General features: G+C 32.7%; 61 protein-coding genes, 2 tRNA genes and 2 rRNA genes (2 of these 65 running past the window's edge). 30 read left to right on the top strand and 35 right to left on the bottom strand.

All coding sequences use genetic code 11. The features are described 5' to 3' along the window. From ACVEGE_RS11975 to ACVEGE_RS11990, 4 genes are all read left to right on the top strand, one after another. Positions 1–374: ribosomal RNA gene (locus ACVEGE_RS11975) — 23S ribosomal RNA — on the top strand; it begins 2,510 nt to the left of the window's first position. 153 nt (positions 375–527) lie between these two features. Beyond that, a 5S ribosomal RNA gene (rrf, locus tag ACVEGE_RS11980) occupies positions 528–637 on the top strand. A 69-nt stretch (positions 638–706) separates the two neighbouring features. Then, a tRNA-Phe gene (locus ACVEGE_RS11985) sits at positions 707–779 on the top strand. Positions 780–786: 7 nt separating this feature from the next. After that, positions 787–872: transfer RNA gene (locus ACVEGE_RS11990), tRNA-Leu, on the top strand. 110 nt (positions 873–982) lie between these two features. On the opposite strand, the gene ACVEGE_RS11995 is transcribed toward ACVEGE_RS11990, so the two are convergent. The 3 genes from ACVEGE_RS11995 to ACVEGE_RS12005 form a co-directional block, all read right to left on the bottom strand. Then, positions 983–1,186 carry a transposase gene (locus ACVEGE_RS11995; protein WP_370566962.1) on the bottom strand — a complete coding sequence of 68 codons (204 nt, stop codon included), beginning with the start codon at positions 1,184–1,186 and terminating at the stop codon, positions 983–985. 1,145 nt (positions 1,187–2,331) lie between these two features. Beyond that, on the bottom strand, positions 2,332–2,730 hold the full coding sequence (locus tag ACVEGE_RS12000; protein ID WP_192500323.1) for a response regulator: 399 nt from the start codon (positions 2,728–2,730) through the stop codon (positions 2,332–2,334). A gap of 5 nt (positions 2,731–2,735) precedes the next feature. Continuing rightward, a complete protein-coding gene (locus tag ACVEGE_RS12005; protein WP_192500324.1) occupies positions 2,736–4,445 on the bottom strand; it encodes a sensor histidine kinase in 1,710 nt (569 codons plus the stop codon). Positions 4,446–4,612: 167 nt separating this feature from the next. Between ACVEGE_RS12005 and typA the strand changes: the two genes are divergently transcribed. Next, the gene (typA, locus tag ACVEGE_RS12010) at positions 4,613–6,409 is read left to right on the top strand and encodes a translational GTPase TypA (RefSeq protein WP_173853313.1); all 1,797 of its coding nucleotides are present in this window, start codon (positions 4,613–4,615) and stop codon (positions 6,407–6,409) included. A gap of 281 nt (positions 6,410–6,690) precedes the next feature. On the opposite strand, the gene ACVEGE_RS12015 is transcribed toward typA, so the two are convergent. From ACVEGE_RS12015 to ACVEGE_RS12060, 10 genes are all read right to left on the bottom strand, one after another. Next, on the bottom strand, positions 6,691–10,332 hold the full coding sequence (locus ACVEGE_RS12015; protein WP_225738079.1) for a T9SS type B sorting domain-containing protein: 3,642 nt from the start codon (positions 10,330–10,332) through the stop codon (positions 6,691–6,693). Continuing rightward, positions 10,238–11,215 (bottom strand): IgGFc-binding protein, encoded by a 978-nt coding sequence (locus ACVEGE_RS12020; RefSeq protein WP_225738080.1) that lies wholly within the window; start codon positions 11,213–11,215, stop codon positions 10,238–10,240. The genes ACVEGE_RS12015 and ACVEGE_RS12020 overlap by 95 nt, the downstream gene beginning before the upstream one ends. Before the next feature lie 268 nt (positions 11,216–11,483). Then, positions 11,484–12,254: a TerC family protein gene (locus tag ACVEGE_RS12025; RefSeq protein ID WP_173853311.1), complete on the bottom strand. Its 771-nt coding sequence runs from the start codon at positions 12,252–12,254 to the stop codon at positions 11,484–11,486. 41 nt (positions 12,255–12,295) lie between these two features. Further along, the gene (locus ACVEGE_RS12030; RefSeq protein ID WP_173853310.1) at positions 12,296–12,673 is read right to left on the bottom strand and encodes a DNA topoisomerase IV; all 378 of its coding nucleotides are present in this window, start codon (positions 12,671–12,673) and stop codon (positions 12,296–12,298) included. A 7-nt stretch (positions 12,674–12,680) separates the two neighbouring features. After that, positions 12,681–13,256 carry a DUF1572 family protein gene (locus tag ACVEGE_RS12035; RefSeq protein ID WP_192500325.1) on the bottom strand — a complete coding sequence of 192 codons (576 nt, stop codon included), beginning with the start codon at positions 13,254–13,256 and terminating at the stop codon, positions 12,681–12,683. Positions 13,257–13,260: 4 nt separating this feature from the next. Beyond that, a complete protein-coding gene (locus ACVEGE_RS12040; RefSeq protein WP_192500326.1) occupies positions 13,261–13,833 on the bottom strand; it encodes a pentapeptide repeat-containing protein in 573 nt (190 codons plus the stop codon). Beyond that, a complete protein-coding gene (locus ACVEGE_RS12045) occupies positions 13,833–14,054 on the bottom strand; it encodes a DUF6095 family protein (RefSeq protein ID WP_173853307.1) in 222 nt (73 codons plus the stop codon). The genes ACVEGE_RS12040 and ACVEGE_RS12045 overlap by 1 nt, the downstream gene beginning before the upstream one ends. 67 nt (positions 14,055–14,121) lie before the next feature. Continuing rightward, positions 14,122–14,940 carry an N-acetylmuramic acid 6-phosphate etherase gene (gene murQ / locus ACVEGE_RS12050; RefSeq protein WP_192500327.1) on the bottom strand — a complete coding sequence of 273 codons (819 nt, stop codon included), beginning with the start codon at positions 14,938–14,940 and terminating at the stop codon, positions 14,122–14,124. Between the two features lie 72 nt (positions 14,941–15,012). Next, positions 15,013–15,681: a ZIP family metal transporter gene (locus tag ACVEGE_RS12055; protein WP_173855521.1), complete on the bottom strand. Its 669-nt coding sequence runs from the start codon at positions 15,679–15,681 to the stop codon at positions 15,013–15,015. Between the two features lie 59 nt (positions 15,682–15,740). Then, positions 15,741–16,505, bottom strand: coding sequence for a class I SAM-dependent methyltransferase (locus ACVEGE_RS12060; RefSeq protein ID WP_192500328.1), 765 nt, complete (start codon positions 16,503–16,505; stop codon positions 15,741–15,743). Between the two features lie 150 nt (positions 16,506–16,655). Between ACVEGE_RS12060 and ACVEGE_RS12065 the strand changes: the two genes are divergently transcribed. Then, complete coding sequence (locus ACVEGE_RS12065) at positions 16,656–17,837, top strand: THUMP domain-containing class I SAM-dependent RNA methyltransferase (protein WP_173853303.1); 1,182 nt, start codon at positions 16,656–16,658, stop codon at positions 17,835–17,837. A gap of 162 nt (positions 17,838–17,999) precedes the next feature. Further along, entirely contained in the window at positions 18,000–18,236 is a 237-nt protein-coding gene (locus ACVEGE_RS12070) for a hypothetical protein (RefSeq protein WP_173853302.1), read from the top strand. 160 nt (positions 18,237–18,396) lie between these two features. Here ACVEGE_RS12070 and ACVEGE_RS12075 read toward each other — a convergent pair whose 3' ends face one another. The 18 genes from ACVEGE_RS12075 to ACVEGE_RS12160 form a co-directional block, all read right to left on the bottom strand. Further along, the gene (locus ACVEGE_RS12075; RefSeq protein ID WP_173853301.1) at positions 18,397–19,251 is read right to left on the bottom strand and encodes a DUF6048 family protein; all 855 of its coding nucleotides are present in this window, start codon (positions 19,249–19,251) and stop codon (positions 18,397–18,399) included. Next, on the bottom strand, positions 19,223–19,744 hold the full coding sequence (locus ACVEGE_RS12080) for a DUF6452 family protein (RefSeq protein WP_192500329.1): 522 nt from the start codon (positions 19,742–19,744) through the stop codon (positions 19,223–19,225). Before ACVEGE_RS12080 ends, ACVEGE_RS12075 begins: the two co-directional genes overlap by 29 nt. Positions 19,745–19,823: 79 nt before the next feature. Beyond that, complete coding sequence (rlmD, locus tag ACVEGE_RS12085) at positions 19,824–21,236, bottom strand: 23S rRNA (uracil(1939)-C(5))-methyltransferase RlmD (protein WP_192500330.1); 1,413 nt, start codon at positions 21,234–21,236, stop codon at positions 19,824–19,826. Between the two features lie 411 nt (positions 21,237–21,647). After that, entirely contained in the window at positions 21,648–22,169 is a 522-nt protein-coding gene (locus ACVEGE_RS12090; RefSeq protein WP_192500331.1) for a MepB family protein, read from the bottom strand. Between the two features lie 206 nt (positions 22,170–22,375). Continuing rightward, complete coding sequence (yiaA, locus tag ACVEGE_RS12095) at positions 22,376–22,780, bottom strand: inner membrane protein YiaA (protein ID WP_173853297.1); 405 nt, start codon at positions 22,778–22,780, stop codon at positions 22,376–22,378. A gap of 24 nt (positions 22,781–22,804) precedes the next feature. Then, positions 22,805–23,485, bottom strand: a complete 681-nt coding sequence (locus tag ACVEGE_RS12100) for a TIGR02117 family protein (RefSeq protein ID WP_173855527.1) — start codon at positions 23,483–23,485, stop codon at positions 22,805–22,807. Positions 23,486–23,743: 258 nt separating this feature from the next. Next, a complete protein-coding gene (locus tag ACVEGE_RS12105; protein ID WP_173853295.1) occupies positions 23,744–24,367 on the bottom strand; it encodes a hypothetical protein in 624 nt (207 codons plus the stop codon). A gap of 230 nt (positions 24,368–24,597) precedes the next feature. Continuing rightward, positions 24,598–26,121 (bottom strand): carboxypeptidase-like regulatory domain-containing protein, encoded by a 1,524-nt coding sequence (locus ACVEGE_RS12110; protein WP_192500332.1) that lies wholly within the window; start codon positions 26,119–26,121, stop codon positions 24,598–24,600. 73 nt (positions 26,122–26,194) lie between these two features. Continuing rightward, positions 26,195–26,893, bottom strand: a complete 699-nt coding sequence (locus ACVEGE_RS12115) for a hypothetical protein (protein ID WP_192500333.1) — start codon at positions 26,891–26,893, stop codon at positions 26,195–26,197. A gap of 200 nt (positions 26,894–27,093) precedes the next feature. Further along, complete coding sequence (locus tag ACVEGE_RS12120; RefSeq protein WP_192500334.1) at positions 27,094–27,660, bottom strand: hypothetical protein; 567 nt, start codon at positions 27,658–27,660, stop codon at positions 27,094–27,096. Positions 27,661–27,879: 219 nt separating this feature from the next. Beyond that, a complete protein-coding gene (locus ACVEGE_RS12125; protein ID WP_192500335.1) occupies positions 27,880–28,599 on the bottom strand; it encodes a hypothetical protein in 720 nt (239 codons plus the stop codon). A gap of 218 nt (positions 28,600–28,817) precedes the next feature. Next, positions 28,818–29,546 carry a hypothetical protein gene (locus tag ACVEGE_RS12130; protein ID WP_192500336.1) on the bottom strand — a complete coding sequence of 243 codons (729 nt, stop codon included), beginning with the start codon at positions 29,544–29,546 and terminating at the stop codon, positions 28,818–28,820. A 5-nt stretch (positions 29,547–29,551) separates the two neighbouring features. Further along, entirely contained in the window at positions 29,552–29,968 is a 417-nt protein-coding gene (locus ACVEGE_RS12135; protein WP_192500337.1) for a hypothetical protein, read from the bottom strand. A 207-nt stretch (positions 29,969–30,175) separates the two neighbouring features. After that, positions 30,176–30,400, bottom strand: a complete 225-nt coding sequence (locus ACVEGE_RS12140; RefSeq protein ID WP_192500338.1) for a hypothetical protein — start codon at positions 30,398–30,400, stop codon at positions 30,176–30,178. A gap of 12 nt (positions 30,401–30,412) precedes the next feature. Then, the gene (locus ACVEGE_RS12145) at positions 30,413–31,009 is read right to left on the bottom strand and encodes a hypothetical protein (RefSeq protein ID WP_192500339.1); all 597 of its coding nucleotides are present in this window, start codon (positions 31,007–31,009) and stop codon (positions 30,413–30,415) included. 203 nt (positions 31,010–31,212) lie between these two features. Beyond that, complete coding sequence (locus tag ACVEGE_RS12150) at positions 31,213–33,075, bottom strand: ABC-F family ATP-binding cassette domain-containing protein (RefSeq protein ID WP_173853289.1); 1,863 nt, start codon at positions 33,073–33,075, stop codon at positions 31,213–31,215. 231 nt (positions 33,076–33,306) lie between these two features. After that, positions 33,307–34,578: a DUF445 domain-containing protein gene (locus tag ACVEGE_RS12155; protein ID WP_192500340.1), complete on the bottom strand. Its 1,272-nt coding sequence runs from the start codon at positions 34,576–34,578 to the stop codon at positions 33,307–33,309. A 119-nt stretch (positions 34,579–34,697) separates the two neighbouring features. Next, positions 34,698–35,651 carry a T9SS C-terminal target domain-containing protein gene (locus ACVEGE_RS12160; RefSeq protein ID WP_192500341.1) on the bottom strand — a complete coding sequence of 318 codons (954 nt, stop codon included), beginning with the start codon at positions 35,649–35,651 and terminating at the stop codon, positions 34,698–34,700. 239 nt (positions 35,652–35,890) lie between these two features. Here ACVEGE_RS12160 and ACVEGE_RS12165 point away from each other — a divergent pair, with 239 nt between their 5' ends. The 20 genes from ACVEGE_RS12165 to ACVEGE_RS12260 all read left to right on the top strand — a co-directional run bounded on the left by ACVEGE_RS12165 (position 35,891) and on the right by ACVEGE_RS12260 (position 51,675). Beyond that, positions 35,891–37,057: a glycosyltransferase family 2 protein gene (locus ACVEGE_RS12165; RefSeq protein WP_192500342.1), complete on the top strand. Its 1,167-nt coding sequence runs from the start codon at positions 35,891–35,893 to the stop codon at positions 37,055–37,057. Between the two features lie 84 nt (positions 37,058–37,141). After that, positions 37,142–38,461: a dihydrolipoamide acetyltransferase family protein gene (locus ACVEGE_RS12170; RefSeq protein ID WP_192500343.1), complete on the top strand. Its 1,320-nt coding sequence runs from the start codon at positions 37,142–37,144 to the stop codon at positions 38,459–38,461. A 55-nt stretch (positions 38,462–38,516) separates the two neighbouring features. Next, complete coding sequence (locus ACVEGE_RS12175) at positions 38,517–39,467, top strand: YARHG domain-containing protein (RefSeq protein ID WP_192500344.1); 951 nt, start codon at positions 38,517–38,519, stop codon at positions 39,465–39,467. A gap of 23 nt (positions 39,468–39,490) precedes the next feature. Beyond that, positions 39,491–40,111, top strand: coding sequence for a DUF2306 domain-containing protein (locus ACVEGE_RS12180; protein ID WP_225738081.1), 621 nt, complete (start codon positions 39,491–39,493; stop codon positions 40,109–40,111). Next, entirely contained in the window at positions 40,095–40,868 is a 774-nt protein-coding gene (locus tag ACVEGE_RS12185) for a 3'-5' exonuclease (RefSeq protein ID WP_173853282.1), read from the top strand. The genes ACVEGE_RS12180 and ACVEGE_RS12185 overlap by 17 nt, the downstream gene beginning before the upstream one ends. Before the next feature lie 70 nt (positions 40,869–40,938). Continuing rightward, on the top strand, positions 40,939–41,550 hold the full coding sequence (locus ACVEGE_RS12190; protein ID WP_192500346.1) for a fumarylacetoacetate hydrolase family protein: 612 nt from the start codon (positions 40,939–40,941) through the stop codon (positions 41,548–41,550). Further along, a complete protein-coding gene (locus ACVEGE_RS12195; RefSeq protein WP_173853280.1) occupies positions 41,550–41,894 on the top strand; it encodes an Hpt domain-containing protein in 345 nt (114 codons plus the stop codon). The genes ACVEGE_RS12190 and ACVEGE_RS12195 overlap by 1 nt, the downstream gene beginning before the upstream one ends. Positions 41,895–42,005: 111 nt before the next feature. Continuing rightward, positions 42,006–43,259, top strand: coding sequence for a CinA family nicotinamide mononucleotide deamidase-related protein (locus ACVEGE_RS12200; RefSeq protein WP_192500347.1), 1,254 nt, complete (start codon positions 42,006–42,008; stop codon positions 43,257–43,259). 71 nt (positions 43,260–43,330) lie between these two features. Then, a complete protein-coding gene (rpmB, locus tag ACVEGE_RS12205) occupies positions 43,331–43,567 on the top strand; it encodes a 50S ribosomal protein L28 (protein ID WP_026708183.1) in 237 nt (78 codons plus the stop codon). Between the two features lie 28 nt (positions 43,568–43,595). Continuing rightward, the gene (rpmG, locus tag ACVEGE_RS12210; protein ID WP_026708184.1) at positions 43,596–43,778 is read left to right on the top strand and encodes a 50S ribosomal protein L33; all 183 of its coding nucleotides are present in this window, start codon (positions 43,596–43,598) and stop codon (positions 43,776–43,778) included. Positions 43,779–43,852: 74 nt separating this feature from the next. After that, positions 43,853–44,005, top strand: a complete 153-nt coding sequence (locus ACVEGE_RS12215; RefSeq protein ID WP_173853278.1) for a DUF4295 domain-containing protein — start codon at positions 43,853–43,855, stop codon at positions 44,003–44,005. 125 nt (positions 44,006–44,130) lie between these two features. Beyond that, a complete protein-coding gene (ftsY, locus tag ACVEGE_RS12220) occupies positions 44,131–45,084 on the top strand; it encodes a signal recognition particle-docking protein FtsY (protein WP_173853277.1) in 954 nt (317 codons plus the stop codon). Between the two features lie 234 nt (positions 45,085–45,318). After that, complete coding sequence (locus ACVEGE_RS12225; protein WP_192500348.1) at positions 45,319–46,419, top strand: sensor histidine kinase; 1,101 nt, start codon at positions 45,319–45,321, stop codon at positions 46,417–46,419. Then, positions 46,419–47,756, top strand: a complete 1,338-nt coding sequence (locus ACVEGE_RS12230; RefSeq protein WP_192500349.1) for a sigma-54-dependent transcriptional regulator — start codon at positions 46,419–46,421, stop codon at positions 47,754–47,756. Before ACVEGE_RS12225 ends, ACVEGE_RS12230 begins: the two co-directional genes overlap by 1 nt. A 202-nt stretch (positions 47,757–47,958) precedes the next feature. Then, on the top strand, positions 47,959–48,180 hold the full coding sequence (locus ACVEGE_RS12235; RefSeq protein WP_192500350.1) for a hypothetical protein: 222 nt from the start codon (positions 47,959–47,961) through the stop codon (positions 48,178–48,180). A 6-nt stretch (positions 48,181–48,186) separates the two neighbouring features. Next, positions 48,187–49,467: a Glu/Leu/Phe/Val family dehydrogenase gene (locus ACVEGE_RS12240; protein ID WP_173853272.1), complete on the top strand. Its 1,281-nt coding sequence runs from the start codon at positions 48,187–48,189 to the stop codon at positions 49,465–49,467. 85 nt (positions 49,468–49,552) lie between these two features. Next, positions 49,553–49,969 carry a GreA/GreB family elongation factor gene (locus ACVEGE_RS12245; RefSeq protein WP_225738082.1) on the top strand — a complete coding sequence of 139 codons (417 nt, stop codon included), beginning with the start codon at positions 49,553–49,555 and terminating at the stop codon, positions 49,967–49,969. After that, positions 49,966–50,385 carry a hypothetical protein gene (locus tag ACVEGE_RS12250; RefSeq protein WP_173853271.1) on the top strand — a complete coding sequence of 140 codons (420 nt, stop codon included), beginning with the start codon at positions 49,966–49,968 and terminating at the stop codon, positions 50,383–50,385. The genes ACVEGE_RS12245 and ACVEGE_RS12250 overlap by 4 nt, the downstream gene beginning before the upstream one ends. Before the next feature lie 572 nt (positions 50,386–50,957). Further along, a complete protein-coding gene (locus ACVEGE_RS12255) occupies positions 50,958–51,398 on the top strand; it encodes a lipocalin family protein (RefSeq protein ID WP_192500351.1) in 441 nt (146 codons plus the stop codon). Continuing rightward, positions 51,379–51,675 (top strand): DUF721 domain-containing protein, encoded by a 297-nt coding sequence (locus ACVEGE_RS12260; RefSeq protein WP_173853269.1) that lies wholly within the window; start codon positions 51,379–51,381, stop codon positions 51,673–51,675. Before ACVEGE_RS12255 ends, ACVEGE_RS12260 begins: the two co-directional genes overlap by 20 nt. 94 nt (positions 51,676–51,769) lie before the next feature. On the opposite strand, the gene ACVEGE_RS12265 is transcribed toward ACVEGE_RS12260, so the two are convergent. After that, on the bottom strand, positions 51,770–52,204 hold the full coding sequence (locus ACVEGE_RS12265) for a DUF4268 domain-containing protein (RefSeq protein ID WP_173853268.1): 435 nt from the start codon (positions 52,202–52,204) through the stop codon (positions 51,770–51,772). Between the two features lie 94 nt (positions 52,205–52,298). Between ACVEGE_RS12265 and ACVEGE_RS12270 the strand changes: the two genes are divergently transcribed. Next, on the top strand, positions 52,299–52,937 hold the full coding sequence (locus tag ACVEGE_RS12270) for an NUDIX hydrolase (RefSeq protein WP_173853267.1): 639 nt from the start codon (positions 52,299–52,301) through the stop codon (positions 52,935–52,937). 129 nt (positions 52,938–53,066) lie between these two features. Next, positions 53,067–53,891: a lysophospholipid acyltransferase family protein gene (locus tag ACVEGE_RS12275; protein WP_173853266.1), complete on the top strand. Its 825-nt coding sequence runs from the start codon at positions 53,067–53,069 to the stop codon at positions 53,889–53,891. A 79-nt stretch (positions 53,892–53,970) separates the two neighbouring features. Here the strand turns inward: ACVEGE_RS12275 and ACVEGE_RS12280 are convergent, their stop codons facing one another. Next, a complete protein-coding gene (locus tag ACVEGE_RS12280) occupies positions 53,971–54,603 on the bottom strand; it encodes a hypothetical protein (protein ID WP_173853265.1) in 633 nt (210 codons plus the stop codon). Between the two features lie 6 nt (positions 54,604–54,609). Continuing rightward, entirely contained in the window at positions 54,610–55,104 is a 495-nt protein-coding gene (locus ACVEGE_RS12285) for an RNA polymerase sigma factor (protein ID WP_173853264.1), read from the bottom strand. 328 nt (positions 55,105–55,432) lie between these two features. Here ACVEGE_RS12285 and ACVEGE_RS12290 point away from each other — a divergent pair, with 328 nt between their 5' ends. Beyond that, positions 55,433–56,737, top strand: a complete 1,305-nt coding sequence (locus tag ACVEGE_RS12290; protein WP_192500352.1) for an NAD(P)/FAD-dependent oxidoreductase — start codon at positions 55,433–55,435, stop codon at positions 56,735–56,737. A 112-nt stretch (positions 56,738–56,849) separates the two neighbouring features. On the opposite strand, the gene ACVEGE_RS12295 is transcribed toward ACVEGE_RS12290, so the two are convergent. Next, positions 56,850–57,333, bottom strand: the 3' portion of a protein-coding gene (locus ACVEGE_RS12295) for a DUF3810 domain-containing protein (RefSeq protein WP_192500353.1). It continues 578 nt past the right edge of the window; 484 of the gene's 1,062 nt are visible here — the last part of the coding sequence; the start codon falls outside the window, past its right edge — the gene reads right to left on this strand; its stop codon occupies positions 56,850–56,852.

Here is a 57,333-nt window from a genome sequence, read left to right on the forward strand (position 1 = left end):
CGTCACATCCTGGGGCTGGAGAAGGTCCCAAGGGTTGGGCTGTTCGCCCATTAAAGTGGCACGCGAGCTGGGTTCAGAACGTCGTGAGACAGTTCGGTCTCTATCTACTGTGGGCGCAAGAAATTTGAGTGGATCTGATTCTAGTACGAGAGGACCGAATTGGACAAACCTCTAGTGTATCTGTTGTCACGCCAGTGGCATCGCAGAGTAGCTACGTTTGGAAGGGATAAGCGCTGAAAGCATATAAGCGCGAAACCCACCACAAGATGAGATTTCTTTTAAGGATCGTGGGAGATGACCACGTTGATAGGCTATAGATGTAAAGGCAGTAATGTCATAGTCGAGTAGTACTAATAATCCGTAAGCTTATGTACACCCTTTCCAGTGCACGAAAGTGCACTGGGGAAACTTTCTCCCTTCGACTTCGCTCAGTGCAAGTCAAGATTAATACTTTTTTCTTTATCTCAGTATGTTAAGATATTATGTAATTGTTCCCGATAGTATCGGGACCCCTTGCAAAACGACCTTAAGGTGGTTATTGCGGCGGGGCTCACCTCTTCCCATCCCGAACAGAGTAGTTAAGCCCGCCTGCGCAGATGGTACTGCAGTTATGTGGGAGAGTATGTCGTCGCCTTTCTTTTTAATAAAGATAGTAATATTCATATTCTATTTTATTAGATAATAATTTTATTTTAGTAAAATTAATGGTACCTTAGCTCAGATGGTAGAGCAATGGACTGAAAATCCATGTGTCCCTGGTTCGATCCCTGGAGGTACCACTATAATGCTCGGATGGTGAAATTGGTAGACACGCTGGACTTAAAATCCAGTGAACAGCAATGTTCGTGCGGGTTCAAGTCCCGCTCTGAGTACAATAAGCTTCATTTAGTTAATTCTAAATGGAGCTTTTTCTTTGATCAATAATATAGTTTGAGTATTATAGGATCAAAAACAAAAGTTGGGGATTAGGCAAATAATTTAGTTAATCTAAAGAGAAAGAAATCAATTTTTCTAATACCTCTATCCCGACAGTTATCGGGAGATTACTAAAAGCTTTTATTTTAGCATTAAAAGATTCTGCCGAAGCATTTGTGCTACGGTTATCGAAGTGGCTTAGTGTTGAATTATAATTGACCGTTATTGTATTAAGTATGATATTGAAGTTTTCAAAGCCCGATTCTACCACTTTTCTATACTAGTGTGCTAATTTCAAAATAGCGATATTTTTACCATTATTATTGTTGTAGATAATTCGTAATTGCTGTGATAAAGTATATACTTTTTTAGGTCAGGATACAATTCGAATAATAGCAGCTTTCTCTCTTTTTGGTTGTTCCTCCATTTGTCGCGGGATTTATAAAGTAAGTAGCGACTTCGGACTAATAATTGTTTTGCATTAGCTCCATTATTTAAAAGTTGGGAAGTGTATGTTTTGTTTTCTGATTTAGCTTGTGCTATCGCCTGATTTTCTCTGTCCATTGCTTCCCATTGGTACTTGATTCTAATTTCTTGAAAACCTTTAAAACTAGTTTTTGTACATGGAAACGATTTGTTAGCTGTATAGCATTTAAAAATATTTTTTAGCTATCAACTTCATAGAATTAGCCATATCCAATGTAATTTCTATAACTGTTTGCCTTTTTTTAATGTAAATTTTACTCAGGTGTTCAATTACTTGTTATGTCTTAGTGCCAGTAACAATTGATACTGTGGAAAATTTCTTTCATTTAGCGTTTTATTAGTGATAATACTTTGAAGTTATCTTTGAGATAAGACTACTTCATCTGTAGCCAAATGAGTTCCTGTATTTTCGGGGTAAATAATCCATTGATGTGCATGCTCTCTAGGTTCCCAAGCGCTAAAAGGACTAAGATGCTTTTTTATATTGTCTTTGAATCTTTTTTACCATCAACACCAAATAAAACTCCAATTACATGACAATTAATGAGTGTTTTATCAATTAATTTTTTTTAAAAAAGTGTCAAATTCTTGCGTCATACAAATTCCTTGTGCTACAATATTTCAATCAAGATTGTATAATCTATTGAGGTTCTTTGTCATCGAAATTCTATTACTTACCATCAATTGAATATGATAGTCTTATTTTGATTAATGTCTTAATAAGATTTAATTGCGTGAGAGATAGTAAAGGCATCCTTTTATTTTGTCCCGATAGCTATTGTTATTACATAAAAGATATAATGGTTAGCTCGACCCTTTTGGGTCACGCCATATTTTTATAAATAGTTATTATGTTGTAATTAATTTTACTAAAAAGTGTTTAATATTGTTCAAAAGAAGCTATACGGTTAAAAGTTAATTCAAGTTTTTTTATACTTTCTTAATCAAATAGTTTAGCATGGATAGATTAATTGGTTTTGGTAAAAAATCAATTACCATTGGATATTTTTTTGCTTTTTCTAAGTCTTCGGGGTCAATTGTTGAAGATAATACTACAACTTTTATAGTATGAAATGTTTCATAATATGGAGTGCTGAAACTTTCTAAAAATTCCCATCCACCCATTATGGGCATATTTAAATCTAAAAATATTAATTGAGGAATATCGTCTAGGTTATGATTGTTTCTTAATTCGTTAAATAGTGACAATGCTTCTTGTCCATTTTTAGCAGTAATGATAGTTTTAGAAAATGATGCACGAGCGATTACTTTTTCACATAACATTAGTGTTATAGGGTCGTCATCAATAAAGAGGATTTTGTCTAGCATTTAGATTATAATTTAAATGTTATAACAAAGGTGGTTCCCTTGTTGACTTGACTTTCTATTGTTATATTGCCTCCCATTGCTTCAACTTGAGATTTAACCAAATACAGTCCTAACCCTTTACTTTCAGGATGATCGTGAAACCTTTGGTATAAACCAAATATTTTTTCTTTATTTCTTTTTAAATCAATTCCGATACCGTTGTCTTTAAATGTTAATATCACATTGTTGTCAATCTGATGCGATGCCATTGATATTTCTAAGATTTTGTCTGGCGATCGATATTTTATTGAATTTGTTAGTAAATTGAGAAGAATACTTTCAATATAAGATTTATTTATTAATAAGTTAGGAGCTTTATTGAAATCCGTGTTTATTAAGGGTTTGTACTTCTCAATTTGAAAAGTTATTTGGTTGAATACATTTTGAAATACTTCATTCAATGATACAGATTCTTTTTGAATTGAGGGATTATCTTTAATAACCATTATTTTTGTAAGATCGTTTATTGTGTCGTTTAAAAGATGCGTTGATTTATCGAGTCCATTAAGGATTTCCTTAAGTTCGGTGTCTTGAATTTCTATGTCATCTACTAAATTAAGAAGTCCAATTAAATTGGATAATGGTGCTCTTAAGTTGTGAGAGGTTATATATGAGAATTGTTTTAAATCTTTATTTGTTTGGGTAAGTTCTCTTATTAAGTGTTCTTTTTCTCTTTCTTGTCTTTTTTCTTCGGTTACGTCTCTTTGTATAGAAACCCAATGTGAAACTTCATTTTCATAACTATGAATTGGGATCATTGTAAAACGAAGCCAAAAGGATTCTTTGTTTTTTTTATAACAAAGAATTTCAAGCACATTTTCTTCTCTTTTTTTGATCGAAGAGATGATTTTTTTTATGATTTTTGGATCGGTGTTTTCACCATTAAAAATATCTGGTGATTGGCCTATTATATTCTGAGATTCATATCCCGTCATTTTTGTAAAGGCTGGATTTACATAGACAATCTTTGGGAGTTGGTTGCTGTTGAAATCGGCTTCAGTGATTACAATAGAATCCTTTGTTTGTAAAATAACAGTTTCGAGTAATCTAAGCCTAAGTTCTTCTTCTTTTTGTTTTGTGATATCTTGTATTGCACTTATCATCCTAACAGGTTTGCCTTTTTGATCTTTCAATATGAATCCCCTATCTAGAACGTATTTATAAGTATTATCAGCGCATTTGAAACGGTATTCATCTTGCCATTTATCTGTTTTTTCTTCTAAGAAAGAGTACAATTTAATAGACATTTTTATGCTATCCTCAGGGTGGATATTATCAAACCACCATTTGGATGTTTTACCAACTTGATTTTCATTATAACCAAATATTGTTTCAAGCCCTTTGCTCCATATTAGGTTGTCATCTTGTATTTTCCAATCTCTTATGGTGTCACTTGTTGCTTTGGCTACAATATCATATTTTTCCTTCGATTCTTTTATTTCTTCGTTTATTTTTTGAAGTCTATTGTAATAAGAGCCGTTTCGTCCATCATTTTTAGACAAAACAAATCGTAATGAAATAGCTGTAAAGAAAACCAAAAAAATATCTTTGGTAAAATTATATAATTGATAATTGCTACTGTATAAGTATCTTAGTGATATTTTATGAAAAACTATAGCAGCAAACATCGCGATGAGGAGGTATATTAGTGCTATTTGGTTAGATTTGTTTTTCATTACTCAAATGTAATTAAATATTATCAATAATAAAATAGGCTTTAATTTTTATTTGCATAGTGTTTTTAGGATTAAATGTTCCTAATTAGTTAAGTGTATGTAAAGTATTGGATAAATATTTGTTTTATCAAAATAAAGTGTACCTTTGCACTCATTAAAAATCACAGATGGAATCTATTAGAAATATTGCAATTATTGCCCACGTCGATCACGGTAAAACAACTTTGGTTGATAAAATTATGTATCACTGTCAGTTATTTCGTGACAACGAAAACACAGGTGACTTAATCCTTGATAATAACGACTTAGAGCGTGAAAGAGGTATTACTATTACTTCAAAGAATGTTTCTGTTCAGTATAAAGGAACAAAAATCAACATTATTGATACTCCTGGTCACGCCGATTTCGGTGGTGAGGTAGAACGTGTATTGAATATGGCTGATGGTGTTTGTTTATTGGTAGATGCTTTTGAAGGGCCAATGCCACAAACGCGTTTTGTATTGCAGAAAGCGATTGACTTAGGGCTAAAGCCATGTGTTGTAATCAATAAAGTTGATAAAGAAAACTGTACTCCTGAAGAAGTTCATGAAAAAGTTTTTGACTTAATGTTTGAATTAGGTGCTGAAGAATGGCAGTTGGATTTCCCAACAGTTTACGGTTCTGCTAAGAACAACTGGATGTCTGATCATTGGGAAAACGTAACTGATAATGTGGAAGCATTATTAGATATGGTAATCGAAAATGTTCCTGCACCTAAAGTTTCTGAAGGAACTCCGCAAATGTTAATTACATCTTTAGATTTCTCAGCTTTTACAGGTCGTATCGCTATTGGACGTCTTGAAAGAGGAGTATTGAAAGAAGGAATGCCAATCTCATTAGTAAAAAGAGATGGTACTATATCAAAATCACGTATCAAGGAATTACATACTTTTGAAGGTCTTGGTCGTAAAAAAGTAACAGAAGTAATTGCTGGAGATATTTGCGCTATTATTGGTGTTGAAGGTTTCGAAATTGGTGATACTATTGCTGATGCTGAAAATCCAGAAGGTTTAAAATCAATTGCTATTGATGAACCTACTATGAGTATGTTGTTTACAATTAATGATTCTCCTTTCTTTGGAAAAGAGGGTAAATTTGTAACGTCTCGTCATATTCGTGAAAGATTAACAAAAGAATTAGAGAAAAATTTAGCCATGAAAATGGGTGAAACTGATTCAGCAGATAAATTCATGGTTTTCGGTCGTGGTGTACTTCACTTATCTGTTCTTATTGAAACAATGAGAAGAGAAGGGTATGAGTTACAAATCGGTCAACCACAAGTTATCATCAAAGAAATTGATGGTAAAAAATGTGAGCCAATTGAAGAATTGACAATCGATTTACCAGAAACACTTTCTGGAAGAGCGGTAGAATTTGTTACTATGCGTAAAGGTGAAATGTTAAGCATGGAGACTAAAGGAGAACGTATGATAGTGAAATTTAATATTCCATCTCGTGGAATTATTGGATTGCGTAATCAACTTCTTACTGCAACAGCTGGTGAGGCCATTATGGCACACCGTTTTATTGGATATGAGCCTTACAAAGGAGAAATTGCTGGACGTAACAAAGGTTCATTAATTTCTATGGAAAAAGGAAAAGCAATTCCTTACTCTATTGATAAATTACAAGATCGTGGTAAGTTTTTTGTTGAACCAAATACTGAAATTTACGAAGGTCAGGTAATTGGAGAAAATTCACGTGCAGATGATATGTGTGTAAACGTAACAAAAGAGAAAAAACAATCTAACGTTCGTTCTTCAGGAAATGATGAGAAAGCAAGAATTATTCCTCCAATCATTTTCTCTTTAGAAGAAGCATTAGAATATATTCAAAAAGATGAGTATGTAGAGGTTACTCCAAAATCTATTCGTTTGAGAAAAATCTATTTGACTGAAACTGATAGAAAAAGATTTAAAATCTAATACTATCACAAGTATATTAAAAAAGCCATTTCGTAAGAAATGGTTTTTTTTGTTTAATATAATAGCATTAAAGTTTTTAAATTAGTTTTTATTTTTTAGTGTATTTGAATTTAAAAGTAGTCAAGCAACATTAGTGATTTTAGTACTTTTTTTAGAATATTCTAATTGTGAGTTGATGGTTTTCTTGACTTATTATATATTTTCATGGCAGTTTTAATGATGGACCTCGTTTGAATTTTAGTGCGATCTGATTTTTATTCGGATTGTGCCCAAAATAACAGCTATCTCTTTAGACTAAAATGTCCTTTTACTTCTCTGTTGTCTTCGAGTTTTATGGTGTACCAATAATCATCAGATGGCAATGGTTTTCCGTTAAACGTGCCATTCCAACCTGAACTATTAGGATTTAATTCCTTCAGTAGTTTACCATATCGATCAAAAATATAAATAACCGACTTTGAATTTAAGGTATTATTTACTCCTTTTAAATTCCAATAATCGTTATATCCATCACCATTAGGAGTAAAAAACTTAGGCACTCCAATAACTGCAACTGTTTTTTGAACGAGTCCACATCCATTTTGATCATTTATAAAAACGTCATGAATTCCTGCAGCAACGTTTTCAAATATATTTGATGTTTGAAATGGCCCTGTGTTTTCGTCCAAGCTGTATTCATAATTTCCTGTTCCAGAAACTGTGATGGTAATAGTGTTAGAGTCATTAAGGTCTACGATATCGATCATTTCAATAAGAGCAATATCTGACGCTGTTACATTAATTTTTCTTGTTCTACTACATCCTGAAGTATTTGTTACTATTACAGTATACATGCCTATCGCGTTAACATCTAATGTATATGCGGTACTTCCGTTTATAATTTGATCGTCTTTTAGCCAAATATAAGTGTAGTTTGATGTAGGTGAACCTTCTAATAGTCCTGCATTTAATTGTACAAAGTAGTCAGGAAGATTAGTGCATACTAACTTGTCCCCACTATGATCTTCATTTGTATTTATAGCAGGCTTAGTATTTACTGTAAGTTTTACGTGTGGACCAAGACCATAGCAGGCATTATCTAATGTGTTTTCTACGCGAACCCAAATTTCTTGATAAAATGGAGAAGCTGTATTTCTAAAATTGGCTGTGTTTGATTTTTCGTTAATTTCCGATAATGCGTCAGTTTCAGTCTCGTAATATTTTATGGCGTATACTGAACCTGAAGTAGGTAGCAAAGCGATTATGTCAGTGGTTGCTGAGCTAAAATCAAAGGTAGTGATACCATCGGTATCATTTTGAATAGCATCAATGTAGTCGTCACAAGTTTCAAATGAGCGACTAAAAGTAGAGGGTATTTGTGTAGACGAAACGACTAAATCCAATTGTGATACATTATAACAACCATTTGCATTTTCTATCCTTGTCCAAATAGTAGTATTGTTACTTCTATAACTTATTGGATTGTTTATTTTTACTGAAGCGTCATTTGTATTGGCACCATTGAAAGTGGTGAAATAAGTAAAGGTTTCATTCGAATAATTAGCTGAAATAAAACTGTTTTTTTCGGTAATATTAAAATTAGAGAAGCCATCTAGGTCATCATCACATTGTTTTAATTCAATTGGTGTAGCTATCACTGGCAATGAATAAACAGTTAGTGTTGCTGAATTGGAAAGTAGTCCGCATGTATTACCTATTTTAGTTAAAAGAACCCTGTAGTTATAACCATTCATGCTAGTAGTAATGCTGTTTATAGTTATTTTATTTGTAGTTGCACCAGAATAAGTTGTATTGTTTGATATGTCATTCCAGATCATTCCATCAATAGATACCTGCCATTGGTATGCGTTTACTGCATTTGTTTGAACTGAAAATGAAGTTGTTTGCAATTCACATTGTGCTTGATTTTGTGGTTGGTTAGTAATAACAATTGGTGCAGCAACAAGGTAGTTGTTGTTTGGTGCGGTATAGCCATTTGTTCTATTAGTTACAAGTCCTGCTGTATTAACGGTAACTGGATTGTTCCCTAAGATTCCATCGTTATTATTGTCTGTAAATCCAGCTTCTATGACATCTAAACATAAATCATTATCACTGTCTAATTCAATATAATTTGGTCGGCCATCTGTGTCTGTATCACGAAGGGAATAGTTTATAATGCCAGAGTCGATAGCAGTTTCTACTGAAGAAGAAAGTCCATTATTTCCAAAAGTATTTTTGGCACCGTCTATATAACCATCGTTGTTAACGTCTATTGCGCTACTTCCGGATTCGTAAATATCATATATTCCGTCGTTATCACTGTCTAAGTCTAAATAATCTGGAACACCACCAATGGTTACATCTCCATCAGTATCTATTGGAGTTAAACCTGAGTCAAAAGCATCACTAAGTCCGTCTTTATTTACATCAATTGCAGTATATGCAATAACCGTTGCTCCTTGAGCCTCTATAGTATCAGGAATGCCATCGTTGTCACTATCTAGATCTAGTTGGTCGGGAATTCCGTCTTGATCGCTATCTTTAGGTACACAGAAAGCAAAAAACTTTAAAGAAGATTTACTTGGACTGTCATCTGATAGGTTTTTATGAGTGAAGCGGATAGTACTTGTAAGGTGAGATAAAAATTTAAAATCTCCAGTTCCTGCAGCTAATGATGTAGCGCTTTTTAATCTAAAATGAATTTCAAATGAAGAGAATTCAGTTATTCCGCTTTCATAAATCCCATCATAATTAGTATCGATTAATAATTGATCCGTCGGGTTTAAAACGGTAATTGTTTTGTCTACATCTGAATTTATTATGTATTCCGCATTTGCGTTTAGCAGGTCAGCTGCATTGGCAGTTGTTATGTATTCCATTCCTAAACTTATAGGTGTTGCAAATGTCATTAGATATGACACATAATTACTTTTTCCAGCAGGAACATCTGATATAAAGCTCCCATCACTATTTCCTGTGAAAGGAGTTGTACTTGTTGTAGTAGCATTTAATTGTGATCCAGTAAAGTTATTGGAATAAGTACCTATTGAAATCGTACCCGAATTTAAATTAGAGAGGTTTATGTCTTGATTTCCATACGATTCGGTACAATTTGTAATACCATCGTTATCGTTGTCAATGTCAATATTGTTATTCACCAAATCGTTATCAATATTGGTAGGGCAATAGCTTACCGGTATTTTATCTGAAAAGAGAGGAACTGTACTTGGACAATTAGTAATGCTGCCTTTTACTTGATAATAACCGGGAGTTGTAGGTCGATAGGAATTGGTAGTTTCGCCAGGTATTTTTACGTCATTTACATACCACTGAAAAGCATCATATGAGGATAATGTATTGATTTTTAATATTACGTTAGGTATGCAAGTGGAACTAGAAACGGCTATTTTATCCATTACAATTTCAGGTTTAGTATCAAAACCGGAGTAGTAGCCACCGTAAGTTGCGGCTCCATTTGTTCCATAATAAGAAACATAAACTTGTCTAGTAGATTTTACAGCAATATTTCCAGAAAGCGTATTTACAGAATATCTAACAAAATTAGGGTTTCCAGTGATAGCAACTGGAGAAGAACTTATAGGGATATTGTTAATTAATACGCTAGCCCCTGTCTCAGTAACAATATTTAAACCACCGCTATAAGTGATGCTTCCTATTGATTGTATTTGAGGTATATTATCTACCGTATTTGGAGTAGAACAATTTAATGGTGGTACAAAAAATAGGTTTTGATTTGCTGGTTCATCGGATCCAGATGTGGATTGGTAGGCAAAAACATTTTCAGATGTCGTGACGTATAAATTTCCATTGACAAAGTTACTTCCATCAATATCGATGTAATCTCCGGAATTTATAAGGGTACTGTAAGGTGAAGAGTTTCCATTTATATAGATAAGTGTATTGGGTGTATGTGCAATCAATAAAAACGCGCTCTAGTTCAGGACTAATTGAAGCAATATTTCCTTTTACGAAAATGTATTCCTTCCCTGTTTTTTCTACAGGAACAATTTGGTCAAAACCTACATCTCTTCCTGTAGGAAACAAAACACCATTAGTTTGCAAGTATTGAACTGTGCTATTGCTTCCGCAAAAAGACCCTGAGTTAACTACCACTGCTTTATCAGACATTACCAAAGCTCCAATCATTTTAGAACTATTTGACTGAATGGCATAATCGGTATTTTCTAGGGCGAGAATATAGCTTTCATTTTTATTTAAGTTAATATTTATTGGACCATTAATAATTGTTCCGTCAGAAAGAATTGTACCAATAGGAATATTAGAAATAGTTACGTTTGTACCGTTTTCAGTAGACAAAATAGATGCGAAATTTAACACCGTAAAATCATACATTGGGTTAAGCATGGCTCCAAGTCTAAACTCTTTACCTAAAGCGCTATTCCCTTTTGAGACTAAACCTCCAGCATGATTATAAGTACCATCAGAATTTCGGCTAGAACTCACTCGTACGCTTACGTAAACTAAATCTTCGGCTTCGATTACGTATCCTTTATTAATTACCTTTTGAATACTTGTTTTAGGGGTAAAAAGTTGTGTTGAATTCCCGTTACCCACGTAATAAACATAAGGATTGTTTTTATTTACAACATTAGAAATAATGTTTCCACCGTTTTCAATGATTTTGAAATTAACATCTGTAGTATTAGGCGTTGAAATATAAATATATTGATCTTCAGCCATGCTTGTTTGTGCGGTCAAAGGTGGGATATAATGCGTTTTGCTAAATTGTGCAAAACAACTTATAGATAAAAAAGTAAATAAGATCAATAAAGTTTTTTTCATTTGTTAAAAATAGAAAAAAAAGATTGCGTTTGTAATGAAAAACGCATTTTTATCTAGCTTTTGATCGTTATATATCTAAATAATTTAAGATAATTGAAGTGGATTTTGAACTTGGAAGTTTTTTAAACGTAATTCGAATTTATTAATTTTCAGAATCTGAGTTTCCTAAAATGTATAAAGTCCAATCAATTGATATGATTGGACTTTATATGACTTAATAAAACAGGTATTATAATTTTTTTTTAAAACATAGTGATACCTTAATAAATTACTTCTTTTTTGTAGCTTTCATATTTAAGACTTCAACTAATAGTGAAAAAGAGATGGCAAAATATAAATATCCTTTAGGGACTGCGGTTACGTGACTACCAAAAATTACTGCATTAGCTAAATGTGCACTTTCAGTGATCAACATGAATCCGATAAGGATTAAGAATGAAAGTCCAAGAATTTGTATTGAAGGATGTGTATTAACAAAATTACCTACAGGTACTGCAAACTGCATCATAATAAAAACTGAAATAACCACGGCAGTAATCATAATGTATATCGCACCATCAACACCATTTGTCATTCCTACTGCAGTTAATATACTGTCAAATGAAAAAACTAAATCAATCAAAATTATCTGCAAGATTACGCTGCTAAATGTTTTTGTAGCTGCTTTACCTAATTCTTTTTCTTCATGCCCTTTTTCATCTACTTTTTCCCTAATCTCATTAGTGCTTTTGTAGATTAAGAATAAGCCACCTAATAAAAGAATAATACTTTGTCCAGAAACTTGTGCGCTTATCCAGCTAAAATTTAAAGTAAACCACGGTTCTTCTAATGAAATTAAATAGGAAATACCTAATAGCAAACCTATTCTCATGAACATTGCTAAAAACATGCCCAACTTTGTTGCTTTTTTACGATCTTCAGCAGGCAATTTTCCTGTGGCAATGGAGATAAAAATAATATTATCAATACCCAATACGATTTCTAAAAAAATCAATGTTATTAAAGCTATCCAAGCATCAGGATTTAAGAATACTTCCATTTTAGTTAGTTAAGAGTTTTAATATATTTTGTTTGGCTAAATTATAAATCAGAAAGTTTGGTTACGGTTCCTTTTTGCTTTTGGGGAACTCCAACCATACCAAATTCAAATGTATAGGTATTGTCTTTTGTCGTTAATATTTTCATGTCAATTGATTTTTTTTCTGCCATGTTTTTAGGATGTAGTTTTTTCAATACATATTCACAATCGTTTACCCATCTCACTGATGCGGTATCTGTTTTTCCTTCAAAGGTTTCGATTTCGATACTGTCATTACGTTCAAAAAATGTAGTTTTCTTTACGCCATCTATTTCATAATCGAATCTAAATTTTCCTGTTTTAAAACTTTTACAATCGCGTTCTACATTATAGCAAGAAACAATTAAAAGTAATAAAGGGAGTGCAAGCAATTTTTTCATAACTATTTTATTTTAATCTTCGGATTTCTTCATCTGTGAAATTTTGGACGCTCTTTTCTTTGGCAAATTTCATTTCGTTATAACTATGGGAGTTATTTCGAGGAATAGTTAAACTATTCCAGTTTGTGTTTTTTAATAGTTTTGCATAAAAAACAATTTGGCCCACATGATATGCATAATGGGCTAATTGTCTATTTATTGCTTCAATGACAGTATGGCCTTCGTTTCTAATATAAATAATAGTTGAAAGTTGTTCTGGCTGTAGTTTTTCTAAAGCATTAAGCAAACAATTCCATCCTTTATTCCAAGCAGTTAAAACGTCTTCTTTAGTTATTAAGTCGTTTACAAATTCTTCATCACGATTGCGCCATTCTTTTTCTCCATCTGTAGTAAGGAAGTCTGTCCAGCGAGAAAGCATGTTTCCTGACATATGTTTTATAATGATAGCGATGCTGTTTGTATCCTCATTAGCACTAACAAAAAGTTGTTCGGGTTGCAATTGTTCTAAGGCTTTTTCACCCAAAGTTTTATAATAAGAAAACTGTTTGTTTACACTAATCAGGTAGGATGTTGTTGCTTCCATAGTATTACTGAATTTTTATATCGTATTTTTCTAATAACCCTGGAATTCCTTGTGTTGAAAATTTCGCCTTTCTCATTGGGTTGAATTCAGGATCAATTTTATAGTTGTAAGCGGTAATGAAATTAACTTCTTTGAGTTCAGTTTCGTTAAAAATAGCGTTGTCTAAATTACAGTTATCAAAAACGGTATTGGTTAAATTACAGCTAGTAAAGTTCACCTCTTTTAAAGAACAGTTGGTGAATTTAGTTTTTGGCATTTTTTTATTTGTAAAGGACGAATAGTCTATTACGCAATCTTGAAAGCTAACATTAAATAAAAAGTCATTACAGGTATGAAATTCAATTCCCATCAACTTACTATTAATGAATTCTACAGTTTTTAGATTTGTTCCAATAAGTTTTGTTAACGATAGATTGCAATCTATAAATTGGCAGTCCATGAAAGTATTGTTTGAAAAATCGCTATTTGAGAAATCACAGTTTTTAAAAATGCAATCTTCAAATTCTCTATTGCTTACTCTTTTTTCAATAAAATTAATTTTATCAAAAGTTTTTTGAATGTGTATAAGTGCTTCCATTAGTCGTTAAATAAACCGCTTACCATTGTTTTTAAACCTTTAAACATAAGGTACACTGCGCCAATACAAGCAATAATACCTACTGCTAAAACAAGATAATGCCATAGCGATTGCTTGTTTATAAAGGCATTGTATATTATGGATGGACCAATAAAAAGCAACGGCAAAGCCCAAGCTAAATATTTTATTCCTTTGGATAAAAGTACTTTGTTAGTTGCCATAAGTAAGCTATTTTAATTTGAAGTTTTAAAGTTAATCAATTACTTGAAAAGCTAAAAAGGATTGTTGCTATTTGTTTTCTAAAAAAGCGTTTACTGCTTTTCTAACGCTACCATGCTGGGTTAATAAAGTAGCGGCTGTTTCTTGACTTACTGGAATTTCGTCCATGATCATTTTGATTCCGCGGCCTACAAGTTTGCTATTGCTTAGTTGCATATCTACCATCTTGTTGCCTTTTACTTTTCCTAACTGAATCATTGTGGTTGTTGAAATCATATTCAACACTAATTTTTGAGCTGTTCCCGCTTTCATTCTAGAGCTACCGGTAACAAATTCCGGCCCTACAACAACATCAATTGGGAATTGAGCAGTTTTAGAGAGCGGACTATCAGCATTGCAGGATATGCTTCCTGTTGTGATATTATGTGCATTGCATTTTTCTAAACCATTAATTACATAAGGAGTGGTACCTGAGGCAGCAATTCCTATTACAACATCATTAGCGGTAATAGTAAACTCTTGTAAGTCGCTCCAAGCTTGTGTGGTGTTGTCTTCGGCATTTTCTACGGCACGACGAATTGCAGCATCTCCACCAGCAATAATCCCTACAACCATATCAAAGGGCACTCCAAAAGTAGGCGGACACTCTGAAGCATCCACAACACCTAATCGTCCAGAAGTTCCAGCGCCTATATAAAATAAACGACCACCTAATTTCATTTTTTGCACTATTGCAGTGACTAAATTTTCAATTTGTGGCAATGCTTTTTCTACAGCTAGAGGAACAGTTTTGTCTTCCTGATTTATGTTTGTCAATAATTCTTGTATTGACATTTTTTCAAGATGATCATATTTTGAAGACTGTTCTGTAGTTTTAGTAAATGTCATTTTTTTATATTTTTGAGGGATCAGTTGAGTGATGTCCGTTCGTATGTTTTATTTTACGGGTCACGCACAAAGTTATAAAAAATAGGCCAAAGCAATTCCTAAAACAATCATAGAAACTTTAGCGATGTTGAATTTGTGTCCTTCGCTGCTTTCAAAAATGATGGTTGATGAAATATGAAATAATATTCCAATGACAACAGCAGTTAACTCAGTGTGATAATTGTTTAATAGTGGTAAGAAATCAGCTGCTATGGTTCCTAGTGGAGTCATTGCAGCAAAGGTGATCATGAACGCAAAGATGGCTTTTTTATTAAGATGTGCATTAATGAAAAAAGTTGTCAAAATAATTGCGATAGGTAAGTGGTGTATTGCAATTCCTACGGCTAAATCATGGTGGTGACTTACAGGAAAGCCTTCTAAAAATGCATGAATACACAAACTTATAAACAACAACCATGGAATGTGGACCATGTTAGGTTGGCCGTGTACGTGTCCGTGCTCAGCACCTTTAGAGAAGAATTCTAAAATGATTTGGAATAAAATTCCGACCATGATAAAAACCCCGATCTTGGGATTATGTGTTTCATACACGTCCGGCAACAGGTGCATAACGGTTAGTGATAGCAAAAAAGAACCACTAAAGGCCAATAATAATTTTAGGTTTGTCTTGTTTTTTGGTTTTAAAACCAAAGCAATTACATATCCTAATAGTACAGAAAATAGGGGTAAAAGGTAATTCATCTTCTTATTTAACCGTTGTTGGGTTATCTTTTAAGGGGCGTTTTATAGTTTGATTATTACTATTTAAAAATCATAATCAAGCGTTCGCTTTCTATTTTGTGGAATTTTTTCAATTTATAATCACCAAAGATATCCAATAGAAAAATCCCTGCTTCTTCCATTAATTCTTCAAAATCAGTTAGGGTTAAAGCTCTAACTTTTTCGGTATAATGAAATTTACGACCTTGATCCTCAAAATCAATTTCTTTATAAATATGACCTTCTTTTAAATATCTTTTTAGATGAAAATCAATTCCGTCTACAGTTTTCGTTTCTTCGGGAACAAGTGTATTGATAACTTGTGTAACGTTCATGAAATCGATTACAGCAAAACCATACTCTGATAAGCTTTCTTTAATTGCTTTAAGTGTGGTTAGGTTGTCTTCGTCATTTTCGAAATAACCAAAACTCGTAAACAAATTAAAAATAGCGTCGTATTTTTCTTCAAAAGGCTCGCGCATATCGTGCACCTCAAAGTGTAGGCTGTCATTAGTGTTTATGCTGGCTTGCTCAATACTGTTTTCGGATAAGTCGGCGCCTAATACATTAAATCCTAATTGATTCAAGTAAATAGAATGTCGGCCTTTACCACAGGCTAGATCAAGTACTTTTGCTTTTTCAGGTAGGTTTAAATAATGGGTAAGATTATCCATGAAAACCTGCGCTTCTCTATAATTTCTATCCTTGTATAGGATGTGATAGTAAGGTGTGTCGAACCAAGAACTGAACCAAGTTTCAGTTGGTTGGTCTTGATTTACGGTAGTGGGTTTTTGTTCTTCAGACATTTATTCTTTTTCAATTTATTCTATCCCGCAAATTTAGTGTATTTTTGCTGAAAAATAACGAATCCGTAACGATACAAGCGGATTGATATAATTTTTATTATAAGTGCTTGCTTTATTTTTAAGCAACCTTGTATTAAATGATACGTAAAAATGGAAGATAATTTTAAGATGGTAGCCAAAACCTTTTTTGGTTTTGAAGAGATATTAGCAAAGGAATTGCAACAATTAGGTGCTCAAAATGTAGAGCAAGGCGTGCGAATGGTGAGTTTTAAGGGAGATAAAGGATTTATGTACAAGGCTAATTTGTCTTTGCGTACGGCTTTAAAAATTTTAAAACCTATTTATGCTTTTAAAGCCAATAACGAACAAACTTTATACAAAGGAGTTGCGGGAGTGAATTGGTCTAAATTTATCAATGCAAATCAAACATTTGTAATTGATGCTACAGTGCACTCAGAATACTTTAACCACTCAGAGTTTGTTTCACAAAAGTGTAAAGATGCTATTGTGGATCAATTTAGAGAACGTACTGGGCAACGTCCAAGTATTGATAAGGCGCACCCAGACCTGAGAATCAATATTCATATTGATAGAGACCAGGTTTCAGTAGCATTAGATACTTCAGGAAATTCATTGCATCAACGTGGGTATAGAACTGCGACTAATATTGCACCTATTAATGAGGTACTAGCGGCAGGAGTTTTATTACTTGCTGGTTGGGATGGTGAAACTGATTTTCTAGATCCTATGTGTGGTTCTGGGACTTTCCTTGCTGAGGCGGCTATGATTGCGTGTAATATTCCTGCGAATATTAATCGTAAAGAATTTGCTTTCGAAAAATGGAAAGACTGGGATAATGATTTATTTGATAATATTGTTGATAGTTTACTAAAGAGAGTTAGGGAGTTTCATCATACTATTAAAGGGTATGATAAAGCGCCATCTGCAGTGCAAAAAGCCAAAGACAATATCAAAAATGCAAATCTTGAGGAGTACATTACCATAGAAGAGCAAAACTTTTTTGATACAGAAAAAACGACAGAAGGAAAATTACAAATGGTATTTAATCCACCTTATGATGAAAGGTTAGATATTCATATGGAAGAATTCTATAAAAATATAGGCGATACTTTAAAGAAAAATTATCCAGGTACAAATGCATGGTTTATTACGGGTAACCTTGATGCTTTGAAATTTGTAGGATTAAAACCTTCTAGGAAAATCAAACTTTTTAATGCTAGCATCGAAGCACGTTTAGTGAAATACGAAATGTATGAAGGAAGTAAAAGAACCAAGTTTCAAGTAACTGAAGGGGACGGAAATAAAGAATAGCTTAGAGATAATAAAATATAGAAAAAAGATTATTTTATATTAAAATCAAAGAGGATGATTGACGAAGTAGGGTAATGTCTAGTATAAATAAACAAATCATTGTTTTTTAACTTAGCAACTCAGCAATTAGTAATTCAGCAACTTTTAAAATATACTTATACAATGACAAAATTACAAATTAGAGCTTTTTTATACCAACTAGGTTGTTTTGCGATATTATTTATATCGGTTCGTTATTTAGTAGAACGTTATACGCATTTAACGGGATTCTGGATTCCGTTTACTGCATTTGTGGTAGGAACGCTTTTATCACCTAAGTTTAAAGCGGTTAAAACCAATGATGGCGAGAAATTGTTTATGAAATGGATTTTAATCAAAGACGTGAAAGAAATAGGGTAACTGTTTTTGAACTAAAAATAAAAAAGGAGCTAATTATAGAATTATAATTAGCTCCTTTTTTTGTGTTTTAACATAGCTTCTTTAACTAGTATTTGATTTCTAAAAATAGTAGGATTTATAATAGTAGTTTAAGTCTTTAATAATTTGTGCTTACTTAAAATTATCTTTTGGGAGTAGGTGGTTTTGGTTTCTTTGGATCAAAAACCGGAAAGACTTTCTTTTTATAAATAGGAATAAAATAAGAAACGGTGTAATTGAAACCAACACCAAAACTTCCATTGTAGGTTCTGTTGAAACCTGGAATGTATAAATTGTCAAAGTTGTCAGGTTTTTTATTAGTAACTAAAGTATTTAGTCTTAAACTGAAACCTACAAAAACATTATTAAATACTTTTGCTTTTATTCCAGCAACGACTTCAACCCAACTAGCACTTAGTCCGTTATATTTTTGTCCAGAAGCAATTTCAGGAATTTCATCAAAATATGGAGTCGAATTGTATATTTTATAAGAGTTAAGCTGTTGACTAAAAGAGCTAAAACCATAACGTAAACCTATGGAGATAATATTTTCCATATCCAGCCAGTTTTCATACGCGTTGTAGTCAAAACCAGCTTTTAAGTAACTTCCTTTAGTGGTAAAATTTACTCGGTCATCATCCGTAGTTTTATTTTCGTTCCCTAATTCAGCAGCTAAGAAGTATTTCTTCGTCAGTCGGTAATCTCCTGTGAACTCAATTCCTTTATAATCTTTGTCATATAAAGCACGAGTTACTTTAAATAAATCAATACCAACGCGTAGTCCGTACCTATTTGTTTTTTGAAAAGTAGTTACAGTGTCTTTACTAACGGCTTCAGGTAATTCACGAATGTCTTTGTATTTCTTATTTGGAACTACAGTAGTATCTGCTTGAGCTTGCACCTGAATGGGTTTATTAGCAGTAGTCTCCTGTGCTGACATAACCAAGATCGAAAAAACAAGGTAAATACTAAAAATATATTTCAAGGTGTGTTTCATTTTCGTTAGTTATAGTACTCTTTTTTACGTAAATATATTTAATCCACTTACCATCAGTCGTAGCAACATCAGTATGAACAAATGGAGTAACAGGATCTAAAATAAACTCTGTTTTATAACCACAGGCTCTAGAAACAAAAACATTATCACGAGTATAATTAAATGTAATGACATCTTCGTTTTCTACTGGTGTAACAGTACTTTCATAATTCAATATAAAACGATAAGAAGTTACATCGGCATCGGTTTTTAAAGGCACCGAAACGGTACTACCGTTAATAGAAGTACTTCCGCTAAAAGTCACTAGGTCTGTTCTTCCTTCACTTATAATAGCTAAATTATTAACCACCTTCAAAGTAGAGGGATTAGCAAAGTCATAAAACGAAATCACTAATCTAGGCGTAGTAATTGTATCAGCATCACAAATGTCATCTTTCTCACAACTAGAGAAAGTAAAAGCCATTGCCAGTACTAAAAGAATTGTTTTTTTCATATCTGTTTTTTAGTGATTAGTGATCAGTAAAAAGTAATTAGCACAAATTTGAAACTAATTACTTTCTACTAATTACTAGCTATCTTCTTTCTAAAAGCACTACATTTTCAACATGATGTGTTTGCGGAAACATATCCACAGGACGCACACGTGTTACTTTGTATTTCTCATCCATCAAGGCTAAGTCACGCGCTTGCGTAGCTGAGTTACAACTTACATAAACCACTTTTGCAGGAGCAATTTTCATGATTTGTTCAATTACGTCTTTGTGCATTCCGTCTCTTGGTGGATCTGTAATAATCACATCTGGCTGTCCGTGTTGTGCGATGAAGCTGTCATTAAAAACAACCTTCATGTCTCCTACAAAGAACTCACAATTTGTAATTTCATTGCGGACTGCATTTGCTTTAGCATCTTTAATTGCATCAGGAACACTTTCGACACCAATAACTTTTTTTGCTTTTTTAGAAACAAACTGAGCAATAGTACCCGTTCCTGTATATAAATCATAAACGACTTCTTCTCCAGTTAAACCAGCGAAATCTCTAGTGATTTTGTATAATTCGTAAGCTTGATCTGAGTTGGTTTGGTAAAAAGATTTGGCATTAATGCTGAATTTTAATCCTTCCATCTCTTCCAAGATATAGTCACGACCTTTGTATAGTTTAATATCAGTATCATATAATGTATCGTTCGCCTTACTGTTTACTACATATTGCAATGAAGTAATTTGAGGGAATTTCTCATATAAATGATCTAATAATAATTCTCTATTTGCTTTATCGTTTTCAAAGAACTGAACCAATACCATGATTTCTCCAGTCGATGCTGTACGTAACATTAAAGTACGCAACAAGCCAGAATGCTCTCTAGGGTTAAAGAAAGTTAGTCCGTTTGCATTAGCAAAATCTCTAACTTCATTTCTTATTGCGTTTGAAGGGTCTTCTTGTAAATGACATTTATTAATGTCCAAGATTTTATCCCACATTTTCGGAATATGAAATCCCAATGCGTTTCTATTTCCTAAATCTTCGGTACTCGCAATTTCAGCTTCAGTCAACCAGCGGCTGTTAGAAAATGAAAATTCCATTTTGTTTCTATAAAAAAACTTTTTCTCTGATCCTAAAATTGGTTCAAAATCAGGAAGTTCAATTTTTCCAATGCGTTGCAAGTGGTTCAAAACCTCATTTTGCTTGTAATACAATTGCTGCGTGTAGTTCATGTTTTGCCATTTGCAACCACCACAAACACCAAAGTGCTCGCAAACTGGTTCCACACGATGCTCAGATAATTCATGAAAATGCACTGCTTTTCCTTCATAAAACGACTTGCGTTTCTTAAAAGTTTGCACATCTACCACATCACCTGGTACCACATTTGGTATGAACACTACCTTACCATCCGGAGCCTTTGCTACCGAAACGCCTTTTGCACCTGCATCAAGGACTTTTATTTGATGAAAGACAACCTTGTCTGTATTTTTTCTTCCCATAGCGCAAAAATAAGCGTTTGTAAACTTTTATAAATTCAAATTAGGAAATATTTTCAAAAAGAAGTGTTATTTATTTGAGCCTCATCCTGCTTTACGCTACAAATCCTCGCATTACTGGCAGTAACCCTAAACTTATAAAGGAGCTTCCTGCGGTCGCTCTTTACAAGCAAGGATTATCTAAGCCAGCAATACTGCGGGTTTTACGCTGCAATCAGGGGCAGGGGAGTTGGGTATTATTTAGTTGTTGAGCAATCAGTAATAATTTATTAAAAAACGTCAATTATAATAATGAGTGCTATTAAATGGAGTAGATAAGTTGAAAATAGATTTGGACCTAAATTCTAGTCTAGTAATAATACTTCACAATAGTATTATTGTAATGGAATTCACAAAAAGATAAAATAGGATAACTCAAAATAATTCTCGAAAAGATTTCATAACTGCGCTATTCTCCTCTGTTAATACATAAAAGAAATCAGCTTGCCATTTTTGAGTTTGTATTGCTTGTTTGCTAAAAATAGCATCCGAAGGAGCGTAAACACGCATCCCTCTTTTTCCTGTTTTACTATTATGACTTATGATTCCTTTGGCGTTAAGCACTGTTTTTGGGAAAATAAATTGTCCTATTTTTTCATTGTTTATAACGGTAATTACAAAATAATCAAAATCGTCTTCTTCGTCAAAAGGAGCTGTAATTCCAGCCGAGTTTCTCTTCCAGATGGTAACGAATTGGCCTGATTTAGTTGGCGTAATTTTCGCTTGACGGTAAACAACCTTTTTGTTGTTCAGTAAAAATGCACAAGCTTCGTATTCCTTACTTTCAGCATTAATTGTAAGTTGAGTAATTTTCAATTTATTACTATCGTAGAAAGCTTCTTTTATTACTTTCAATTGCTTTGGTAGTAAATCTATAACGGTTTTTTCGGTAGGCATAATTAAGGATAGCGTTGTTAAATTTCAAAGTTAGTTTTTGAGTCTTAAATTTTGCAATGATTATAGGATATTTTAAACAACCTAAATTTGAATTTTTAGATAAAAATAAAAGCCACAATAACATGATGCGTTATTATGGCTTTATTTGGGGAATTTATACTCTCATGAAAAGTAGAGAATGTAAAAAAAGGATAGCGTAGTTTTTCCTAATTTGAATTAGGTGTTGCTGGAGCTAGGTTGTCTCTGGTATTTTTTTGTACCGCAATAGCACCAAAAATAGCCAGTAGAAAGGCAAAAGCGTAATATCCTTTTTCACTAGGTAAAATAGTTGCATTTACTAATCCAACAGTTAATAGGGCAATTGATAAAATTGTTCCAAACCAGCAAATTCCATAGTAGATATCAGTTACAGGATACCCTTCTAATCTATCACGAACACTTTTTTGTAATGAAATCACCGCAAAAAGCCCAAACATAAGTACGGTAAAATAATACCCTTTTTCGTTTAATAACATTTCGGCTCTAGCTAGTCCTACTAAGTAACCTACAATCCCAGCGGCTAGTGCTATCCATGAAGCAGCTACAAATGCATTTGATGTTTTTTGAACCATTTTTTAATCTTTTTAGTTTGTTAGTTATTTGTATTTTAAGAAAATTCCGGTGTCAAACGGCGTCCATAAGCACGCTCTTTGGCCACTTTTTTTTAAGGCTTCATTTGCCCATGTGTTACAAGTGTGCAACATACTATAACTGCCATTTGCTTCATAAAAAGCATCGGTTTTGCCATAATTTGCATTTGTTTTTATGTGCATAAAAAATCCGTCTTTGTCTTTTTTAAAGCTATTAACCGTGTAGTTTACCAGACGTGTGTACTGTTCCTGGCTGATCATAATTTTTTTACAACTACTACTCTCTTTCATTATTTTGTAATAAGTGGCGTGAACTGCGGTGGTACTTAAACCAAAAGCAGCTTTGAAAGCAACAGAGAATTTTAAGTCAGACCACTCAGGAGTTTCCAGATAAAATCCTTTATCTCCCCAACCCATTGCTAAATAATTAAAACTTGAATCTACAGCAGTAGCATTTGAGAATTTTACTTGCTCGCTCCAATTGTACTGTTCGTTTTTTATAGGGAAAACTAAGTCAGTATGCACTCCATTTGTCAATATATATATCGCAACTTCCTTTTTACTATCAGGTTCAGCATCAACCGTAATTCTCGATAAGCAATAGCCAGCCGCAAGATAAAAAGCAATGAAAACCAAGAAACCCAATATCACTTTAGAGACAATTAGTAATGTTTTTTTTAATTGCATATAAAACAGCTTTGTTAATTATAAGGGGATAAAAGTAACTTTTTTTTTGAAACAAAAAAATAATTAATATAAAATTACTTACATATAAAAGACCTAAGGATAGTAAAAACGGTGTTGTATTAAATAAAGTGGTGAAATTTATGACTATAGATCATTTGCATTAAAAAGGTTTATGAAGGTTTAATCAAAAAGAAATTGTTGAATTATGTTTAAACGATATTGATGCTATCAACAAGTGATGATGAAAAATGTGTTACTCTAGTTTTTAAAGTTCTTTTTCAAAACTTCAAAAACTTCGTCAATGTTGCTTTCACCACGATGTGCGTAATAGTTACCATTATTATCAATTATAACAATACTATTACAAGGGTAATGTATCTTAAGAAATAGCGATTCTATTAATTTATTAGCATCTTCTATCCACTTAATATCGCCATACTCTTCAGTTCCATCTTTTGATTTGTAAATAAAGAATTGTTTAATTTTGGGATGCTTCTTTAGCTTTTTTAAGTAAGATTGAAAGTTTTGTCTTGTCATTTCTTTATCACCACCACTATTACAAACATCTTTACCTGGATAGTAATAGATTACTATTTTATCATTTTCATTAAAATTGGTAGCTTTTAAAGCTAAAGTAGATTTTATAGCTTCTAATTGAATTTCATTAATTTTTCCTTTTTTAATTCTTTTAGTGCTAATATTTACAAACACTGAATCAACGTCAAATTTCAATTTTAAATAGTCATCGCCTGTATTATTTTCGAATTCTGTTTTACTGATTTGTTCTAAATTATCATTTGCGTAAAACTCTTTTTTTTGGCTTTGTACTGTAAAAATGTTTGTAAGAATGAAAACAATTAAAAATGGTAAAGTAGTTTTCATAGGTTATGGGTTTTAGTCAATTTATATCTATTATTCTATTAATTTGTTAGCGACGTATTAGTCAAATTTAAAATATTTAATAAATCTACGGAAATTAATATTAGATTCAATTAATAATTGTAAAGACGAATAATCTAAATAATTTTCTAAACAGTGATAATTAGTATTAATAGTTTTATAAATAATCGGTACTAATTTTTAAAATCTGTGGTATGAAAAAGATAAAAAAATTAATTCACCGCCTTAAACTGCTTCATTTCTTGCAAAGGTTCTATGGCGTTATAATCCTTCCAGATTTTTGGGTCGTACGCTTTAATCGTTAGGTATTTAAAGTTTTCTTCCTTAATTTTATCAATAGCGGCAACTGTAGTAGCCGAGCGAGACATGTTTAGGAATTCTATTTTTTTACGGGTAGTGGCTTCTACTTTAAAATCAAGAGCCAGTACATCTTTCTCCCCTTTAGCCAATTCTATCAATTTTAAAGGACGCTTTACATACATATAATGACCATTTTCTGTTGCGGCATATTGTAAGTAGTAATTATCGTCCTCAGCTCTTTTGTTGTAAATGATGGTTCCTTTGCTCACGTTTTCAGACATTTTAATACCTAGTAAGAATTTCAAGTTTATATTATGCACCTTTTCGCCTTCATCAAGTACATATTCAGCACGTAAAACAGCATAATCATTTTCTGAGACATACAGTTTACCCACATACATGGCTTTGCTTTTACGAGGTTTAAAAGTTAGAACGTAAGCAAATTCATTTTGTTTAGTGTAAGTCGTACCTTCAAAAGTATAGTCATATAGCTCCGGTTTTTGTATAAAATCAAATTTATTTTTACTTAAAAAATTATTACGATACATAAAATCATCAAGTTCGCTTTTAGTGGTCGTTAATTCATTTTTTGCTTTAGTATGCACAGCATTTTTTTCATTATACTCTTTACTAAACGAGATGGTATCGCGTGATCCTATAAGGCCGCTTTTTATGCGATAAAATTTAGTGGTGTCAAGATGTTGTACCATTAGTTCTTTGGCTTTTTTTTCGAGATCGTCTAAAGATGTCGATTGGCCTTCACTCTTTAAAATAGTCGCTTTTAAAACATCTAGTTTGGAGTTAAAAACAAACTTATTCTCTTTCTTAGTCTTAACCGAATAATAGTTACAAAGCACGTCTGTAAAAGATATTAGTGGGTTAGTAATTATTTTTTTTGCAAATTTTTGCACATCCTTGTTTACTTTATTTAATCCTTCTTTACTAAAACCTGTTGATTTATCAATTTCGATATCCATGATCGTTGGTGTAAAATAATCTGAGGTTCTATAAAAAATCATGTCTTTGGATCCTTTTTCACCAGTGGTGTAATTCTGACTCAAATTTGCCTTTACATTAGCCATGATTTCATAAGGATTTGGTTTTTCGTTCGATACATTAACATCACTAAGTTCAAAAATACCAGGCGTAAGTGTAATGGTGAAATTTGATTTTTTTAATGCACTGACCGTCAATTGCTGATTGACGTAACCTAGATAAGAGATGGTAAGTAGCGTCTCATCTTGACTGTTATTCTCCGAAAGTGAAAAATAGCCTTCACCATTAGAAACCAAGTTCTCCGACTCATTGACTCTTATATTTGCATACGGAACCGCATCGCCTGTGGCTGCATCAACAATTTTGGCACGAATGTTTTGAGCAATCCCAAATTGAACCATCAAAAGGGTGAAAAGTGTACTGAATATCTTTGTTTTCATAAATGAACAGTGTTTTGTAGTGAAGACGACTAACGAAGGGGGTTAGGGAGATATGTGTTGGTTCGTGTATGTTTTAATTTTTGTTGATTAATTCTAATATTTCTTGATCTTTAAAAATATCTTCAAATAATTTAGAAATTGCATCTGGCATATAAGTTTTATATGAACCTGCTCCAAATGCAACATTTCCACCTAATTTCTCTTTACCGTCAATTGCTTTATATTTCAAGAGAACGCCATTTTTGTCGTATACATACATATTGATTTTATAATATAAAAATTGTATCATATAGCCATCAGTATTTAATTGATCAAAAACTAGAAGTACTTTTTTATCTCCATTTAAGCTTAAAAGCTGTGTTTTTACAGATTGTTCTTCATCTTGCCATTTTGTATCTAAATTTGTAACTACTATGTCAAATCTTTTCAATGAATTAACAATGTTATTTGACAAATCATACATAAAGTTATTTTTGCTTTGTGTTCCCATAGGAAAAGCTATCCCAACGTTACTTCTCATATAACCTACAAAATCAGGTTTTCTTGAACCATCAATAACAGCTTCTCTATGATCTAGAAGTGCTAAATCAATATTTTTATTTTTTATATCAAATAAGTCTAGTTTTAACCCATCATATTTTACTTTTCGACTTACTGCGCAACTAGATAATAATATTAAAGCTACTAATCCTAAAAAAATGTTTTTCATTTTGTTTTTATTACTCATAGCTCCATGTATGTTTTTTGTATGTTTTATTATTTCGTCTTGCATAATTTTGTTTTGTAGTTTTGACTTTAGCTGTTAATATTAGTTTATTGAATTCTCCGTTTCGGTTTATAATGTTGCACAACGTCTTGACGCTTGGCCAGTTTGGGGACTTTATAGTAAAGTATTTTCTGCCGAAACGAAGATATGATAAAAACGCTAATTCCACTAAACCGCCAATCTCGCCGGCTGTTGGTAGCTGGCATTTATTCCATTATTATTTTTCTGTTTTCATTTGCATTAAGCAGTAAAACTAAGCCTAAAGCGAAAACAGCACAACTTATAAGCATTAGATTTCCATTCTTTAATATGAAAAAAGAAATACCTACTAAAGGGGCTCCAATAACCACCATTAAAGAACTTACTGTATTAGTTTTGATAAAATTTAATGCGTGGACAGACAAGCCTACGAAGAGCAATGATGGACCAATAATAACAAAAGGATATAAAATAGCTGGGGTATTACTTATTTGATTGCTTAATTCAGCTTTTGCAATTTCATTATTTCCAAAACTCCACATTATGAAGTCAATAGTACAAAGACCTATATGGGCAATAACACCTAAAATTGTTAAAAAAGACGCTATAGTATTAAGATTATTCTTAGGGAAAACTTTGTTGAATGAAATTAGTAACACTGCTCCAATTAAGTTAAACCAATGTGCAAAATCTACAGGTTTTTTAAAATATTCTAATTTAGAACTTTGAGAAAACATTATATAACTTATTATAAAAAAAGACAATCCAACTAGACAAATATTTTTTGGTTTCATATTTTATTTTTAATAATAGACGTATGTTTTTAGAATTTGTTACAAGTTTAATTTTCCGTTCTGCTCGGCGCTTGCTACCAACGTGTCGCCGCTTGCAGAAGTGGCGAACTTCGTAACCGATTATTTTTCACTAAGATAAAATTTCTCGCGAAAGATAAATGTGAATTTTGCACTTATTTCGCAATCTCGCAAAACCGCTGTTAGCAGCCGTTATTTCTTTTAATTTAATAGATTATGTCCATTTTCTGTTACAATGTCTATTAAGCCTTTTATTCCTTGTGTAATTAATTCTTTTTTTGTTTCTGTTAAAAATTCTTTTATTAAGTTAGTTCCTTGTTTTGCCATTTTAGCCCAAATTTGAGTAAGTTTTGTTATAACCCATTTTTTAGATTTTGTAGTCAGATTTTCACGAAGTAAGATAATTTCTTCTTGAATATCTTTAATTTCTTCTGAATTTTTATTTGTAATAAATTCAGAAAGTTTGTTTTCTACATTGTCTAAATAATTATCTAATAATAAAATCTGTTTGGTATTTAACGGTTTCTTTTCTGCGTCATCTTCTATTATTTCAAATTCAGCGTAAAATTCTTCTTTAAAAGATTCTGTTATTGGGTCATCAAAAAATGAATTTACATTTTCATCAAGTAAACCTAACCAAGTTTCAAATTGTGATGTTAAACCTGAAACATCAACCCAAGTCTGATATACTCCGTGGTCGTTTATGTTTCTTGGTATTCTGGTCATTAAAAATTGAAATGTTCCGTTATTTCCTTTTTGATATTTTTCAATTGTAAAATGAAAAATGGAATCTAAATCTTTATCGATAACTTTGAGTAAGTTTTCTTTAGGTTCAACAACTTCAAATTTTTCACCTTTAAGATTGACAAATGGCTCTAATGGTTTTAAAATTGCAAGTGGCAAATCTTTCTTTTTTTTCATTATTATTGATTTATGTTGTTGATTATGTGTCGTTTCTCGTATAATGGCTGCTAAAGGTTTGCAACTACCCGAAGGGCGGGATTTGTACCACCAAACTTCATTCGGAGAACTGAACTTTCGGCTACCAAAAATGTGTCTGCGAAGCACGAAACCCCGCCTTTTGGGTAGGTGCTGTTAGCGGCTGCTCTTCTGTCGGTCCGAAGATTTGTACTTTCCATTTAGCACCTCGCCTTTTTAGAAGTCAATACCAATTTACTTGTAATAATTTTTAAAATTTTTGTTGCTACTTGTTTTTCTATTTGTGTCGTAATAATATTTAGCTCTTTGTCAGAAAGCAATACAGGATATTTTCCTTTTACTTTTCCTGCTATTTTATTCAGAAGGTCGTTTGAAAATTTGTCAAACGGAATTGAAACTCTTTCATTGTTTTCGTCTAATGGAAGAAATGAAAAGTCAGTTTTATTTTTCTGCCACAGTTCTGCTTCGTATGTATGAGAAACAGTGTCATGGTTACCATGAAATGGAAATCTAAAATGTCGCCTCCATAAAATTGACATGTTGTCTTGAAAGTGGTGTTGATATTTAACTGGAAGTTGTAATGTTGACTTATTGTCCCAAGGTTGAACACCACCAATAAGAAAAACTGTGTCAATGGTTAGAAATCCTTTGTCTGCTTGCTGTCCGCTAACAAAAAATATTTTTGAACCGACTTGCAAATAGTTGTTGTTCTGTCTGAAATTTCTTCTAAGCTGAGAAGCATGACAATACGAATAAAGCCAAGGGTCATTAAAAACAAATGGGTCTTCGTTACCAATTCCAATTCTGTCAACATAAATATTTCCGCCCCAATTTTTCAAAACTTGTCCTTGAGCCATTGCTATTGCTTGAACAGGTGTTTGCTGACGTCCATGGTCAGGATGAAAAATTATGTAATGAGCTTTATTCATTTAGTTTAAATATCTTTTGGTCTAAAAAACTTTCTTCTTGTTGAAGTCATTTGAGGAATTCGTTTTTTAATCTCTTCAATTTGTAAATTATTTTTTTCCAAAATTCCTGCTTCCCATTTGTGAGGATTTGCCCACGCTTCACCTTTATTTTGGAGCCATGTTCCTAAATGTTCGTTAGGTAAATATTTAATTATTGAAATTCCTGCTTTTCTCCACGCCTCGGCAACTTCTGGATTTTGAGTGATATGTCGTGAGCCGTTTTTGCGTTTTCCAAAAACACCTTCGGTGAGTAATACAGCAACACTTACACTTTCAATAATTTCATTTTTTTCAGATGCGGTCAACATAATCGTTGATTGTAACCTTTCAAATAGGTCAGCAACATCTTTTAGAAGTCCGATGCTTAATGTTCCGTCAGCCATAGTTTATTTTTTTGTCGTTTATTAAATGTTTAAATTTGTGATGTCGGTCGTGCAGTGCGCTAGAGTTGCCACCAACGTCTTGGCGCTACAAGATGTTTGGGATTAAAGATGCGAGTTTTTTCCATTATGCACAAGTTTTCCAAGTACAAAACCATCTTTAAATTCAGCCTAAAACCCAAATATCTTGTAACGGTTGTTAGCAGAAGTTTAAATATTGATAATCAAATCATTCTCTGATAATGGTGAATTTGAAATTCCATTTTCATGAATTAATATAAGATATCCCCAAACATTTTCTTCGCTATTTCTCAATTTATCTATATTTTTTGCAATTACTTCAGAATCAGGAAGTCTATTTACTTGTCCACTCTGTTTGATTTCATCTTGACTTATAAATTTTCCATCTAGAAATACTCTTGTGATAATTTTCATATAATTTAATTTTTAATTGGTTAATTTTTTTATAATTTCAATTTCTTTGTCAGAGAATTTTTTCCATTCTTTTGCTTTATTGTCCCAAGAATAATGCTCTCTTTTGATTGGATTTAAATATAATGACGTCAAGTTCGAGTTAAGTTTATCAAGAGTTTTTCCTAAATCTGTATTAGGACTGATAAATAATATATTGTTTCTATCATTATTTTCAAACTTAATCGCTTTGGAGTATTTATTACAATATTCCTTTCTCTCAACCATTAATACATCTTGCTCAATTACATGGCATTTTTGTATAAGTGGGTATTTATCAATTGGATTTTCAAGTATATGATTTATGAGTTCTTCAATATCTGAAAATGGTTGTCCTAAAATTTCATATGCACCAAAAATATAAGGAATCGTTAAACCTGTCGAAATCGTCTTATTCTCTTTTAAGACTTTAATTAATTTATACCAATATGGATTTGCATTTTTGGTCATGATTTCATCGGATTTTCTATAAATTTCTGCTAACTCGCAAATAACAGCAAAACATTCATGTTTTAGGATATTATTTACGTGCTTGTAAATAAACACTTTATAAACTAAGATTGCAATACCCACTTTTAGTGATATTATTTATTAATTCGTTGTTAGTTTTCATAGGAATCAAAGTAGTTTTACTTAATAAAAAAAAGAAACCCCAACATTTCGAGCATTGCTGCTAAAAATGTTGGGGTTGTTATTTTATTAGCTAAAGTTAACTAAAAATAAGAATAGCTTTAAATTTCGGTATCTTATGTTGAAGCCTCTTTATGAAATGAAAATTATCCTTCCATTTTGGCGCTTAATTCAAACCAGCGTTCTTCTTTAGATTCCATTTTATTGATGAGGTTTTGCAATTCCTTTCCTTTTTTCTCAATATCAGCCTCTGCTACTTTTCCTTCAGAGAATAAAAGCTCAATTTTAGCTTTTTGTTCTTCCAAATCTTTTATTTCGCGTTCCAGTTTCTGAAATTCTTTTTGCTCGTTAAAAGTTAAATTTCCTGTTGGGTTGCTTTGTTTCCAGTCTTTCTTTTCGGCTTTGTTTTCTTCTTTTTGAGCAACATCTGCACTGTCTTCATACGCTCTAAAGTCAGAGTAATTCCCAGGGAAATCTTCGACAGCACCATCACCTCTAAAGATGAACAAGTGATCTACAATTTTATCCATGAAATACCTATCGTGCGAAACCACTAATAAACAACCTGGGTAATCTAATAAGAAACTTTCTAATACATTAAGCGTAACAATGTCTAAATCATTAGTAGGCTCATCTAGAATCAAGAAGTTAGGATTCTGAATCAAAACAGTACACAAATACAAACGTTTTAATTCTCCACCGCTTAAGCGGTCCACAAAGTCGTACTGTTTTTTAGCATCAAACAAGAAACGCTCTAATAATTGTGACGCCGAGATCATTCTTCCTTTCATCAACGGAATAAATTCTCCGTATTCCTTAATGACATCAATAACGCGTTGTCCTGGTTTTGGGTTGATTCCGCTTTGCGTATAGTACCCTACTTTTATAGTTTCTCCAATCACCACTTTTCCACCATCAAGCGGAAGCGCTCCAGTCAATAGATTCAAAAATGTTGATTTTCCTGTTCCATTTTTCCCGATGATTCCAATACGTTCTCCCGGTTGAAAGTCGTAACTAAAATTATCCATGATCACATGATCCTTGAATTTCTTAGAGATTTTGTGAAGCTCGATAATCTTGCTTCCCATACGTTCCATGTTGATTTCAAGTTCGACTTTATTTTCTTTACGGCGACTTTGTGCTTTTTCTTTAATGTCGTAAAAATCATCCTGACGCGATTTTGACTTAGTCGTTCTCGCTTTTGGTTGACGGCGCATCCATGCCAATTCTTTTACAAATAAGTTTTGAGCTTTATCAACACTTGAATTTTCAGAGGCAATGCGTTCTTCTTTTTTCTCTAAATAGTAAGAGTAGTTTCCTTTGTAGGAATATAGTTTTCCATTGTCTAGTTCGATGATTTCGTTACAAACACGCTCCAAAAAGAAACGGTCGTGTGTTACCATGAATAGCGTAATGTTTTCTTTGGCAAAATAAGCTTCTAACCATTCGATCATCTCTAAATCCAAGTGATTCGTAGGTTCATCCAGAATCAATAAGTCTGGACGGTTGATCAAAATAATAGCAAGAGACAAACGTTTTTGTTGTCCACCCGAAAGGTTTTTTACTTTTAGTTTGAAATCTTCCAACTTCAATTTGAACAAAATTTGCTTGTATTGAGTTTCAAAATCCCATGCATTGTGCTGGTCCATTCCGTCAAAAGCTTTTTGATATGCTTCTTCGTCTTCTGGGTGTTCCAATGCTTTTTCGTAAGCTTGAATTACTTTCAACGTTTCATTATCTGAGGCAAAAATACTTTCCTCAATGGTTAGCTCGTCTTGTAGATTGTTGTTTTGAGATAAGAAAGCCATTTTGATTCCTTTTCTCAAAACTACTTGTCCAGTATCCGATTCGTCCAAGCCATTAATGATACTCATTATGGTGGTTTTTCCCGAGCCATTTTTAGCTATAAAGGCAATTTTTTGGTCTTTACTAATTCCAAAAGAGATGTTTTCAAAAAGCGTTCTCTCACCAAATGATTTCGAGATATTTTCAACTGATAAATAATTCATTCGTGTAACTAATTGTATTTGTTATGATTAGGTGGTTTTTTACGTAGCGATTTATAACTAGATTTCTAATTAAATACCGCCATAAAAAAAACCACCGTGCAAAGGTAGTTTATTATTTTTAGGTTAAAATTATTTGCAAAGAAGAACTTTCTCTAATTCAGCAACTTTGAGGTTGCTAGAATCAAATTCTAGAAGAAAAAGCAACTATAATAAAGTCGTTTGAATGTTAGATTAAAGCAATTTTAGTAAAGCAAGTACAATACCCACTAAACCGCCAACAACGGCACCATTCAAACGAATGTATTGCAAATCATTGCCCACTTTGTCCTCAATTTGCTCCACTAGTTCTTTGTTGTTTAGTTTCATCATACTAGAACGAACCATGTTTCCTATTTCGCTATGGAATTTTACTAACATTTCTGAAATGGTTTCTCGTATCCAACTGTTTATTTTTTGTTGTGCCGCTACATCTTCTTGCAAATCGGTTAACATCCTATTTAGGTTAGAAATCAAGAATTGCATTAATGAAGTGTCATTGTTTTCTAACTGGGTCGAAAGAGTTGCTTTGGCGCGACTCAATAACGTATGTATCAGTTTTTCCTCTTCTACATGTTGCATAACACGATCTTTTAGATTCTGGATTAGTGAAGTTGATTTCTCATCGCCCGAAGTTAGCTCTTGAGCAAATTCAAGAATCCAGTTGTCAAATTTGGTTCGAATGGGATGATTGACATCCAGTTTTGCTTCTGAGATTAACTCTTTTGCTTTGTCAAGAAGTTCATCTGCGATTATATTTAAATCAATTCCACCGCTTTTTTCCGCTATAAATAAGGTCGCTTTTTTGAAAAATCCTTTATCAGAGTATTCGTCTGCTGCGTCTTTAAGTTTTGATATTAATAATTTTTTTGTCTCTGGATTAGTAATCGATTTTGAACTTTCGTCAATAATTAACTCCCAAATTTGATGATGATCGCCGTTTTTAATGGATTTTTCTAGCCATTTGCCGAGTGGAGTAGCTAGATCAATCGTGGCAATTTGTTCTCGAAGTATTTTTTGCAAAGCAGCTGCAAATTTTGGATTATCTAATTCAGTAGTGAACTTGGAAACTATATTTTGAATGAAAATAATCGCGTTTTGTTGATTTTTAGGTTGTTGCATGAAGTCTAAAATGGTTTTAGCTAAATCCACTTCATTTAATTTTTCGGCAATTACATCTGGAGAAAGCCATTTATTGGTTACCAAATCCACAATTCCTTCGGTAAGTTTTTCTCGGTTTTTGGCAATGATATTCGTGTGCTTGCGTACAAACGGAATCGGGATTTCATGAAAAAGAGCACTCACAGCAAACCAATCGGCAAACCCGCCTATAGTTGCCGCTTCAAAACCAGCTGTAACTATTTTCCATGCTTGGTGGTTTAGAATGTGTAAACGCAATAGTACCTCAAAAAATACAAGACCTCCAAAGGCAATAAGCAAAGAGATCGATCCGAGATTGTTTTTCATGTTTTGTTATATTTTTAAAAAGACTTTTTAAGTAGTAGAAATGTAAGTAATTATTGTGGAATAGTTGATAAACGAACCGTTTTTTTATAATAGAATTAATATTAAAACTATTGATGATGCTACTGCGACAGAAAAGAAGTCAAATCAAATTGATGTAGTTTTTGTGGGGTATCAATAAATGGTTTTCTAATGAATTTTTCATTCGTGAGGTAATAATGCAAACCATCTTGGGTAGTAATTCCTTCGACTTGATGAAAAGGGAGTTTAAGTTTTATTTTTCTTTTATTTCCACTAAAGAAGTTACCTTCATTGTAATTGTAGAGTAAATAAATAAAAGGTTGCAAGGTTTTACTATAGCCACATAAAGCAATAGTTTGTTGTTCTGGACTATAAGTTGCGCCAGTAATTAAACCTTTAACTCTATAGGTTTCTTTGAATTGTGCAATATAGTTTCCGGGTGTTTTAGGTAAAGCATAAACACTAGTTTTGCTATCTTTCCATTGTTTTGTAAATAGATAAATACTGTCCTTCATGACAATAAATGCCTCACAATCAAAGTTGGTATTATTAGCTTTTAAAGCTGCGAAATCTTTTTGATTTGAATATTTAAACGAAATCGTGTCTATTTTCGGACTCGTAGATTCGAGCGTATTTTTCTTAATTCTTAAAATATGTAAATCTTGACGGTTTCCAGAAACATTGTTCCCAAAATCACCAATGTATATATAGGAGCTGTCTTGCGAAATTTCTTCCCAGTCTTTATTTACTACCTTTTCTAGTTTTATTTTTTGTTTGTTATTTCCAATGTTGTCTATCGCATAAAGAGTCTTGTCACTATTGTCGTTGAATGTCCATAACAAAGAATTGTAAAATAGTAAACCCGAACTTTCTTTTAAGTTTTCTGGAAGTAAGTTGGAATACAAAGCTTTCAATTTAATGGATCGGTATTTACAACTACCATTATTGATAGTAGCTAAGGGATTGTAGTTTTTAGATAATGGATCAGTGCAACCAGCTATTTGAGCGTAGGTTGGTATTGAGAAAAAGAATAGGAGTAGGGCAATGATTTTCATATATTCAAAAGTACTTTTTTTTGAAGATTTATTTTAAAGATTTGAGAATAATGATTAAGTATCCTATTTGTATATAATCACTTCAATAATGGGTTTGCTTTTATATTTCCAATTTTAAAAGAGCTTCAGTTTGATCTGCTGTTTTTTCGAATAACAAACAAAATCCAAATCAGTAGGATTAAATATTAAGTAGCTAATCTATTAGCTATAAATTAAAATTTTCTAATTAAGTTTGCTCAATGCAACTCTCTGTTATTATTCTCAATTATAATGTTCGCTATTTTTTAGAACTCTGTGTTTTAAGTGTGCAAAATGCGCTTATAAATATCGAAAGCGAAATTATAGTTGTCGATAATAATTCTGAAGATGACAGTGCTGCGATGATGAAAATGCGTTTCCCAACCGTTAAATTCATTCAAAATAATGAAAATGTAGGTTTTCCCAAAGGGAATAATATTGGTGTAGACCAAGCCAAAGGAAAATACATTTGTATTTTGAACCCTGACACCGTTGTCGCTGAGGATACTTTTGAGACAGTTTTGGCTTTCGCCGAAAGGCAAATAAATCTAGGAATAGTAGGTGTGAAATTAATCGATGGTTCGGGTAATTTCCTGCCCGAAAGTAAGCGTGGTGTTCCAACTCCTTGGGTTGCTTTTACTAAAATTGTAGGTCTGTATAAAATTTTTCCAAAGTCAAAATGGTTTAATCGCTATTACGCACAAGATGTTTCCGAAGATAAAACAGCTAAAGTAGCTATTTTAGTAGGTGCTTTTATGGTGCTTAAAAGAGATTTATATCAAGAGCTAGGTGGTTTTGACGAGGATTGTTTTATGTATGCTGATGATATTGATTTGTCATATCGAGCGTTGCAACTAGATAAAGAAAATTTTTATTTTGCAGGTACTACCGTGATACATTATAAAGGAGAAAGTACAATTAAGGACACGGTATATAGAAAACGTTTTGAAGAAGCAATGCTTTATTTTTACAAAAAACATTTTAAAACTCCCTTGTTGTTTTTAATATTTATGAAAATAGGATCATTCTTATTTTCTTTTGCAAAAATATTCCAAGGTCGTGTAAATAAATTCCCAAAAACACCAAAACAATATGTAGTGTACGCTACAAGTGCTGATTTTAGGCATAAATTAGCGTTAAAACTGCAAAAAAAAGTTTTATTTCGTGATTTTGAGACAGAAAAAATGGTAATTTCGTCAACAAATAAGTATGAAATACAAACAGAAATAGTGTTTGATAATCATTCTATTACTTTTAAAGAAATTATTTTTAGCATAGCCGCTTTGAAAAACAAGGGGTTAAGTTTTAAAATTATTCCAAAAAACAGTCCCTTTCTCATAGGAAGTAATGATTCTAAAGATAGAGGCGAGGTTTTGGAAATTGAATGAAAAATTATGGTAAACGTAATTTATGTTCAAAATATTTAGTAATTTCGCAAACTGAAAACTAAAACCACCTTTTAGGTTAACAATATGGCAAGATTTGAATTAAAACTTCCAAAAATGGGAGAAAGCGTCGCAGAAGCAACCATTACAAACTGGTTGAAAGAAGTAGGTGACAAGATTGAAGCTGATGAGGCAGTACTTGAAATCGCTACTGATAAAGTGGATAGCGAAGTGCCTAGTGAAGTTTCGGGTATATTAGTAGAGCAATTTTTTGGTAAAGACGACCTAGTTCAGGTAGGGCAAACCATTGCAATTATTGAAACAGAAGGTGATGGTGCAACAACATCAACGCAAGAAACTGCAACAGCTGAGGCTATTGCTGAGGTTTCAAAAACAGTAGCAACTGCTAAAGAAAGTGTCGCTGCAGTATCTTCAGGACCTGCTGACTTTTCTAATTCCGATAAATTTTTCTCTCCATTAGTAAAAAATATTGCTAAGGAAGAAGGTGTATCTGTAAATGAATTAGAACAAATTGAGGGTACAGGGAAAGAAGGACGCGTTACGAAGAATGATATTTTAGAATACGTAAAAAATAAAGATACTAAAACAGTGGCTACTACGGTGAAAGCTGTTGAAACTCCAAGAGCGGCTCCAGCACCAGCAGTGGCGCAAAAAGCAGCTCCGATATCTGTAAATGGTGGTGATGAGGTTATAGAAATGGACAGAATGCGCAAGCTTATTTCTGGATACATGACTGCTTCTATTCAAACATCGGCACACGTACAATCTTTTATAGAGGTTGATGTGACCAATATTGTAAAATGGAGAGAGAAAAATAAAACTATTTTCGAAAAAAGAGAAGGGGAGAAGTTGACTTACACACCAATCTTTATGGAAGCTGTTGCAAAAGCAATAAAAGATTTTCCTGGAATTAATATTGCTGTGGATGGGGATTATATCATCAAAAAGAAAAATATTAACCTAGGAATGGCCGCTGCTTTACCTAACGGAAACTTAATTGTTCCTGTTATTAAAAACGCAGATCAGTTAAACCTTGTAGGAATGGCAAAAGCGGTTAACGATTTAGGAAATCGCGCTAAAATGGGTAAATTAAAACCAGACGATACTCAAGGCGGAACCTATACGGTAACAAACGTGGGTACTTTTGGAAGTGTTTTTGGAACGCCAATTATCAATCAGCCGCAAGTAGGTATTTTAGCTCTTGGAGCCATCCGTAAAGTGCCTGCAGTTATAGAAACCCCAGATGGAGATTTTATTGGAATTCGTCAAAAAATGTTCTTATCACACAGTTACGACCACCGTGTTGTTGATGGTGCATTAGGAGGAAGTTTTGTGAAAAGAGTAGCAGAATATCTTGAAGCATTTGATGTAAATAGAGATTTATAAGAATTATATTAAATAATATGTTAAATTAGTCCAATAATTCTATTGGACTTTTTTTATGAAAAAAATTATACTACTCGGTGTTTTGATCTCTCTTTTTAGTTGTAAAAAGGCAATTAAAAATGAAGCAAGCAATTTGGATAATAACGAACTAGATTCAATTCAATTTGCTGAACCGCAGATTACCGACTCAAAAGAAGTAAACTCTGAGAACGATTTATTGGGGTATTGGGTGGGTGTTTTTGAAGCAGATATGAATGATGAGCAACGCGACTCACTATATAAGAAATTTGGGGATAGATTTTATAATGATATAAGTAAAAAAGTAACTTTTTCATTTGATAAAATCAAAGCAGATTCTATTTTTGGACACACAATAGTTTCTGGAAATATTACCGCTTTTAAAGGAACTATCATTTTTGAAGAAAACGCTTTTGAAATAAAAGTAAAAGAACCGAACAAGTCTAAAAATGATGGTTTTTTTATGATGAATGTTGTTAAAAATGATACACTTGTAAAAGGAACATGGAGCGGATACTCTCCTAGAGAACTTAAGATTCCTCATAGAAAGTATGAATTGCACAAAGTGAAATTTGAGTACAATCCAGATAATAAAATAGAATATACTTTTAGAGATAAGGATAAATCAAAATTAGTAGTTTTTAGGGATACTATTGATGGAGAGCCAGAAGAATATGATGATACTACTTTTTACTCTACTACTGAAAAAGTATTTGATAAAAATGCCTCAACAACATTGCTTACTAAAGCGTTTGTTTCTAATTTGACTAAAGCAGATATTTATATTTTACGAAATTCTATTTTCGCAAGACACGGTTATGCTTTTAGAGATAGGCAATTGCGTATTTATTTTGAATATTTTGATTGGTATATGCCTGTTTTTGGAGATGTAAAAGAGGATTTGTCCAAGCTCGAAAAAAGTAATGTTGCGCTATTACTGCGTTATGAAAAAAATGCTGAAGAGTATTATGATACATTTGGAAGATAATGATTGTAAAATGTTTAAAAATTTTGCTCTTACTGATTTACGGCTATTTTGCTTATTTGCTATTCTTGATTACAATTCAATATGTCCCTTTAAATTTTGATGTTGCTTTCTTAAGGATTAAACAAGATGAAATAGGTTTGTTGCATTATAGGTGGGCTTTCTTCATCCATGTTTATACTAGTATTTTTTTAATTGCTGTGGGTTGGATGCAGTTTTCGACTTATTTAAGGACTCATTATAAACAGTTGCATAGAATTATAGGTAAGTTTTATGTTTTAACGTTACTTTTTTTATCAGGTCCTTCGGGTTTAATAATGAGTTATTATGCAAATGGGGGCCTTGTGGCTAAAATATCCTTTATCACACTATCGGTTTTATGGATTGTAATGACTTATGTGGCTTATTATTATGCTAGAAAAGGAGATTTTGTTAAACATAAAAAATATGCGGTTAGAAGTTTTGCGCTTACATTATCTGCAATTTCTTTACGCCTTTTTAAATACATTATTGTATTTTTGTTTCATCCCTTGCCAATGGATACTTATAGAATAGTATCGTGGTTGGGGTGGGCTTTTAACTTGATACTGGCAGAAATAATACTCTTCTACTGGTTTAAAAATAAAATTAATGGAATTAAAACTTAGTAAACCAATTTGCTTTTTCGACCTTGAAACTACTGGAATCGATATTGGAAAAGATAGAATTGTTGAAATATCAATATTTAAAGTTTTTCCTAACGGAAATAAAGAAAGTAAGACTTGGCTTGTAAATCCTACTATTCCTATTCCAGCTGAAACAACTGCTGTACATGGAATTACTGATGAGAAAGTGGCAAACGAACCTACTTTTAATGAGTTGGCTTCGCAAGTGTATAACATGATTAAAGACAGTGATTTGGCTGGATTCAACTCTGATCGTTTTGATATCCCTTTACTTGCAGAGGAGCTGCTTCGTGCGGGAGTAGATTTTGACATGAAAAACAAAGTTTCGGTAGATGTACAGACAATTTTTCATAAAAAAGAAGAACGTACTTTGAGTGCTGCTTTAAAGTTTTACTGTGGCAAGAGTTTAGAAAACGCTCATTCTGCAGAAGCAGATACGATGGCTACTTATGAGATTTTAAAGGCGCAGTTAGAGCGTTACCCTGATTTAGAAAATGACATGAAGTTGTTGTCTGAATTTTCAACGAGAAAGAAAAATGCTGATTTTGCAGGAATGATCTCTTTTGATAAAGATGGAAATGAAGTTTTTTCTTTTGGTAAACATAAAGGAACAAAAGTTGAAACGGTTTTAGATGCTGAGCCGGGATATTTTAGTTGGATTCAAAATGCTGATTTCCCTTTATATACCAAGAAGGTTTTAACAGCGATTAAGCTGAGAAAAATGAATACTAAAAACTAAGTAATTAGCGATTGGTGAATAGTGAAAAAGACTACTTACTAATTACTTTTTACTATTCACTATAAAGAAAATGAAAATAATTTGCATTGGTAGGAATTATGTCGAGCATATAGCTGAGTTGCAAAACGAAAGGCCAACAGAGCCTGTTGTTTTTATGAAGCCAGATTCGGCAATTTTATTGAAACAACACCCTTTTGTGATTCCAGAGTTTTCGAATGATATTCATCACGAAATTGAAATTGTTGTAAAAATAAACAAAGTAGGGAAGTACATCGAATCTAAATTTGCGCATAAATATTATGAGGAAATTAGTGTAGGGATTGACTTTACCGCTCGTGATTTACAAGCAAAATTAAAAGAAAAAGGATTGCCTTGGGAAAAAGCAAAAGCATTTGATGGATCTGCAGTAATTGGAGATTTTTTATCAAAAGAGCAATTTAGTTCCCTAGAAAATCTTACTTTTGAATTAACCAATAATAATAAATCAGTTCAAAAAGGGAATTCTAGCTTAATGCTTTGGAAAATAGATGAGCTAATTGCTTACGTTTCTCAATATTTTACTTTAAAGATTGGTGACCTTATTTTTACAGGAACTCCTGCGGGAGTAGCTGCTGTGAAGCCAGATGATGTATTAGAGGGGTTTTTAGAAGAACATAAACTATTTAGAATACAAGTGAAATAATGGCTTTAAACTACAACCTTTCAAAAGTGTACGCACTTTCAGACAACGATCCAGAATTTGTAAATGAAATTCTAACATTATTTGTAACCGAAGTACCGGATGATTTGACTCAAATCAAAGAAGGGATAAAAAAAAGGGATCACAAACACGCTTATGCTTACGCGCATAAAATAAAACCAACGCTTGATTTATTAGGTCTTAATGTTGCTTTTGAAGAGATTCTTCAGGTAGAAGCATGGACAAAAGTAGAGGGAAAAAAGAAAGACATAGAAGAGACTTTTAAAAGTATAAAACTACAAGTGAAAGAAGCGATTAAAGAAATTAAAAAAGACTTCGATTTGTAGTTAATTGATAAAGAAAAAAACTGTTGTAAAAAATGCTAAAATTCAGCGCTCATAATTATTTTGAGGGTTGAATTTTATTTATATAGCAAAATCTAAATTTAAAATTGCACAATGAAAGCAACGATAATTACCATAGGAGATGAGATTTTAATAGGACAGATTGTTGATACAAATTCGGGTTTTATAGCAAAATCATTAGATAAAATTGGTGTTGAAATTAGTGAAATGATTTCGATAAGCGATGATAAAAACCATATTTTAGATACGTTTAAAAAGCTTCAGAACAAGGTCGATTTAGTAATAGTTACAGGAGGACTTGGGCCTACAAAAGATGATGTTACAAAGAAAACTTTTTGTGATTACTTTGAAGATGAGCTGGTTGTTGATCAAAAAGTATTGGCGCATGTTACCGAGTTAATTGAAGGGTTTTATAAAAGACCTATCACGCAAATGAATATTGACCAAGCGCTAGTTCCTTCAAAATGTACGGTACTTCATAACGCCGTAGGGACGGCTCCAGGAATGTGGGTGAAAAAGGAAGGTACCGTTTTTATTTCTTTGCCAGGAGTGCCTTACGAAATGAAATATTTAGTTGAAAAAGAGATTATTCCAAAGGTTGTTCGAGAATATAGCAGGCCGTATATTATTCACAAAACGATTTTGACTTACGGTCAAGGAGAGAGTATGGTCGCGGAGCGAATAGAATCTTGGGAAGACAATTTGCCAGAGTTTTTAAAATTAGCTTATTTGCCCAGTCCCGGAAGAGTGCGTTTGCGAATTTCAGCACGAGGGACAGATAAGGAAATTCTAGAAAAGGCAATTGAAGAGCAGGTAGTTTTGTTAGATGCTATAATTCACGATATTATCGTGGGCTTTGAAGAAGACGAAACGATTGAAGTAGTGCTAGGTGAGATGCTTAAAAAGCAACAAAAAACAATCTCAACTGCCGAAAGTTGTACTGGAGGAACAATTGCTTCCTTGTTAGCATCAGTTCCTGGAGCATCAAATTATTTCAAAGGAAGTATAGTTTCCTACGCGACGGCAGTAAAAACGGATGTTTTGGGGATTTCTGAGGAGTTAATCAACGAATTTACGGTAGTTAGTGCTGAGGTAGCTTCTGCTATGGCTTTGAGTGTAAAACGATTGATGAAAACCGACTATGCAATTGCGACTACTGGAAACGCTGGACCGCAAAAAGGAGCTTCAAATGCTGAAATTGGTACAGTTTTTATCGCATTGGCTACACCGAGCGAAGTAATTGTTGAAGAATTTAATTTTGGCCAACCACGTGAAAAAGTGATAGATAGAGCCGTGTATAAGAGTTTAGAAATGCTTCAGAAAGAAATTTTTAAAAATGTCCTATAAATATTTTGCGTAATAGGTTTATTTTTCTTTTCTTTGCACCCTGATTTTGAATAACGATAAAAATAAGTATAATGTCTAGAGTTTGTGACCTTACAGGTAAAAGAGCGATGGTAGGAAATAACGTTTCTCACGCTATGAATAAAACTAAGAGAAAATTTTCTGTTAACTTAGTGAAAAAGCGTTTTTATCTTCCAGAAGAAGATAGATGGATTACTCTTAGAGTAGCAGCATCTACGATAAAAACAATTAACAAAAATGGAATTGCAGCTGTTTTGAAAAAAGCGCAAACGCAAGGGTTTATTAAATAAGCTTTTTCCAATATAAAAAAATAGCAAGATGGCAAAGAAAGGTAATAGAATCCAAGTAATTTTAGAATGTACAGAACACAAAACAACTGGTGTTGCTGGAACTTCAAGATACATTACAACAAAGAACAAGAAAAACACTCCTGATAGATTAGAGATTAAGAAATTTAATCCAGTTTTGAAACGTGTGACTCTTCACAAAGAAATTAAATAATAATTAGAGATTTAAATACATTCTCAAATAGCAATATTTAGAGATTTTATTAAAATACATATAACATTTAAATCATGGCAAAGAAAACAGTAGCAACGTTACAGACTTCTTCTAAGAGATTATCAAAAGCCATCAAAATGGTGAAATCTCCAAAAACTGGTGCATATACATTCGTAGAATCTATTATGGCTCCTGAAGCTGTTGATGAATTCTTGAAAAAGAAATAATTAACATAAGCATTATATAGAAAAGCTACTTTCATTCGGAAGTAGCTTTTTTATTTTCTATCTTTACCGATTAGAGATGGTATTAGTTCATTGTGTCTAATACTCCAATTAACACTGTTTACACTATGAGTTTTTTCAAAAGAATATTTTCATCAGAAAAAAAAGAATCCCTAGATAAAGGTCTTGAAAAATCAAAAACAACTTTCTTTACTAAATTAAGTAAAGCTGTTGCCGGAAAGTCAAAAGTTGATGATGACGTTCTGGATAATTTAGAAGAAATACTTATTTCTTCTGATGTAGGAGTGAATACTACTCTAAAAGTTATTAAAAGAATTGAGGCTCGTGTTGCTGAAGATAAATACTTAGGTACAGACGAACTTAATACTATTCTACAAGAAGAAATAGCGAGTTTATTATCAGAAACGAATACTGGTGAAGCTACTGAATTTGTAATTCCAATTAATACCAAACCTTATGTTTTAATGGTTGTGGGTGTCAACGGAGTTGGGAAAACTACGACTATAGGAAAGCTTGCGTACCAATTTAAAAAACAAGGATACAGTGTTGTTCTAGGTGCTGCAGATACTTTTCGTGCTGCTGCAATTGACCAATTACAAATTTGGGCAGATAGAGTAGGTGTTCCTATTGTAAGGCAAAATATGGGGAGTGATCCTGCATCGGTTGCTTTTGATACTTTACAGTCAGCAGTTGCTCAAGATGCTGATATTGTAATTATAGATACAGCGGGACGTTTGCACAACAAGATTAACTTGATGAATGAATTGACTAAAGTAAAGCGTGTAATGCAAAAAGTAATTATTGATGCGCCACATGATGTACTGTTAGTTCTTGATGGTTCAACAGGTCAAAATGCTTTTGAACAAGCAAAACAATTTACAGCAGCTACAGAGGTTACTTCACTTGCAGTAACAAAACTTGACGGTACTGCTAAAGGTGGTGTTGTAATTGGTATTTCAGATCAATTTAAAATTCCAGTAAAGTATATTGGAGTAGGAGAAGGGATTGAAGACTTACAAGTATTCAATAAACACGAATTTGTAGACAGCTTTTTTAAATAGAATAAAAATAATGAAAAAGATTAGCCCTTTATACTTGTATTTTATAAGTCTAGTTTGTTTTGTTTTAGCAAATGTACTTAGAGATAAAGTTGATTTTGCTTATGGTTTTTTTTTAGGTGCTGGTATAGTGATTTTTTTACTAGGAGTCTATAAGAAAATTAGCGCTAAGTAATTTATTGACATAAAAAAGCGGCTTATTTTACTAGAGAAATAGTTTTTTAATAGTTACTATTGATGAGTTTAATCATATCTACAGAAGAAATACTTCAAGAACGAATTAAAGAATTATCATGTCTATATGATGTTTCTACGGTAATCGTTCAGCATGAAGGTGCTGTTTTAGACACATTAAATAAAATTTGTTCGATTCTAAAAAATGCCTGGCGATTTTCTGATGATTCAATTATAGAGTTGAAATTAGATTCTTATTACCATTGTACAGCTGAACTTCCCGAGCATACTGTTTTTCAAAAATCAATTATTACTGTTTTTAATGAAGAATTTGGATATGTCAAAGTGCACTACCCATCGGTCCAATTTACGGAAAAACACTTTTTAGAGGATGAAGAGAAATTACTAAACAAAGTTTCTTCGGATATAAGTGTTTTTTATGAAAGACATTTGAATAAAGGAAAACAAGAGCTTTTAAAAAGAAGTGCTGAGCGTGTTGATAGACTTTCGATTCTTGGCGAAATAACCGCTGGAATTGCGCATGAATTAAACACTCCTTTAGGAAATATTTTAGGTTTTGCTGAATTTATCAATGAACGTTCTGAGGAAAAACAATCTCAAATGGACAGTGCTAAGATTATCAAAGCAGCTATTTATTCTAGAGAGGTAGTTAAAAAATTAATGTTCTTTTCCTGTGAAATGCCCCAGCACATGAGGTTTGTGAAAATCATACCAATAGTATCTGAAGCTTTGAGTTTATTAGGTTCTAATTTTAAAAAAGCAAGCCTCAGTTATGAATTAGACTTTGAGGATGTAGCGTTAGAAGCGCAACTTGATACCATACAATTGACACAAGTTTTATTCAATATTTTGATAAATTCTATTTATGCATCTCCTCAAAACAGCGTTATTAAAGTAAAAATATACTGTATTGAGAATAGTTTTTTTATCGAAATTAGCGATCAAGGTACCGGTATTGACGCTGCTATTAAATCAAGAATTTTCGAACCATTTTTCACTACAAAAGCAATAGGCGAAGGTTCTGGATTAGGCTTAAGTGTGGTACACGGTATTGTAAAAAGTCATAAAGGAGATATCACTACCTTTGATAATAATCCCAAAGGAACTGTTTTTCAAGTTCGATTACCTCTAAGTACTTCCTGATGAAATTAAAGAAAGAAAATATTTTAATTGTAGATGATAATTATGACATGCTAGAGTTGCTACATCGCAATTTAAAAGCTCAAAATTTTCATACCTATAAAGCGTCTTCAGTAGTGGAGGCTATTGAAATTTTAAAATTAAGCAAGATTGATTTATTAATAACCGACTTGCAGATGCCGGGTATCAACGGAATCGAATTGATAAAATATGTTCAGGAGCACTTTCCTGCCATACCTAAATTGGTTATTACAGGATTTCCTTCTGTAGACAGTGCAATAGAAGCTGTAAAATCAGGTGCGTTAGATTATTTAGCGAAACCTTTTACAAATGAAGAACTTAAAAAAGCGGTACATAATTTAATTGAAAGTAAAGAAAAGTTAGCCTCTACAAGTACTGAGGTTATAACTAAAACTAGCGAAGCAATATCTCAATACGCTGGTATTGTAGGGCAGTCGGAGCAAATGGTTCAATTGATTGATTTAATTGAACGTGTAAAAGATAATCGAGCTACAATATTGATTCAAGGAGAAAGTGGTACCGGAAAAGAATTAGTTGCTAGAGCCATTCATTATAAAGGTGCATTTGCATCAAAACCTTTTATTGCGGTAAACTGTGGTGCGATTCCTGAAAACTTAATGGAATCAGAACTTTTTGGATATATGAAAGGTGCTTTTACTGGTGCTAATGAAACTAGAGGTGGCTTTTTTCAAGCAGCCGAAGGAGGTACTATTTTTTTAGATGAAATAGGCACAGCGCCACTTACTGTGCAAACGCGATTACTGCGTGTATTGCAAGAAAAAGAAGTGAGTATGGTGGGTTCTCAAAAGACTCAAAAAATAGAATTGAGAATTATTGCTGCTACAAACAATGATCTCTATGAGATGGCTAATAAAGGTACTTTTAGAGAAGATCTTTATTATAGACTAAATGTTGTTAATATAGAAACGCCCCCTTTACGACAAAGAAAAAGCGATATAAAACTACTTATAACTACTTTTTTAGCTAAATATGGAGTGGAATATAACAAACCAAACATAACTATCTCCGATAAGGTAATTGCTGTTTTGATGCGTCATTCATGGCCAGGTAATGTTAGAGAACTTGAAAATGTGATCCAGCGAATGATTATCATGAGTGGGGAACAAATTGAGGTTAACGATGTGCCCGAATATTTAAAATATCCCATGCCATTTGAAAAAGAGGAACTTAAATCTTTAAAAGATATTGAAAAAGCACACATCCTTAAAGTGCTAGCAGCTGTAGATAATAATAAAACTCGTGCTGCCGAAATTCTTCAAATTGATCGAAAAACGCTTCGTTTAAAAATTGATAATTAAATTTTTTAAACTGGGGAATAATGCCCTTTGCGGGGAATATCTCCCCAGTGTTTTTTTTATACAATAACTACTATTTTATTTAAAACCCCTTATTTATAAGGGTTTGTGTTTTGCTGTATGGTCAAATGTGCTAATGGCATACCATTTGTCTATTAGAGAGGAAATAGCTGTTTTTTTTAAACAGTGATAAATTATATATGAGATGAATGTATTAAATAAACAAGGACCAGGGTATGTACCTATAGTAATTAACACTAAAGTGATGGAGCAAACAAGGATAGTCAACTACGACTCCTCGACGATTACTAATAGAGAGGTGATTTCCGTTAATGAATCTAATGGTAGTTTGTGTGTTAATTGTGATAACAATACGCACTGTGTGTTGCAACGTAGTAATAAAATGTTTTGTGAACTGTATCAATAAAAGAAAATGATAGCTATAAAAGAAGAGACTAAAAAAAGTATGTTGGATAATGTAATGCAGCAGTTTAATAAAACGGCAGATGCAATTAACTTGAATCCAAATATTAGAAATATTTTATCAATAACTAATAATGAAATTATTCTTCATTTTCCAGTAAAAATGGACACGGGAGAAGTTAAGATTTTTACGGGTTATAGAGTGCAACACAATAATGCATTAGGACCTTATAAAGGGGGGTTGCGTTACCATCCTACCGTAGATGTCGAAGATGCTAAGGCATTAGCAATGTGGATGACTTGGAAAACTTCTTTAGCGGGTTTGCCTTATGGAGGTGCTAAGGGAGGGATACAAATCGATCCTAGAGAATATTCAATAGGTGAGTTGGAGCGTATTACAAGACGTTTTACTTATGCTTTAGGCGAAAATATAGGACCTGAGCATGACATTCCAGCGCCAGATGTTAATACAAATGAACAAACAATGGCATGGATGGCTGATACCTTTATGTCTACAAAATCATCATCAGAGCGCTCTCGTAATCAGCATGTAGTAACAGGAAAGCCAGTCGGTTCTGGTGGTTTAGAAGGTAGAAATCGTTCTACAGGTTATGGAGTGTATTTAACGATTAAATTGTTGTATAAAAGTAAAGGCGAGAGCTTAGCGGGTAAACGATTTATAGTACAAGGTTTTGGAAATGTAGGGTATTGGACTTCACATTTTTTAACAAATGATGGTGCAATTCTTCTTGCTGTTCAAGATGCTCACGCTACCATCATTAACGAAAATGGAATAGCAGTAGAGGAGCTATTTGAACATTCTAAACCAAGAAAAGGTTCTATTCAAGGATTTGAAGGAGCTAGTGAGATGGATCCTAATGCCTTTTTTGGCTTGGCTTGCGATATTCTTATTCCTGCCGCTTTGGGTAACCAAATAACAGCTGAAAATGCATATTTAGTAAAAGCAAATGTAATTGCTGAAGGTGCAAATGGTCCTATAGATACTGAGGGAGAAGAAATTTTATTGCAAAACGGAATTACCATCATACCTGATATCTTATGTAATTCAGGAGGTGTGATTGGAAGCTATTTTGAATGGTTACAAAACAGAAACGGAGAACTTTGGCAATTGGATGAGGTCATGATCAAAATTGATAAAAAAATTACAGAGGTTTTTCGTAAAGTAGAAGGAGTTGTAATAGAAGGTAAGCTTGATTGGAGAACAGCGGCTTATATTTTAGCCATAACTAGAATTGAAACTGCTTATATCCAACGTGGTATTTTTCCATGATCCATTTTTTTTTTTAATTTAAAAAACCTTTATAGTTAATACCCATTACTATAAAGGTTTATAATTAATATTTTATATCTAAATTATGAAATACGGCCAACTAATAGTAGATAAAAAGGAATACAGCTTACTAATGCGAAGTATAGCCGATTCTAGAAGTCAGGAAGATAAAATCTATCGAGAATCACTAAAAAAGTTAAAATTAGAACTGCTTACCGCAAAAGTGATCGAGGATGAAATCATGCCTGATGATGTAATACGATTTAATTCAATAGTAAGCATCAGCACACCCTACAATGTAGAACGAAGTTATCAAATTGTTGCTCCTGAAAAGAGTGATATTCTACAAAACAAGATTTCTATTTTATCACCAATGGCTTTAGCACTTTTTGGCTATGCCAAAGGAGATAAAATTATTTGGGAATTTCCATCTGGGATGAATACAATAGAAATAATTGCAGTTAAGCAGCAAAAAAGTTTACTTAAAAAAGAAAGTGTATGAAAGAGCTAATTTACGAACATGAAACGATTGATGACATCCAGATGAAATTTATGGATAGAGATATTGAATTTTGGAAAGAAGAAGTATCGATTATCCGAATTGAAATTCTTTTTTTTAAACGAATACTAACGTCCTCAGTTTTTAAAATTTTTAATTGTGATCGACAAAAGAAAGTTGATTTGCTTAAGGATTTAAATAATGTAAATGATATTAATGAAACCTACTACGCTAATTTAACTTCGTTTATCAATAAGTTAGAGATGATTAAAGAATGTGAAGACGTGCAATGCGAGACTTTTTATTTAAACAATCATACCAAGTTTAGAGCTGATATTGAAAGTCATTTCTCAGCCTATAGGTATTATAAAATTAATGTTATTCTGTTTTTTGACAGTTGCTTAGAAGAAAAGATGTAACGTTTGTTTTCTTTAATATATTTAGATTTTGAACACATTTAATCCACTTTAAATGTGTTTTTTTATTGGTGCAAAACACTACTTTTTTACCATAATATATAATCAAATGTAGCTAGTATTAAACTACTCTATGCAGTGGTATCTACTCTTTTACTAATAATTGTTTACTGGTTGTTTTATTTCTATTTAGTTTGGTTGTCCATTAGTTTTCCAAAGTTTTAAAGAAGTAAGTAATTGTTGAGGTCATCTTTGATTTACTTTTACTACGTTTAACGCATTATCAATCAGTAATAAACCATAAGGTTTTTTTGATCTTTTTATGCAGGTTGAAGTTAATGCTTAAAGGAGGTGAAAATACTTTAAGAGATTTGCTTTTTTTGTTTGGTTTGTGTTTTTATAAACTAACTTTGTAGCGCTTAAAGAAAGTGATAAAATACGAAGTCTCCTAATTCTAATTCTCTCAAAACTTCGGTAGTTATCTAGAGAATAATCGAATAAAAAATAGGATTCTGCTGTTGAAAATTTACTTTTTACTTTATCTTTTAAATTTTAATGAATAAATAATTATAGCCATGAAAAACGCGTTTAGAATTCTGATAATCTTCCTATTTTTTGTAGGTTGTAACCAAAAAATCGAACCTACTGATATCAGTAAAATGAATGGATATTGGGAGATTGAGAAGGTCGTTTTTGATAAAGGAGAAGATAAGGATTACAAGATGAACGAATCCTATGATTATTTTAAAATCACGGATAACAAAGGAATTAGAAAAAAGGTAATGCCACAATTAGATGGAACTTTTTTAGTGAATGATACCTACGAGAAATTTGTTGTTCGTTTTGATAAAGAAAAAGTATATTTAGATTATGTTACTGATTATGCAAAATGGACAGAGGAATTAATAGCAGTTTCAGACAAGGAATTAGTTTTTAGAAACGAAGAGAAAAAAGAATATCATTATAAAAAAGCAGGACCAATAAACTTAACAGGAAATGGCAAAGAGACTAAATAATCAGAGTACGGTGGGAGATGTTTTACAGCAGATTATTAAAGTAAATAAATTGCAGCCTGGCATGGATCAAATTGACGTTAAGGATGCTTGGACCAACTTGATGGGAAACGGTGTAAATAGTTATACCCGAAATGTAGTTTTAAAAGGGAGTACATTGTATGTAGAGCTAACATCATCAGTTTTAAGAGAAGAGTTAAGCCATGGAAAAGCAAAGATTGTAAAAATGATCAATGAAGAACTAAGGCGCGATGTAGTTTTGACTGTTGTGTTAAGGTAAAAAAATTGGTTTAAACCAAAAAAAGAAGCTATCAGTAAATATTCTGGCAGCTTCTTTTTGATTTATAAAACAAATGAAAATGTTTCTTTAAAAATTAATTGATGTCTTTGATAAAGTCATCATATTCTAGATAAAAAAGTTCTAAAGCATTCATCTTTTCATTGAAAAACTCAAATATTGTATCCCAATAATTTCTATTACTAACACCTACGCCTAGTTTTTCAACCCAAATTCGGCTGATTGTTTTTCCGCTTTCTAAGGTGTAGTTTTGTTCGTAAACGAGGTCTTTTATAAATTCATCGTTCAAGATATTTTTTAATGCGACTAGTTTATCAAAGTAGGCATTTCGGGTTTCGTCATTACGAGGTTCTATATCAATGATAACTTGGGCTTTTTTATTGTCGACATAAAATTTAAAAGAAAAATCTTTAATTTTAGTGTCGTATAGCATCCATTTTCTTGGATACTTGTCTGCGAATGTTACCCAGAATTCTCTTTTTAATTTTTGAGTTTCTTCTTTGCTGTACATTGGTGAGTTTGATTTAGATTGTAGAAAATTTGCGCACGACTATTTTCTGAACTATATTTATATGTTGTTTTAATTGCAAAAATAGACTTTGATTATGGATTTTCAATCTTTTTTAAAATATGTTCCTAATTTGGTTCAAGCTCAATTACCCGCTGCTGCTGCACATGCTATTATGGCGCCAGTTGAACGGTTAGAAAGTTTGAAACAATTAGAGCCTAAAATTGCACCAAAAGTGGCTGCTGTGATGATGTTGTTTTACCCAAAAGAGGACCTAACGCATTTAGTTTTAATTGTCAGGAATACCTATAAGGGCGTACACTCTGCGCAGGTTGCTTTTCCGGGAGGAAAATACGAAGATGAAGACGTAGTTTTTACCAATACGGCTTTGAGGGAAACACACGAAGAGGTGGGAGTGCATCCCGATAAAATGCAAATCATAAAACCATTTACCCCAATGTATATTCCGCCAAGTAATTTTATGGTACATCCTTTTCTAGGCATCTGTACTGAGGAAATTTTGTTCATTCCAGAACCTAGCGAAGTTGCTGCGATAATAGAGCTGCCGTTGTCCGTTTTTCTTAGTGAGAACATTGTGGTAGAGACAAATTTAACGACATCGTATGCTAATAATATAAAAGTTCCCGCATTTGATATTGACGGGAATATTGTTTGGGGAGCTACAGCAATGATGTTGAGTGAGTTAAAAGAGGTTTTAAAAATAGTTTTAAAATGAGTAGTAATTTAGTAATTAATACTAGTTTATTTCTCGTATTTTAACAGTCTCAGAGCACAAATGGAAATTAGCATAAAAATAAATTCCGTAAGTTTGTAGCTCTAATTTAGAAAATTAATACACAATTTTATGGGATTATTTAAGCGAAATCCTTTTGGTCATATCCTGTTCTTAAAAAAGTGGTTGATCAGAATTTTTGGTGCAGCAACTCATAGGCGCTATAGAGGTTTTAATGAATTGAAAATTGAAGGTTCTGAAATAATCAGAAGTTTGCCCGATAGAAATGTACTTTTTATATCCAATCATCAAACCTATTTTGCTGATGTAGTGGCTATGTTTCATGTTTTTAATGCTAGTTTAAAAGGGAGAGAAAACAACATAATAAACGTGGGTTATTTATGGAATCCTAAAATGAATTTTTACTACGTTGCAGCAAAGGAAACTATGCAAGCTGGTTTATTGCCTAGAATTATGGCTTATGCAGGAGCCATTTCGGTAGAGCGAACGTGGAGAGAAAAAGGAGTTGATGTAGTTGATAAAAAAGATGTCAATCCTAATGATACTGAAAGTATAAAATTAGCGCTTGATGATGGCTGGGTGATCACTTTTCCGCAAGGAACTACAAAAGCATTCAAACCGGTTCGTAAAGGAACGGCTCATATTATAAAAGAACACCGTCCTATTGTTGTACCTATTGTTATTGATGGATTTAGACGTTCATTTGATAAAAAAGGATTACGCATGAAAAAGAAAGGAATTTTGCAGTCTTTCATCATAAAAGAACCCTTGGTAATTGATTATGATAACGATACAATTGATGAAATTGTAGAGAAAGTAGAGTATGCTATTGAACAGCATCCTTCGTTTTTAAAAGTAATTCCTGAGGAGATTTTAGAGGAAGAAGAAAAATTAAACTCACGCAGAAGATATAGTTACAAAGAAAAGAAAAACTAGATTCTTTATAAAAAACAAACAAACCCAGCAACTAATTAAAATTGCTGGGTTTTTTATTTGAAAAAAATAAATACCACTACTACAAGTCTATCTTCTTCAATTCTTTATAATTGGTAAGCAATCTTCTAAGTAAAATTCCATACAATAACCTATAGAACAACCAGAAAAACCCAAAAAATACTGCGATAGTCATTATTGCTACCACTACTGTTATTAACATAACCTTACTATTATTTGCTATTTTTTCACTTAACAACGTAATTTCGGGTACATATTTTAAGCTTATAATAAAGGCTATTATAAAGTTAATAATGATCATTGCTAAATTATAGATAACATAATATTGTACAGTCTTTCTTGTTCTTAAAATATCTTTCATTAAGTATTTTGTAGATACTGTAGCAGAAATTTTAATATAATTTCTATAAAATAAATAGACAAAAACTAATGTTATTGCATACCCACAATAATTTAAACTTTTTGATAGAAACATTAATCCAGGAGCATTTATTGGTTTTGTATAATGATCTGTGTCAAAACAAATGTTTACCGCCGTCCACAACAAAATCTCTAATATGCTTATTATTAAAATCCACTTCACGATAGAAGATGACTTTTTATGAATCATTTTATAAATGTCAATCTCTGATACCTGCTCAAAAGAATTCTCATTCTTTTTCCAGTCTTTTTTTAGTAAATCCAGCTCTTTCATAATTCTTTAAGGATTTAATATTTTCTTTAGTTTTCCTTTTATTCTATTCATTTTTACCCTTGCATTAACCTCGCTAATACCTAGCGTTTCTGCAATTTCACGATAATCTTTATCTTCTAAATACATAAAGATCAACGCTTTTTCAATGTCATTTAATTGGTAAACTGCCTTGTACATGAGCTTTATTTGCTCCTCTTCTTCATAATTATATTCAATTTCCTTAGTAAAATGTTGCCTGCTTTCATATTCCACTGTCGCAATCGAGCGCTTGTTTTTTCGGTATAAAGTAATTGCAGTGTTTAGCGCAACACGATATGCCCACGTAGAAAATTTGCTGTCCCCTCTAAACTTCGGAAAAGCTTTCCATAACTGAATCGTAACTTCTTGAAACAAATCTTTGTGCGAGTCCTCACAATCAGTATATAACCTACATATCTTGTGGATTATATTCTGATTTTCCTGCAGCTGCTGTACAAAAGAATGTTCTAGATTTTCAGTCATATATACGTTAGTTACCCAAAGCTTGATTTTGTTACAAGGTAAACTACTTTTTTGAGTAAAAAACCACTTTTACTTTTTTTGGAGCAGCACATTTAAAATTTATAAGAATAGTTGTCCCGCTGTACATTACAATCTCCCGAAAAAAGCGGGAGGATTTTCATTGCCATCGGGGCTATTTAACGAGGTATATTTCCTATAACTTCCTATAAAATAAAGGTTCAATGAGTAGTTTTAAAAACGAAAAATTATATTTAATATGTAAGAGAGTGCGCAAATAAAACAAGAAGATTGTATATTTGAAACGCAGCAATATTGAAGCAACACAAACATGAACATACCTGATTCGTCTTTACCAAGAATTGTTATTATAGGAGGCGGTTTCGCCGGAATCGCATTGGCAAAACAACTTAAAAACCAAGCGGTGCAAGTCGTGCTTTTAGATAAGCACAATTACCATACATTTCAACCTCTGTTATATCAAGTAGCTACTGGCGGACTTGAGGCTGGGTCAATTGCTTATCCTATTCGCAAAGTAATTCAAGAATATGACGACTGTTATTTTAGACTAACTTCAGTTCAGGAAATTGATACTAAAAACAAACAGATCGTTACCGAAATAGGGAATCTTACTTATGACTACCTAGTTATTGCTACAGGATCCAAAACAAATTATTTTGGTAATAGAGATATAAAACGATACAGTATGGCCATGAAAACCATACCGCAGTCACTAAATATTAGAAGTCTTATTCTCGAAAATTTTGAGCAAGCAGTACTAACCAAAGATACTGTTGAGCAAAACAGCTTGATTAATTTTGTACTTGTAGGTGGTGGACCTACAGGAGTAGAGCTTGCAGGAGCTTTGGCCGAAATGAAAAAAGCTATTTTACAAAAAGATTACCCCGACTTAGATATTGCTAGAATGCAAATCAACCTGATTCAAAGTGGAGACCGAATTTTAAATACAATGAGTGAAAAGTCTTCCTTAGCTGCCGAAAAATTTTTAGAAAGCCTAGGAGTTACCATCTGGAAAAACGTTCGGGTAACTAATTATGACGGACGTACTGCAACAACAAATTCCGACTTAACTTTTGAAACGGCTACTTTAATTTGGACAGCTGGTGTTCAAGGTGCTTTGATTGCAGGGCTTACTGCAGATTCGCTTGTAGAAAGAGTTGAGCGAGTAAGAGTGAATGAATTCAGCCAGGTTAAGGGGTATGATGCTATTTTTGCCGTGGGCGATATTGCTTCAATGGAGTCAGATGAATATCCGCAAGGACATCCTATGATGGCCCAGCCTGCTTTGCAGCAGGGTAAAGCGCTAGGGGAAAACCTAGTGAGGTTGATCAATAAAAAACCAATGAAAGCTTTTAAATACAATGACAAAGGTTCTATGGCAACTATAGGTCGTAATAAAGCCGTGGTTGATTTGCCTCATTACCATTTTAGTGGTGTTTTCGCTTGGTTTGTGTGGATGTTTGTACACCTGTTTTCTTTAATTGGATTTAAAAATAAAGCTGTTGTATTCTTAAACTGGGTATACAATTACATTCGTTTTGACCGTGAAGGAAGACTAATTATCAGGCCATATAAAAAGAAAAGCTTCACTACTTTTACAACTGATGAGGTTTAACTTTGTTGTTTTTAAAGTGTCAAAGTGTCAAAGTTGCTAAGTTTTAAAGTTTTAGAAGGGAGAAACAAATGAAAAGAGCTTTACTGGTTAGGGAATTTAGTTTCATTTAGGACTATAATTCCCTTTTGTGATAATAATTAACCATCAAGTCAACAAATTTGCTATAACTATTCATGCCCTCCTTTTGCTGATTTATTTTTAAAAAAGTATCATAAAAGAGATGAAAACCTATTTCAATTGGAGACTGGTATTCATTCGAGAATTGATCACTTTCTTTATAGTTTTTAAGAATTCCGGGATGGACAGTTTTTATAATTTCTTTGAAAACTTTCTCGTTTTGTATCCTAATACTGCTCAAGCAATAGCTCAAGGCAAAACTATATCCTGAGTATTTAAAATATAAATTGTCATTTTTTATGGATGCCATAAACCCAATAAAATTACATTCACTTTCGCTGGCATAACCCATTTGGTGGGCCATTTCGTGGTTTACTGTGGTAGGAAACCCATACAAAGGAATTAAGCTATTTACCTGTGCTTCATTGGTAAACGGATTCAAATACCCGCTAAATCCCATATAAGATAAAGGCAAGCTA

The organism is Flavobacterium sp. PL002 (assembly GCF_054165825.1).

Excerpts from the sequence above, each read along its gene's own strand:
- ACVEGE_RS12105 (WP_173853295.1), bottom strand. The coding sequence starts at position 24,367 with ATGAAAACTACTTTACCATTTTTAATTGTTTTCATTCTTACAAACATT.
- ACVEGE_RS12165 (WP_192500342.1), top strand. The coding sequence starts at position 35,891 with ATGCAACTCTCTGTTATTATTCTCAATTATAATGTTCGCTATTTTTTA.
- ACVEGE_RS12170 (WP_192500343.1), top strand. The coding sequence starts at position 37,142 with ATGGCAAGATTTGAATTAAAACTTCCAAAAATGGGAGAAAGCGTCGCA.
- ACVEGE_RS12130 (WP_192500336.1), bottom strand. The coding sequence starts at position 29,546 with ATGAATAAAGCTCATTACATAATTTTTCATCCTGACCATGGACGTCAG.
- ACVEGE_RS12155 (WP_192500340.1), bottom strand. The coding sequence starts at position 34,578 with ATGAAAAACAATCTCGGATCGATCTCTTTGCTTATTGCCTTTGGAGGT.
- ACVEGE_RS12190 (WP_192500346.1), top strand. The coding sequence starts at position 40,939 with ATGAAAATAATTTGCATTGGTAGGAATTATGTCGAGCATATAGCTGAG.
- ACVEGE_RS12090 (WP_192500331.1), bottom strand. The coding sequence starts at position 22,169 with ATGCCTACCGAAAAAACCGTTATAGATTTACTACCAAAGCAATTGAAA.
- ACVEGE_RS12285 (WP_173853264.1), bottom strand. The coding sequence starts at position 55,104 with ATGACTGAAAATCTAGAACATTCTTTTGTACAGCAGCTGCAGGAAAAT.
- ftsY (WP_173853277.1), top strand. The coding sequence starts at position 44,131 with ATGAGTTTTTTCAAAAGAATATTTTCATCAGAAAAAAAAGAATCCCTA.
- ACVEGE_RS12240 (WP_173853272.1), top strand. The coding sequence starts at position 48,187 with ATGATAGCTATAAAAGAAGAGACTAAAAAAAGTATGTTGGATAATGTA.
- ACVEGE_RS12160 (WP_192500341.1), bottom strand. The coding sequence starts at position 35,651 with ATGAAAATCATTGCCCTACTCCTATTCTTTTTCTCAATACCAACCTAC.
- rpmB (WP_026708183.1), top strand. The coding sequence starts at position 43,331 with ATGTCTAGAGTTTGTGACCTTACAGGTAAAAGAGCGATGGTAGGAAAT.
- ACVEGE_RS12055 (WP_173855521.1), bottom strand. The coding sequence starts at position 15,681 with ATGAATTACCTTTTACCCCTATTTTCTGTACTATTAGGATATGTAATT.
- ACVEGE_RS12185 (WP_173853282.1), top strand. The coding sequence starts at position 40,095 with ATGGAATTAAAACTTAGTAAACCAATTTGCTTTTTCGACCTTGAAACT.
- ACVEGE_RS12045 (WP_173853307.1), bottom strand. The coding sequence starts at position 14,054 with ATGGCAACTAACAAAGTACTTTTATCCAAAGGAATAAAATATTTAGCT.
- ACVEGE_RS12230 (WP_192500349.1), top strand. The coding sequence starts at position 46,419 with ATGAAATTAAAGAAAGAAAATATTTTAATTGTAGATGATAATTATGAC.
- ACVEGE_RS12280 (WP_173853265.1), bottom strand. The coding sequence starts at position 54,603 with ATGAAAGAGCTGGATTTACTAAAAAAAGACTGGAAAAAGAATGAGAAT.
- ACVEGE_RS12245 (WP_225738082.1), top strand. The coding sequence starts at position 49,553 with ATGAAATACGGCCAACTAATAGTAGATAAAAAGGAATACAGCTTACTA.
- ACVEGE_RS12200 (WP_192500347.1), top strand. The coding sequence starts at position 42,006 with ATGAAAGCAACGATAATTACCATAGGAGATGAGATTTTAATAGGACAG.
- ACVEGE_RS12225 (WP_192500348.1), top strand. The coding sequence starts at position 45,319 with ATGAGTTTAATCATATCTACAGAAGAAATACTTCAAGAACGAATTAAA.
- ACVEGE_RS12195 (WP_173853280.1), top strand. The coding sequence starts at position 41,550 with ATGGCTTTAAACTACAACCTTTCAAAAGTGTACGCACTTTCAGACAAC.
- ACVEGE_RS12270 (WP_173853267.1), top strand. The coding sequence starts at position 52,299 with ATGGATTTTCAATCTTTTTTAAAATATGTTCCTAATTTGGTTCAAGCT.
- ACVEGE_RS12115 (WP_192500333.1), bottom strand. The coding sequence starts at position 26,893 with ATGCAAGACGAAATAATAAAACATACAAAAAACATACATGGAGCTATG.
- ACVEGE_RS12150 (WP_173853289.1), bottom strand. The coding sequence starts at position 33,075 with ATGAATTATTTATCAGTTGAAAATATCTCGAAATCATTTGGTGAGAGA.
- ACVEGE_RS12235 (WP_192500350.1), top strand. The coding sequence starts at position 47,959 with ATGAATGTATTAAATAAACAAGGACCAGGGTATGTACCTATAGTAATT.
- ACVEGE_RS12125 (WP_192500335.1), bottom strand. The coding sequence starts at position 28,599 with ATGAAAAAAAAGAAAGATTTGCCACTTGCAATTTTAAAACCATTAGAG.
- typA (WP_173853313.1), top strand. The coding sequence starts at position 4,613 with ATGGAATCTATTAGAAATATTGCAATTATTGCCCACGTCGATCACGGT.
- yiaA (WP_173853297.1), bottom strand. The coding sequence starts at position 22,780 with ATGGTTCAAAAAACATCAAATGCATTTGTAGCTGCTTCATGGATAGCA.
- ACVEGE_RS12080 (WP_192500329.1), bottom strand. The coding sequence starts at position 19,744 with ATGAAAAAAACAATTCTTTTAGTACTGGCAATGGCTTTTACTTTCTCT.
- ACVEGE_RS12175 (WP_192500344.1), top strand. The coding sequence starts at position 38,517 with ATGAAAAAAATTATACTACTCGGTGTTTTGATCTCTCTTTTTAGTTGT.
- ACVEGE_RS12260 (WP_173853269.1), top strand. The coding sequence starts at position 51,379 with ATGGCAAAGAGACTAAATAATCAGAGTACGGTGGGAGATGTTTTACAG.
- ACVEGE_RS12070 (WP_173853302.1), top strand. The coding sequence starts at position 18,000 with ATGACAAAATTACAAATTAGAGCTTTTTTATACCAACTAGGTTGTTTT.
- rpmG (WP_026708184.1), top strand. The coding sequence starts at position 43,596 with ATGGCAAAGAAAGGTAATAGAATCCAAGTAATTTTAGAATGTACAGAA.
- ACVEGE_RS12140 (WP_192500338.1), bottom strand. The coding sequence starts at position 30,400 with ATGAAAATTATCACAAGAGTATTTCTAGATGGAAAATTTATAAGTCAA.
- ACVEGE_RS12275 (WP_173853266.1), top strand. The coding sequence starts at position 53,067 with ATGGGATTATTTAAGCGAAATCCTTTTGGTCATATCCTGTTCTTAAAA.
- ACVEGE_RS12005 (WP_192500324.1), bottom strand. The coding sequence starts at position 4,445 with ATGAAAAACAAATCTAACCAAATAGCACTAATATACCTCCTCATCGCG.
- ACVEGE_RS12075 (WP_173853301.1), bottom strand. The coding sequence starts at position 19,251 with ATGAAACACACCTTGAAATATATTTTTAGTATTTACCTTGTTTTTTCG.
- ACVEGE_RS12215 (WP_173853278.1), top strand. The coding sequence starts at position 43,853 with ATGGCAAAGAAAACAGTAGCAACGTTACAGACTTCTTCTAAGAGATTA.
- ACVEGE_RS12100 (WP_173855527.1), bottom strand. The coding sequence starts at position 23,485 with ATGCAATTAAAAAAAACATTACTAATTGTCTCTAAAGTGATATTGGGT.
- ACVEGE_RS12255 (WP_192500351.1), top strand. The coding sequence starts at position 50,958 with ATGAAAAACGCGTTTAGAATTCTGATAATCTTCCTATTTTTTGTAGGT.
- ACVEGE_RS12060 (WP_192500328.1), bottom strand. The coding sequence starts at position 16,505 with ATGTCTGAAGAACAAAAACCCACTACCGTAAATCAAGACCAACCAACT.
- ACVEGE_RS12020 (WP_225738080.1), bottom strand. The coding sequence starts at position 11,215 with ATGAAAAAAACTTTATTGATCTTATTTACTTTTTTATCTATAAGTTGT.
- ACVEGE_RS12030 (WP_173853310.1), bottom strand. The coding sequence starts at position 12,673 with ATGAAAAAATTGCTTGCACTCCCTTTATTACTTTTAATTGTTTCTTGC.
- ACVEGE_RS12000 (WP_192500323.1), bottom strand. The coding sequence starts at position 2,730 with ATGCTAGACAAAATCCTCTTTATTGATGACGACCCTATAACACTAATG.
- ACVEGE_RS12035 (WP_192500325.1), bottom strand. The coding sequence starts at position 13,256 with ATGGAAGCAACAACATCCTACCTGATTAGTGTAAACAAACAGTTTTCT.
- ACVEGE_RS12040 (WP_192500326.1), bottom strand. The coding sequence starts at position 13,833 with ATGGAAGCACTTATACACATTCAAAAAACTTTTGATAAAATTAATTTT.
- ACVEGE_RS12290 (WP_192500352.1), top strand. The coding sequence starts at position 55,433 with ATGAACATACCTGATTCGTCTTTACCAAGAATTGTTATTATAGGAGGC.
- murQ (WP_192500327.1), bottom strand. The coding sequence starts at position 14,940 with ATGACATTTACTAAAACTACAGAACAGTCTTCAAAATATGATCATCTT.
- ACVEGE_RS12110 (WP_192500332.1), bottom strand. The coding sequence starts at position 26,121 with ATGAAAACAAAGATATTCAGTACACTTTTCACCCTTTTGATGGTTCAA.
- ACVEGE_RS12025 (WP_173853311.1), bottom strand. The coding sequence starts at position 12,254 with ATGGAAGTATTCTTAAATCCTGATGCTTGGATAGCTTTAATAACATTG.
- rlmD (WP_192500330.1), bottom strand. The coding sequence starts at position 21,236 with ATGGGAAGAAAAAATACAGACAAGGTTGTCTTTCATCAAATAAAAGTC.
- ACVEGE_RS12265 (WP_173853268.1), bottom strand. The coding sequence starts at position 52,204 with ATGTACAGCAAAGAAGAAACTCAAAAATTAAAAAGAGAATTCTGGGTA.
- ACVEGE_RS12065 (WP_173853303.1), top strand. The coding sequence starts at position 16,656 with ATGGAAGATAATTTTAAGATGGTAGCCAAAACCTTTTTTGGTTTTGAA.
- ACVEGE_RS12250 (WP_173853271.1), top strand. The coding sequence starts at position 49,966 with ATGAAAGAGCTAATTTACGAACATGAAACGATTGATGACATCCAGATG.
- ACVEGE_RS12120 (WP_192500334.1), bottom strand. The coding sequence starts at position 27,660 with ATGAAACCAAAAAATATTTGTCTAGTTGGATTGTCTTTTTTTATAATA.
- ACVEGE_RS12135 (WP_192500337.1), bottom strand. The coding sequence starts at position 29,968 with ATGGCTGACGGAACATTAAGCATCGGACTTCTAAAAGATGTTGCTGAC.